Annotated in this window: 46 protein-coding genes and 1 pseudogene (1 of these 47 running past the window's edge); 21 read left to right on the top strand and 26 right to left on the bottom strand. The window is 68.7% G+C overall.

Going from position 1 to position 57,671, the window contains the following annotated elements; genetic code table 11:
* Window positions 1-2,002, top strand: the 3' portion of a protein-coding gene (locus WT97_RS31585) for a xanthine dehydrogenase family protein molybdopterin-binding subunit (RefSeq protein ID WP_060355106.1). The gene continues 224 nt to the left of window position 1, outside the view; the window shows 2,002 of its 2,226 coding nt (coding positions 225-2,226); its start codon lies off the left edge, out of view; its stop codon occupies window positions 2,000-2,002.
* An 18-nt stretch (window positions 2,003-2,020) separates the two neighbouring features.
* Here the strand turns inward: WT97_RS31585 and WT97_RS31580 are convergent, their stop codons facing one another.
* Window positions 2,021-2,941 carry a LysR substrate-binding domain-containing protein gene (locus tag WT97_RS31580; RefSeq protein ID WP_059506426.1) on the bottom strand — a complete coding sequence of 307 codons (921 nt, stop codon included), beginning with the start codon at window positions 2,939-2,941 and terminating at the stop codon, window positions 2,021-2,023.
* A gap of 110 nt (window positions 2,942-3,051) precedes the next feature.
* On the opposite strand from WT97_RS31580, the gene WT97_RS31575 reads away from it, so the two are divergent.
* Window positions 3,052-3,690, top strand: coding sequence for a glutathione S-transferase family protein (locus WT97_RS31575; protein ID WP_060355105.1), 639 nt, complete (start codon window positions 3,052-3,054; stop codon window positions 3,688-3,690).
* A 142-nt stretch (window positions 3,691-3,832) separates the two neighbouring features.
* A complete protein-coding gene (locus WT97_RS31570; RefSeq protein ID WP_060355104.1) occupies window positions 3,833-6,034 on the top strand; it encodes a TonB-dependent siderophore receptor in 2,202 nt (733 codons plus the stop codon).
* Window positions 6,035-6,089: 55 nt separating this feature from the next.
* On the opposite strand, the gene WT97_RS31565 is transcribed toward WT97_RS31570, so the two are convergent.
* Window positions 6,090-7,358: an MFS transporter gene (locus WT97_RS31565; protein WP_060355103.1), complete on the bottom strand. Its 1,269-nt coding sequence runs from the start codon at window positions 7,356-7,358 to the stop codon at window positions 6,090-6,092.
* A 106-nt stretch (window positions 7,359-7,464) separates the two neighbouring features.
* On the opposite strand from WT97_RS31565, the gene WT97_RS31560 reads away from it, so the two are divergent.
* From WT97_RS31560 to WT97_RS31555, 3 genes are all read left to right on the top strand, one after another.
* A complete protein-coding gene (locus WT97_RS31560; RefSeq protein ID WP_060355122.1) occupies window positions 7,465-8,517 on the top strand; it encodes a LysR substrate-binding domain-containing protein in 1,053 nt (350 codons plus the stop codon).
* A gap of 95 nt (window positions 8,518-8,612) precedes the next feature.
* Window positions 8,613-8,840 carry a hypothetical protein gene (locus tag WT97_RS33900; RefSeq protein ID WP_082751515.1) on the top strand — a complete coding sequence of 76 codons (228 nt, stop codon included), beginning with the start codon at window positions 8,613-8,615 and terminating at the stop codon, window positions 8,838-8,840.
* On the top strand, window positions 8,840-9,220 hold the full coding sequence (locus WT97_RS31555) for a type II toxin-antitoxin system VapC family toxin (protein ID WP_060355102.1): 381 nt from the start codon (window positions 8,840-8,842) through the stop codon (window positions 9,218-9,220). Before WT97_RS33900 ends, WT97_RS31555 begins: the two co-directional genes overlap by 1 nt.
* Before the next feature lie 57 nt (window positions 9,221-9,277).
* On the opposite strand, the gene dapA is transcribed toward WT97_RS31555, so the two are convergent.
* Window positions 9,278-10,171: a 4-hydroxy-tetrahydrodipicolinate synthase gene (gene dapA, locus WT97_RS31550; RefSeq protein ID WP_060355101.1), complete on the bottom strand. Its 894-nt coding sequence runs from the start codon at window positions 10,169-10,171 to the stop codon at window positions 9,278-9,280.
* 450 nt (window positions 10,172-10,621) lie between these two features.
* Between dapA and WT97_RS31545 the strand changes: the two genes are divergently transcribed.
* On the top strand, window positions 10,622-11,641 hold the full coding sequence (locus WT97_RS31545) for a sulfate ABC transporter substrate-binding protein (RefSeq protein WP_060355100.1): 1,020 nt from the start codon (window positions 10,622-10,624) through the stop codon (window positions 11,639-11,641).
* Between the two features lie 165 nt (window positions 11,642-11,806).
* A complete protein-coding gene (locus tag WT97_RS31540; RefSeq protein WP_060355099.1) occupies window positions 11,807-12,775 on the top strand; it encodes an ion channel in 969 nt (322 codons plus the stop codon).
* 33 nt (window positions 12,776-12,808) lie between these two features.
* Here WT97_RS31540 and WT97_RS31535 read toward each other — a convergent pair whose 3' ends face one another.
* A complete protein-coding gene (locus WT97_RS31535; RefSeq protein ID WP_060355098.1) occupies window positions 12,809-13,423 on the bottom strand; it encodes a glutathione S-transferase family protein in 615 nt (204 codons plus the stop codon).
* Between the two features lie 333 nt (window positions 13,424-13,756).
* On the opposite strand from WT97_RS31535, the gene WT97_RS31530 reads away from it, so the two are divergent.
* Complete coding sequence (locus WT97_RS31530; RefSeq protein ID WP_059506405.1) at window positions 13,757-14,314, top strand: DapH/DapD/GlmU-related protein; 558 nt, start codon at window positions 13,757-13,759, stop codon at window positions 14,312-14,314.
* 2,253 nt (window positions 14,315-16,567) lie between these two features.
* Window positions 16,568-20,140, top strand: coding sequence for an indolepyruvate ferredoxin oxidoreductase family protein (locus WT97_RS31525; RefSeq protein ID WP_060355097.1), 3,573 nt, complete (start codon window positions 16,568-16,570; stop codon window positions 20,138-20,140).
* A 92-nt stretch (window positions 20,141-20,232) separates the two neighbouring features.
* Here the strand turns inward: WT97_RS31525 and WT97_RS31520 are convergent, their stop codons facing one another.
* A complete protein-coding gene (locus WT97_RS31520) occupies window positions 20,233-21,900 on the bottom strand; it encodes a Na+/H+ antiporter (RefSeq protein WP_059506402.1) in 1,668 nt (555 codons plus the stop codon).
* A gap of 308 nt (window positions 21,901-22,208) precedes the next feature.
* Here WT97_RS31520 and WT97_RS31515 point away from each other — a divergent pair, with 308 nt between their 5' ends.
* The 4 genes from WT97_RS31515 (at window position 22,209) to WT97_RS31500 (ending at window position 25,240) form a co-directional block, all read left to right on the top strand.
* A complete protein-coding gene (locus tag WT97_RS31515) occupies window positions 22,209-23,495 on the top strand; it encodes an EAL domain-containing protein (RefSeq protein ID WP_059506401.1) in 1,287 nt (428 codons plus the stop codon).
* Between the two features lie 145 nt (window positions 23,496-23,640).
* A complete protein-coding gene (locus WT97_RS31510) occupies window positions 23,641-24,027 on the top strand; it encodes a hypothetical protein (RefSeq protein WP_060035832.1) in 387 nt (128 codons plus the stop codon).
* Window positions 24,024-24,428: a hypothetical protein gene (locus WT97_RS31505; RefSeq protein ID WP_059506396.1), complete on the top strand. Its 405-nt coding sequence runs from the start codon at window positions 24,024-24,026 to the stop codon at window positions 24,426-24,428. The genes WT97_RS31510 and WT97_RS31505 overlap by 4 nt, the downstream gene beginning before the upstream one ends.
* Window positions 24,429-24,511: 83 nt before the next feature.
* Complete coding sequence (locus WT97_RS31500; RefSeq protein WP_060355096.1) at window positions 24,512-25,240, top strand: copper homeostasis protein CutC; 729 nt, start codon at window positions 24,512-24,514, stop codon at window positions 25,238-25,240.
* A gap of 19 nt (window positions 25,241-25,259) precedes the next feature.
* Here the strand turns inward: WT97_RS31500 and WT97_RS31495 are convergent, their stop codons facing one another.
* The 10 genes from WT97_RS31495 to aceK all read right to left on the bottom strand — a co-directional run bounded on the left by WT97_RS31495 (window position 25,260) and on the right by aceK (window position 35,947).
* Window positions 25,260-25,661 (bottom strand): hypothetical protein, encoded by a 402-nt coding sequence (locus WT97_RS31495; RefSeq protein ID WP_059506392.1) that lies wholly within the window; start codon window positions 25,659-25,661, stop codon window positions 25,260-25,262.
* A 185-nt stretch (window positions 25,662-25,846) separates the two neighbouring features.
* Window positions 25,847-26,866: a biotin synthase BioB gene (bioB, locus tag WT97_RS31490; RefSeq protein WP_060355095.1), complete on the bottom strand. Its 1,020-nt coding sequence runs from the start codon at window positions 26,864-26,866 to the stop codon at window positions 25,847-25,849.
* 38 nt (window positions 26,867-26,904) lie between these two features.
* Window positions 26,905-27,624, bottom strand: coding sequence for a dethiobiotin synthase (gene bioD, locus WT97_RS31485; protein ID WP_060355094.1), 720 nt, complete (start codon window positions 27,622-27,624; stop codon window positions 26,905-26,907).
* The gene (gene bioF / locus WT97_RS31480) at window positions 27,621-28,814 is read right to left on the bottom strand and encodes an 8-amino-7-oxononanoate synthase (RefSeq protein ID WP_060355093.1); all 1,194 of its coding nucleotides are present in this window, start codon (window positions 28,812-28,814) and stop codon (window positions 27,621-27,623) included. Before bioF ends, bioD begins: the two co-directional genes overlap by 4 nt.
* Complete coding sequence (gene bioA, locus WT97_RS31475) at window positions 28,811-30,157, bottom strand: adenosylmethionine--8-amino-7-oxononanoate transaminase (protein WP_179949823.1); 1,347 nt, start codon at window positions 30,155-30,157, stop codon at window positions 28,811-28,813. The genes bioF and bioA overlap by 4 nt, the downstream gene beginning before the upstream one ends.
* 489 nt (window positions 30,158-30,646) lie before the next feature.
* Entirely contained in the window at window positions 30,647-31,918 is a 1,272-nt protein-coding gene (locus WT97_RS31470; RefSeq protein ID WP_060355091.1) for a dienelactone hydrolase family protein, read from the bottom strand.
* Between the two features lie 106 nt (window positions 31,919-32,024).
* On the bottom strand, window positions 32,025-32,462 hold the full coding sequence (locus WT97_RS31465) for a YchJ family protein (RefSeq protein WP_060355090.1): 438 nt from the start codon (window positions 32,460-32,462) through the stop codon (window positions 32,025-32,027).
* A 53-nt stretch (window positions 32,463-32,515) separates the two neighbouring features.
* A complete protein-coding gene (locus WT97_RS31460) occupies window positions 32,516-33,193 on the bottom strand; it encodes an SDR family oxidoreductase (RefSeq protein ID WP_059506377.1) in 678 nt (225 codons plus the stop codon).
* 112 nt (window positions 33,194-33,305) lie between these two features.
* On the bottom strand, window positions 33,306-34,073 hold the full coding sequence (can, locus tag WT97_RS31455; protein ID WP_059506375.1) for a carbonate dehydratase: 768 nt from the start codon (window positions 34,071-34,073) through the stop codon (window positions 33,306-33,308).
* Between the two features lie 56 nt (window positions 34,074-34,129).
* Entirely contained in the window at window positions 34,130-35,947 is a 1,818-nt protein-coding gene (gene aceK / locus WT97_RS31450; RefSeq protein ID WP_059506373.1) for a bifunctional isocitrate dehydrogenase kinase/phosphatase, read from the bottom strand.
* A gap of 304 nt (window positions 35,948-36,251) precedes the next feature.
* Here aceK and WT97_RS31445 point away from each other — a divergent pair, with 304 nt between their 5' ends.
* On the top strand, window positions 36,252-37,331 hold the full coding sequence (locus WT97_RS31445; protein WP_060035826.1) for an MBL fold metallo-hydrolase: 1,080 nt from the start codon (window positions 36,252-36,254) through the stop codon (window positions 37,329-37,331).
* A 16-nt stretch (window positions 37,332-37,347) separates the two neighbouring features.
* Here the strand turns inward: WT97_RS31445 and WT97_RS31440 are convergent, their stop codons facing one another.
* From WT97_RS31440 to argS, 6 genes are all read right to left on the bottom strand, one after another.
* Window positions 37,348-38,994 (bottom strand): ABC-F family ATP-binding cassette domain-containing protein, encoded by a 1,647-nt coding sequence (locus WT97_RS31440; protein ID WP_060355089.1) that lies wholly within the window; start codon window positions 38,992-38,994, stop codon window positions 37,348-37,350.
* Window positions 38,995-39,186: 192 nt separating this feature from the next.
* Complete coding sequence (locus WT97_RS31435) at window positions 39,187-40,782, bottom strand: ABC transporter substrate-binding protein (protein WP_060355088.1); 1,596 nt, start codon at window positions 40,780-40,782, stop codon at window positions 39,187-39,189.
* 386 nt (window positions 40,783-41,168) lie between these two features.
* A complete protein-coding gene (locus WT97_RS31430) occupies window positions 41,169-41,942 on the bottom strand; it encodes an SDR family oxidoreductase (RefSeq protein WP_059506366.1) in 774 nt (257 codons plus the stop codon).
* 19 nt (window positions 41,943-41,961) lie between these two features.
* Window positions 41,962-42,600 carry a thiol:disulfide interchange protein DsbA/DsbL gene (locus tag WT97_RS31425; protein ID WP_034208512.1) on the bottom strand — a complete coding sequence of 213 codons (639 nt, stop codon included), beginning with the start codon at window positions 42,598-42,600 and terminating at the stop codon, window positions 41,962-41,964.
* 69 nt (window positions 42,601-42,669) lie between these two features.
* On the bottom strand, window positions 42,670-43,557 hold the full coding sequence (locus WT97_RS31420; RefSeq protein ID WP_059837331.1) for an SPOR domain-containing protein: 888 nt from the start codon (window positions 43,555-43,557) through the stop codon (window positions 42,670-42,672).
* A gap of 120 nt (window positions 43,558-43,677) precedes the next feature.
* Complete coding sequence (gene argS, locus WT97_RS31415) at window positions 43,678-45,459, bottom strand: arginine--tRNA ligase (RefSeq protein WP_059506362.1); 1,782 nt, start codon at window positions 45,457-45,459, stop codon at window positions 43,678-43,680.
* Window positions 45,460-45,659: 200 nt separating this feature from the next.
* On the opposite strand from argS, the gene WT97_RS31410 reads away from it, so the two are divergent.
* Window positions 45,660-45,983 (top strand): DUF1840 domain-containing protein, encoded by a 324-nt coding sequence (locus tag WT97_RS31410; RefSeq protein WP_059506360.1) that lies wholly within the window; start codon window positions 45,660-45,662, stop codon window positions 45,981-45,983.
* Window positions 45,984-46,094: 111 nt separating this feature from the next.
* Here WT97_RS31410 and metH read toward each other — a convergent pair whose 3' ends face one another.
* The 5 genes from metH to WT97_RS31385 form a co-directional block, all read right to left on the bottom strand.
* A complete protein-coding gene (gene metH, locus WT97_RS31405) occupies window positions 46,095-48,812 on the bottom strand; it encodes a methionine synthase (RefSeq protein ID WP_059506358.1) in 2,718 nt (905 codons plus the stop codon).
* Window positions 48,813-48,854: 42 nt separating this feature from the next.
* Entirely contained in the window at window positions 48,855-49,922 is a 1,068-nt protein-coding gene (locus WT97_RS31400) for a homocysteine S-methyltransferase family protein (protein ID WP_059793563.1), read from the bottom strand.
* A 202-nt stretch (window positions 49,923-50,124) separates the two neighbouring features.
* On the bottom strand, window positions 50,125-50,382 hold the full coding sequence (locus tag WT97_RS31395) for a DUF3567 domain-containing protein (protein WP_006477667.1): 258 nt from the start codon (window positions 50,380-50,382) through the stop codon (window positions 50,125-50,127).
* A 244-nt stretch (window positions 50,383-50,626) separates the two neighbouring features.
* The gene (locus WT97_RS31390) at window positions 50,627-51,877 is read right to left on the bottom strand and encodes a DUF3108 domain-containing protein (RefSeq protein ID WP_060355121.1); all 1,251 of its coding nucleotides are present in this window, start codon (window positions 51,875-51,877) and stop codon (window positions 50,627-50,629) included.
* A gap of 113 nt (window positions 51,878-51,990) precedes the next feature.
* Window positions 51,991-52,857: an IclR family transcriptional regulator gene (locus WT97_RS31385; protein WP_059506354.1), complete on the bottom strand. Its 867-nt coding sequence runs from the start codon at window positions 52,855-52,857 to the stop codon at window positions 51,991-51,993.
* A gap of 127 nt (window positions 52,858-52,984) precedes the next feature.
* Here WT97_RS31385 and WT97_RS31380 point away from each other — a divergent pair, with 127 nt between their 5' ends.
* The 5 genes and pseudogenes from WT97_RS31380 to WT97_RS33870 all read left to right on the top strand — a co-directional run.
* Window positions 52,985-53,977 (top strand): fumarylacetoacetate hydrolase family protein, encoded by a 993-nt coding sequence (locus tag WT97_RS31380; RefSeq protein ID WP_059506352.1) that lies wholly within the window; start codon window positions 52,985-52,987, stop codon window positions 53,975-53,977.
* A 133-nt stretch (window positions 53,978-54,110) separates the two neighbouring features.
* Window positions 54,111-54,938 carry an enoyl-CoA hydratase/isomerase family protein gene (locus WT97_RS31375; protein ID WP_006495425.1) on the top strand — a complete coding sequence of 276 codons (828 nt, stop codon included), beginning with the start codon at window positions 54,111-54,113 and terminating at the stop codon, window positions 54,936-54,938.
* 81 nt (window positions 54,939-55,019) lie between these two features.
* Window positions 55,020-55,796 carry a PhaM family polyhydroxyalkanoate granule multifunctional regulatory protein gene (locus WT97_RS31370; RefSeq protein ID WP_059793568.1) on the top strand — a complete coding sequence of 259 codons (777 nt, stop codon included), beginning with the start codon at window positions 55,020-55,022 and terminating at the stop codon, window positions 55,794-55,796.
* A 24-nt stretch (window positions 55,797-55,820) separates the two neighbouring features.
* On the top strand, window positions 55,821-57,047 hold the full coding sequence (locus tag WT97_RS31365; protein ID WP_059793570.1) for a patatin-like phospholipase family protein: 1,227 nt from the start codon (window positions 55,821-55,823) through the stop codon (window positions 57,045-57,047).
* Window positions 57,048-57,511: 464 nt separating this feature from the next.
* A pseudogene (locus WT97_RS33870) lies at window positions 57,512-57,671 on the top strand (ferritin-like domain-containing protein); the annotation flags it as partial.

Genomic DNA, 57,671 nt, shown 5'->3' with positions numbered 1-57,671 from the left:
CAACGGCGGCCGGCCGCCGCTGTCGCCGCCCGCCGGGCGCCGGCTCACGTTGCTGCAGGACGACACGGTGCGCTACAGCAACGAACCCGTGGCGGTCGTCGTCGCCGAAACGCTCGAGCAGGCGACCGACGCCGCGAATGCCGTGCGGGTGCGCTATCGCGCGACCGATGCCGCGCTCGATTTCGCGCATGCGAAGCGCGGCGCACGCGTGCCGCCGAAGCAGCAGGGGCGCCCGATGGACACGCAGCGCGGCGACGTCGATGCCGGCCTGCGCGAAGGCGCGGTGCGCATCGACGCAACCTATACGACGCCGATGCAGCACCACAACCCGATCGAGCCGCACGCGACGATGGCGCACTGGGACGGCCCGACGCTCACGCTGCACGATGCGACGCAGGGCGTGTCGGGCACGAGCACGGCGGTGGCCGCCGTGTTCGGCATTGCGCCGGAACAGGTGCGCGTGATTTCGCCGTTCCTCGGCGGGGGCTTCGGCTGCAAGGGTTCGTCGTGGTCGCACGTGTCGTTGTGCGCGATGGCCGCGAAGCAGGTGGGGCGCCCGGTTCGCCTTGCGCTGACGCGGCCGCAGATGTTCGGCCCGGTCGGCGGACGGCCGTTCACCGAGCAGCGCGTCGTGCTGGCCGCACGCCGGGACGGAACGTTGACGGCGATGCGTCACGACTCGATCGTCACGACGTCGACGTTCGAGGACTGGACGGAAATGTGCGGGATGCCTGCGCGGATCATGTACGCGGTGCCGAACCAGGCGACCACGCACCGGATCGTGTCGCTGAACGTCGGCACGCCGACGTTCATGCGCGCGCCCGGCGAGGCGTCCGGCTCGTTCGCGCTGGAATCGGCGATGGACGAGCTCGCGTGGCGGCTCGGCATGGACCCGGTCGCGCTGCGGCTCGCGAATTACGCGCAGGTCGATCCGCAGGACGGCAAGCCGTGGTCGAGCAACAAGCTGCGCGAGTGCTACGAGGTCGGCGCGCGGCGCTTCGGCTGGTCGCGCCGCACCGGCGCGCCGCGCACGATGCGAGACGGCCACACGCTGATCGGCCTCGGGATGGCGGCCGCCACGTATCCGGCCAACCGCAGCGAGGCGTCGGCGAGCGCGCGCATCTTGCCGGATGGCACGGCCGAAGTCGCGTCGGGCACGCAGGACATCGGCACCGGCACCTACACGGTGATGACGCAGGTCGCGGCCGACGCGCTCGGCTTCGCGCCGCAGAGCGTGCGCTTCGTGCTCGGCGATTCCAGCCTGCCGCGCGCGCCGGTGTCGGGCGGCTCGCAGTCGGCGGCGAGCGTGGCGCCGGCCGTGCGCGAGGCCGCGTTGCAGGCGCGCGCCAAGCTGATTGCGCTGGCGATCGCCGATCCCGGGTCGCCGCTGCACGGCGCCGCGGCCGACGACGTGACGGTCGACGACGGCTGGGTCGTGCAGCGCGGCGACCCGTCGCGGCGCGATCCGGCGGCGGCGGTGATCGCGCGCGCCGGCGGCCGGCCGATCGACGCGCAGGCGACGACGAAGCCGGGCGACGAGAAGTCGCGCTATGCGTCTCATTCGTTCGGCGCGGTGTTTGCCGAAGTGCACGTCGATGCCGCGCTCGGCACGATTCGCGTACCGCGCATCGTCGGTGTCTACAGCGTCGGCCGCGTGCTCAACGCGAAGACGGCGCGCAGCCAGTTGATCGGCGGGATGGTGTGGGGGCTCGGCACCGCGCTCGAGGAGGGCTCGCATCTCGACGTGCGGCACGGCCGCTTCACGAACGCGAATCTCGCCGAATATCACGTCCCCGTGAACGCGGACATCGGCGAGCTCGACGTGAGTTTCGTCGACGAAAGCGACACGCATTTCAATCCGCTCGGCATTCGCGGGATCGGCGAGATCGGCATCACCGGCGTGCCGGCCGCGATCGCCAATGCGGTCTATCACGCGACCGGCGTGCGGGTGCGGGATCTGCCGATCACGCTCGACAAGGTCGTGCCGCCGACGCGCGCATGAGCGTGCCGGCAGGCGGCGTCAGCGCCGCGGCGTCCTGCGCCGCACTTCGCTGCGCAGCCAGTCGAGCCAGGTGCGGATCGCCGCTTCGCGAGGATGGCCGGGGCGCCACACGACGTAGTGCGCGTACACGTCGGTGATGCGCACCGTCGACACGCGCACGAGCGTGCCGTCCGCGAGTTCGGGCTCGATCAGCGAGCGCCGCGCGAGCGCGACGCCGCGGCCTTGCCGCGCCGCATCGATCAGCGCGTTCGCATCGGTGAAGCGCGGCGCGCGCGCGGATTCGGTGAGGTCGAGCCGCGCGGCCTGGAACCACGGCTCCCACGGCTGCGCGGGATGGCGCAGCAGCGTCGCGCGCACGAGGTCGGCCGGCGTGCGCGGCACGACGCCGTCGCGATTGCGGTACGCCGGGCTCGCGACCGGAAAGATCGTCTCGTTCATCAGCTTCTCGGCGACGACGCCGGGCCACGTGCCGGGCCCGTAGCGCAGCGCGACGTCGATGCGGTCGCGCTTGCGCAGCGGCGCGAGCGCCACGTCCGGATGCAGCGAGATCGAGATGTGCGGATGCGCGGCCGCGAAGCGCGGCAGGCGCGGCGCGAGCCAGCGCTCGGCGACGCTCGGCAGCACGCTCACGTTCAGCGTCACGTCGCAGGTGCGCGGGCGGCGGCGCACCGCCAGCGTCGGCTCGAACGCGCGTTCGAGCACGCTCAGGCCCTGGCGCACCTGCAGCGCGAGGGCATGCGCGGCGTGCGTCGGCGTCGCGCCGTTGCGCTCACGCGTGAAAAGCGGATAGCCGAGCTGCGCTTCGAGCGTGCGGATGTGCTGGCTGACCGCGCCCTGCGTGAGCGCGAGTTCGTCGGCCGCGCGCGTGAAGCTCTGCAGCCGCACGGCGGCTTCGAACGCGCGCAGCGTCTGTAGCGGAGGGAGGTGGATGCGTCGCATCGCGCATTAGTATCACTAATGCCCGAGCACGACAATTCATCGTTTGCGGCGGCGGCCCGCGCGTTCCTACACTCGTTGCGTCTTCCACAGGCCCGACGGGCAACGCCACCATGAACGCATATCGTCTTTATCTTTCGCCGGGCGCCTGCTCGCTCGCCGCCCACATCGCGCTGGAAGAAACCGGCGCGCCGTTCGACGTCGAGATCGTGTCGGTCCGCGAGCAGCAGAACCTGACCGCGGACTATCTCGCGATCAATCCGAAGGCGCGCGTGCCCGTGCTCGCGATGCCGGGCGAGCCGCGCGTGCTGACCGAAACGCCGGCGATCCTCACGTATCTGGCGCGTGCGCATCCGAACGCACGCCTGCTGCCGCTCGACGATCCGCTGCGCGAAGCGCGGTGCCACGAATGGCTCGCGTGGCTGGTCGGCTGGGTGCACGGCGTCGGGTACGGCGCGTTGTGGCGGCCGGGGCGCTTCATCGGCGATCCGGCGCTGCACGGCGCGGTCAGCGCGCACGGGCGCAGCACGATCGACGCGGCGAACGTATCGATCGAAGCGGCGCTGGCCGACGGGCGCACGTGGGCCGAGCCAAGCGGCCATTCGATCGTCGATCCGTTCCTGCTAGTGCTGTATCGCTGGGGCATCGCGATCGGGCTCGACATGACGCGGCATCCCGCATGGACCGCCCATGCGCAGCGCGAGGCCGAACGGCCGGCCGCGCGGCGTGCGCTGGCGCGCGAGGCGATTTGACTCGGCGGTGCGCGGCCGGCCGGTGGCCCGGCCATTTCGTTCGGCAGTTCGTTCGGACGACGAAGTTCGGACGTGTCCAATTGCCATGTCGCATCCAATTCTATTGAATGAGAATCATTCTCATCAATAAAGTGGAGTGAACATGAGCCGTTGCATCCAGTCGAGCGCGACGCCGCCGCGGCGCGCGACCGCATCCGTCGCGTTCGCGATGATGACCTGTGCGGCCGCGCCGGCATGCGCGGAGGAAGGCGAGCCGCGCCACGCGCCGCAACTGGACCCGATCGTCGTGCACGGCGCGCGCGACGCCGGTTCGCGCGTCGACCGATCGGGTTCCGCCAAGTATGCGACGCCGCTGCTCGACGTGCCGCAGACGATCACCGTGGTGCCGCGCGCGGTGCTCGACGAACAGCAGGCGCTGAGCTTGCGCGAAGCGCTGTCGAACGTCGCGGGCATCACGTTCAACGCGGGCGAGGGCGGCGGCGGGTCGGGCGACATGTTCAATATCCGCGGTTTCGGCGCGAACGCGAACATGCAGCTCGACGGGCTGCGCGACAGCGCGCAGAACAATCGCAGCGACCTGTTCAACGTCGAGGCGGTCGAGGTGATCAAGGGGCCGAATTCGGTGTTCGGCGGCGCCGGCACGACGGGCGGCTCGGTGAACCTGGTCAGCAAGACACCGAAGGCCGGCACGTTCGCCGAGGCCGGCACGATGCTCGGCACGTCGGACTACCGCCGCGTGACGCTCGATGCGAACCGGCCGCTGCCCGGCGCCGACGGTCGCGCGGCGTTCCGCCTGAATGCGATGGCGCACGTCAACGACGTGCCCGGCCGCGACGACATCCGCAAGCGGCGCTGGGGCATCGCGCCGTCGCTCGCGTTCGGTCTCGGCACGCCGACGCGCGTCACGCTCGGCTATTTCCACCAGTACGACAACAACCTGCCCGACTACGGGTTGCCTGCGCACGACGGCCAGGTGCTGGCCGGCGTGTCGCGCGAGCGCTATTTCGGCTGGCGCAATCTCGACCGCGAACGCATCGCGTCGGATACGTTCACCGTGAAGGCCGAACACGACGTGTCGTCCGGCCTGAAGGTGCAGAACCTGAGCCGCTATGCGCACCTGAATCGCGACACGGTGATTTCGGCGTCGCACGTGAACCTGCAGGGCCTGCCGCCGGGGCGCTACAAGCCGGCCGGGCCGCAAGGCTATGGCCGCGATGCGTCGACCGCGATGTGGGCGAACCAGACGAACGTCACCAGCGCGTTCTCGACGTTCGGCATCGGGCATACGCTGGTCACGGGCTTCGAGATCTCGCGCGAGACGTACGGCCGCACGACCTATTCGTACGGGCTCAACCGCTTCTACCCGGCCGATGGCTTCGCGCTCGCCGCGCCGCCCGGCGTGTGGCGTGGCCCGGCGCAGCGCCAGGACAGTGCGCGCAACGACACCGCGCTGGTCGTGAAGGCGCTGTACGCGTTCGACACGATCTCGGTCGGCCGCTATTGGGACATCGACGTCGGGCTGCGGCACGACTGGATCGATGGCTGGTCGGAAGGCACCGCGGCTGGCAAGCCCACCGAGCGCGCGGATACCGCCGATCGGCATCTGAGCACGCGCGCGGGGCTCGTGTTCAAGCCGACCGACAACGGTCGTGCGTATTTCGCGTACGGCACGTCGTTCAACCCGTCCGCCGAATTCCTCGTGACCACCGGCTCCGGCGTGAGCGCGGCGACCGGCGCGCTCGCGCCCGAGAAAAACGAGAGCGTCGAACTCGGCGCGAAATGGGAAGGGCTCGCGGGCATCGCGCTGAACGGCGCGTTGTTCCAGACCGAAAAGAAGAACGCGCGCGAACGAATGGCCGACGGCAGCTATGCGCTCGCGGGCCGGCAGCGCGTGCGCGGCGTCGAGCTCGGCGCCGCCGGCAAGGTGACGCCGCGCTGGGACGTGTTCGCGAACTACACGTACCTGGCGAGCGTGACCCTCAGCTCGCCGTCGTCGCCGCGGCGCGACGGGCAGGCGCTCGGCAACACGCCGCGGCACGCGTTCAACGTATGGACGACCTATCGGCTGCCTGCGGGCTGGACGCTCGGCTACGGCTCGCACTTCGTCGGCCGGCGCAACGTGACGTCGCAGGGCGACGGCAAGCTCGGCGCGTACTGGGTGCACAACCTGATGGCGAGTTACGACGTGAGCCGCCGGCTGCGCCTCCAGCTGAACGTCGACAATCTGTTCGATCGTGCTTACGTCGAACGCGTGCGGCAGGTGTCGGGCAGCGAATCGCGGTCGTCGGCGGTCGAGCTCGGCGACGGCCGTTCGGCGATGCTGTCGGCCGTGTACAAGTTCTGACCGCGCCGTGCGACGGCGGCCCGCGCTCCGCCCGGTCGGGCGCCGCGCGCGCCCGTCATCGCGCAAACAGCGGATAGGTCGCGCCCGCGATCAACGCCGCCGCGAGCCACACCATGCTCCACGAACTCGCGGCGAGCAGCGGCGGAATCGCGAGCGGCGTCGCGAACAGCCCGAGATAGACGATCGTGTTCGCCATCCCGAGCGCGGTGCCCGCGTGGTTCGCGCCCGCGAGCGTCGCCAGCTCCGTGTACGCGACGCCGTGCCATGCCGACACGCAGATGCCGGCGAACACGAGAATCGCGACGATCGCGGCGAGCGGCACATGCGGGCTGCCGGCCGTCGCCGCCGCGAGCAGCGCGAACGACCCGGCCGCGACGAGCACGGAACCGCGCAGGTACGCGCGCCGGTTGCCGTGCCGGTCGGTATGGCGGCCGCTCCAGACGCGCATCGCCATCGCGCCAAGCTGCAGCGCGACCATCGCCGTGCTGATGCCGGCAAGGCCGAGCCGGCCGAAGTCGTGCAGGAACACCGTCGCGAACGTGAGCACCGCAAATTGCGGCGCGCACAGCAGGCCGATGCCGAGCACGATGCGCCACACGGGGCCGCTCGCGAGCGGGTTGCGCGCGTGGCCGGCGACCTGCGGCCGTCGGGCGGCGCGATGCGTGGCGAGGTACGCCGCGGCCGGCTCGGCGGGCGGCTCGTGCAGCCAGCGCCACGTGAGCGCGGCCGATCCCGCGCACAGCAGCATCAGCGCGCCGAACACCGCGGCGAAGCCGGCGTGCGATGCAAGCGACGGCAGCAGCGCCGCGCCGAGGCCGCCGCCGAGCGGCACGGCCGTCTGGCGGATGCTCATCGCGAGCCCACGCTCCCGCTCGCCGAACCAGCGCATCACCGCGCGCCCGCTCGAACCGTTCACGCTGCCGCCGAGCAGGCCGACGCAGCCCATGGCCGCGACGACGCGCATCAGCGGCGGCGCCGCTTGCGCGGTCGGGACGATCGTGCACACCATCAGCGCGAGCATCGCGGCCGTCGCGACGAGCCCGGCCAGCAGCACGCGGCGGTCGCCGAAGCGGTCGGCGGCGATTCCCCACGGCAGCTCGGACAGCGCGACGCCGAAGCCGAGCGCACCGAGCACGAGGCCGAGTGCGCCGTTGTCGAGATGGTAGGCGGCGCGCATCCACACGGCCGTGGTCGGAATGCCGGCCGCGGCGGCCGAAAAGCTCATGTTGGCGGCGACGCCGGCGGCCAGCACGCGCCAGCGATGGGCCGGCCCGCGCACGTCGCGGGCAGGCGAAGAAGGAGAAGCGATGCACGAGGTATCCATGACGGCAGGCCCGGTTCGAGGTTGACGTGCACAGTTTGGCCGCCTACATTCATCCCGAAAATCGGAAAGTTTTTGATGAATCGTTCGATAAAACAGGATGATTGAGATGCCCGGACAAGACATTCCGCGCGACGGCGGCGAGTCGCTCGCGGCGGCCGATGCCGCGCTGGCGCGGCCCAACTTCGACGTCGCGGCGCTGCGCAGCCTCGTCGCGGGCGTGGATCTCGGCAGTTTCGCGAAGGCGGCGGATCGCGTCGCGCGCTCGTCGTCGGCGGTGAGCGCGCAGATCCGCAAGCTCGAGGAGCAGGCAGGCACGCCGCTGTTCGTGAAAGCCGGGCGCGGGCTCGCGCTGACCGATGCCGGCGACGCGATGCTGCGCTACGCGCGGCGGATGATCGAGCTGAACGACGAGGCGGCCGCGGCCGTGCGCGGCGTGAATCTCGACGGCTGGGTACGGGTCGGGCTGCAGGAGGATTTCGGCGAGGCGATCCTGCCGGACGTGCTCGGGCGGTTCGCGCGTGCGCATCCGAAGGTGAAGATCGAGGCGCGCGTGGCGCGCAACGCCGATCTGCTCGACCGGCTCGATGCGAACCAGCTCGATCTGGCGCTCGTGTGGGGCGATCCGGCGTCGGCGGCGCTCGTGTCGCGGGTGGGGATCGACAGCGAAGCGATCGCGCAGGTGCCGATGCAATGGATCGGCGCGGCGGCGGGCGGTGGTTTCGGTGTGCCGAATGGCGATGGGGGCGCGGGTGGGGCGGGCGGCGCCGGCGAGCCCGGCGGCCGCGCCGTGCGGGCGACGGGCGAGCCGTTGCCGCTCGTCGTGTTCGACCGGCCGTGCCGCTTCTTCGGCGCGGCGACCGATGCGCTCGATCGTGCCGGCGTGCCGTGGCGCGTCGCGTTCACGACGCCGAGCCTGGCCGGGCTATGGGCGGCCGCGGCGGCGGGGCTCGGGCTGACGGTGCGCTCGCATTACGGGCTGCCGGCGTCGGTGCGCGTGCTCGATGCCGCGTCGTGCGGGTTGCCGGCGCTGCCGAGCTTGCCGCTGATCCTGCTGCGGCGCACGTCGTCGGCGACCCCGACGGTCGACCGGCTCGCGCGGATCGTGACGCAGGCGGTGCGGGGGGCGACGGAGGAGGGCGGCGTAGCGCTCGCGGCGTGACGAGCCGCCGAGATCCGGCAGGCATCCCCCATCCGGCTGAATGGATCGTCCGGACGGACTTGACTACAGTGGTGGCATCCAAAGCGGAGGTCATCATGCAACGCGCAAATATCCCCGGCACCACGGCCAATCCATCGCAACAAGTCGACGTTCCGATTTCCGGCGAGGAAACCGCGATCTCGAACCCGCCAGCATCCGGGGATCGGTCCGTATCCGTCAAACGGCCCGTTCGGTTCAGCCTCCTGCAAGGTCAGGTTCGGATTGCTGACGACTTCGACGCACCGCTGCCCGACGACTTGCTGGCTGCTTTTGAAGGGCGCTGATGCGATTGCTGCTCGATACGCACATCTTCTTGTGGAGCGTGACCGATGACCCGAAGCTCAGCGCCCGAGCACGCAGGCTGATCGCGGATGCCGACGAGCGGTTCGTCAGCAGCGCGAGTATCTGGGAAGCCGCGATCAAGGCCGGCTTGGGGAAGCTCGATGTCGACGTGGATCGGCTAGTTCGCGTGCTTCGGGCGAGCGGGTTCCGCGAACTGCCGGTCCGGGCCGTACACTGGGCCGTCGTACGCAGCTTGTCGAGCCATCATCGCGACCCGTTCGATCGGCTGCTCGTTGCGCAGGCCCAGCATGAACCCCTGCAGCTCGTCACTGCCGATGGGCATCTCGCCCGGTACGGCATGTCTGTGGTTCTGACAGTCTGAAACAATCTGGCAGGCGGGAAGCCGGCGGTCGCCGGCCCCCGATGCATGACGGGCCGTTCATACAGCCGCAGCGTGCGGTCCGATTTCCTCGAGTTCCGCACGGAGCCTGCCCAGCCTCTCCCGCAATCCGTCGCTCGCCGGCACGAACGGCAGCCGCAACCCGTCCTCGCACCACCCTTGCGCGGCGAGCACGGCCTTCACCGGCGCCGGGTTCGGTTCCGCGAACAACGCCGCGACGAGCGGCTGCAGCGCGACCGAGAGGCGCCGCGCGTCGGCGAGCCGCCCGTCGCGCAGCCACGCATGAATTCGCACATGCCATTCGGGCAGCACGTGCGCGCTGCTCGCGATCGCGCCGTGCGCGCCCGCGCACATCGCCGCGAAGTTCTGGTTGTCGTCGCCGGACAGGATCGCGAGCGGCGTGTCGTGCACGAGCCGGCTCATCCGGTCGAGCGTGCCGCCGCATTCCTTGATGCCCGCGACGCGCGGATCGCGCGCGAGCGCCTGCAGCGTGTCCAGTTCGACGTTCACGCCGGTGCGGTACGGGATGTTGTAGACGAGCACGGGCAGGTCGGCCGCGTCGACGATCGCCTCGACATGGCGGCGGATGCCGTCCTGCGTCGGCCGCACGTAGACGGGCGGCGTGACGAGCAGCCCGTCGGGACGCAGCGCCGCGAGCTCCCGCGCGCGGGCGGTCGCGAAATGCGTCGCGCTCGCGGTCAGCCCGACGACGATCGGCAGCGCGGGCGCCGCGTCGCGCAGCGTCGCGAATACCGCGTCCTGTTCGCGCGCGTCGAGCAGCACGCCTTCGCCGGTCGTCGCGCCCGCGACGAAGCCTGCGATGCCGGCGGCCGCATAACGGCGTGCGAGCCGCGCGAGCGCCGCGTGATCGACCTCGCCGTGGTGGAACGGCGTGACGATCGGCAGCCAGATACCTTCGAAACGTGTGTTCATGCAAAGCCTCATGGTGGAAACGGAGTGGGAAGGAACCGTTCCGCCGGCGGGGGCCGGAGCGAGGCGTGCGTGCAAGGAGAATGAAACGACCTGCGGGCATCCCGTCCGGCATTCGCCTGACGGGACGCGACGTCCCCGTCAGTCGAGGAGTCGTTTTTTCAGTTTCAGCCCGGCCGCGCGCGCGCCTGCCGCGACGGCGGCGAGGATCGAGGGCGAGCGCAGGGTAGCGGACATGGATGAACCGTGAGTGGGCTGAGCGGCGATCTTAACACCGCGGCGGCAGGGTGCGCGAGCCCCGGCCGTCGTTTAGCAGGATTCGAGATTTGCTTTCCACGACTGATTGGAAGGCGCGCTGCGCCCGGCCGCTAGAATGCCCGCTTACGTTTCGATGACGGCGCGTACGCGTGCGGTCACGCACATTCACCACCACTGGAAACGGGGCATATCACGATGGCAAGCATCAAGGGGATCGGCCGCTGGCTGCACACGGGCGCGGCGGCGGCGCTGGTCGTGGCGGCGGCGGCCGCGCATGCGGACACGTCGATCCTGAACGTGTCGTACGACGTGACGCGCGAGCTGTACAAGGACATCAACGCGAGCTTTGCCGCCGCCTACAAGCAGAAGACCGGCGAGACGGTCACGATCAAGCAGTCGCACGGCGCGTCGAGCGCGCAGGCGCTGTCGGTGCTGCAGGGGCTGCAGGCCGACGTCGTGACGATGAACCAGCCGAACGACATCGACCTGCTCGCCGAGCGCGGCCAGTTGCTGCCGAAGGACTGGCGCGCGCGCTTCCCGGACAACAGCTCGCCGTATTCGACGACGATGGTGTTCCTCGTGCGCAAGGGCAACCCGAAGGCGATCAAGGACTGGAGCGATCTCGCGAAGCCGGGCGTCCAGGTGATCATCGCGAACCCGAAGACGTCGGGCAACGGCCGCTATGCGTATCTCGCCGCCTGGGGCTTCCAGAAGCAGAAGGGCGCGACCGACCAGCAGGCGCTCGACTTCGAGAAGGCGATCTTCCGCAACGTGCCGGTGCTCGATTCGGGCGGTCGCGGCGCGACGACGACGTTCACGCAGCGCGGCATCGGCGACGTGCTCGTCACGTTCGAGAACGAGGTCGCGCTGATGGACACGGGCGCGTCGGGCGGGCAGTTCGACGCGGTGTATCCGTCGGCGAGCATCCTCGCGGAGCCGCCCGTCGCCGTCGTCGACAAGGTGGTCGACAAGAAAGGCACGCGGAAGGTCGCGCAGGCGTATCTCGACTACCTGTACACGCCGCAAGCGCAGGAGATCATCGCGCAGCACCATCTGCGCCCGCGCGACGCGGCCGTGCTGAAGAAGCATGCGGCCGAGTTCAAGCCGCTGAAGACATTCAGCGTCGAGCAGGTCTTCGGCAGCTGGGCGAACGCGCAGAAGACCCATTTCGCCGACGGCGGCACGTTCGACCAGGTGATCGTCGACCGGAAGTGATTGCGGCGGGCGCCACGCGCGAGCCCGCATGACGATGCAGCCGGCCGCTCGCGCGGCCGGCTTTTTTTGCGGCTGCGCGGCGGTTTGCCGTTCCGAACCGCCCCGCATTCCCCGCCGCTGCCGCGCGTGCTACGCTCATCGCCTCCCTGCAACCGGCGCCGCGCGATGAACGTCGATTCGTCCTCCCCAGCCTCCCGCGGCCGTGGCCGCAAGATCTGGTCGGGCACCCGCCCGGTGATCGCGTACGGGATGCCGCCGCTCGGCTGGCGCGATTTCTATCACCGCGCGCTGACGGTGAGCTGGCCCGTGTTCTTCCTGTCGCTCGCGGTGCTGTTCCTGCTGCTCAACGGCGGTTTCGCGACGCTCTACCTGCTGGGCCATGCGCCGATCGCGAACCAGTCGCCGGCCGGCTTCGGCGGCGCGTTCTTCTTCAGCGTCGAGACGCTCGCGACCGTCGGCTACGGCGACATGCATCCGCAGACGGTTTATGCGCACCTCGTCGCGACGTTCGAGATCTTCGTCGGGATGTCGGGCATCGCGCTGGCCACGGGACTCGTGTTCGCGCGGTTTTCGCGGCCGCAGGCGAAGATCCTGTTCGCGCGCTACGCGATCGTGCGGCCGCTGAACGGCCGGATGACGCTGATGGTGCGCGCAGCGAATGCCCGCCAGAACGTGATTGCCGAGGCGCAGGCGAAACTGCGGCTGATGCGCGTCGAAGGCACGCACGAGGGCTATTCGCTGCGCAAGATTCACGACCTGCCGCTCGTGCGCAACGAGCATCCGATCTTCCTGCTCGGCTGGAACCTGATGCACGTGATCGACGAGTCGAGCGCGCTGTTCGGCGAGACGCCCGAATCGCTCGCCGCGCACGACGCGCAATTGCTGATCACGATCGAGGGCTCGGACGAGACCACCGCGCAGGTCATGCAGGCGCGTCATGCATGGGCGCATGGCGAGATCCGCTGGCGCCACCGCTATGTCGACCTGATGCACGACGAGGACGGCATCACGCACATCGATTACACGCATTTTCACGACGTCGTGCCGATCGACGTCGATACCGACGAGCGCGGTTCGCCGGGCGTGGTGATCGACGCGGACGCGTCGGCGCCGGGGCCGGCCGCGCAGACGTGATCGAGGGCGACGAGGGGCCGCCCCCGTTGCGCCTCACCCGTGCAGCAGACGCGCCGCTTCGCGCCGTTCGATCTCGACCGCGCGGCGGAACGCGTCGCGGTCCTCGGCGCGCGCGACGTAGTCGCCGAGCACGCCTTCGTGCGGCAGCAGATGCGCGTCGAACGCGATCTTCAGCGTGCTGGCGAGCAGCAGGTCGGCCGCGGTGAAGCGCTCGCCGACGAGCCAGCGACTGTGGGCGAGCGCTTGTGCGAGGGCGCGCTGCACGCGGGTGATGTTGCCCCAGCCGAACGCAACCGGATTGCCCGACGCGCCGGTGAATTTCTCGGCCATCGCCGGTTCGAGGCAGGTCGGCGTGAAGAACATCCACTGGAGGAAACGGCCGCGCAGCGGATCGTCGGGGGCGATGCCGAGCCCGGCGCCCGGGCAGCGATCGGCGAGATAGAGCAGCACGGCGCCCGATTCGGCGAACGGGGCGCTGCCGTCGTCGAGCGCGGGCAGCTTGGCCATCGGGTTGACCCGCACGAACGCATCGCTGCCCTGTTCGTGCGAGCGCAGATCGACCGGCACGAGTTCGTACACCACACCGATTTCCTCGAGCATCCACAGCGCCCGGAATGCCCGGGTCTTCGGCCAGTAGTAGAGCTTCATCGCGCCTCCGCGTTTGGGTGCAGGTGTCGAGCCGGGGGAGCCTCAAGCGTACCCGAGCCCGGGTGGTTGGGACAGGGGCCCGCAGGGCGGCTGCATGCGGTGAAGCCGGCGGAAGACGCGATGAAACCCTTATGGGACAGGGGTTCTGTAAATAACTAGTTATAAAAAAACTAGCTATTTACAGAAGACCCAGAAAACCCCGGCGAAAAAGCGGCATCACTACAATGTGCCGGGCCCGCCCGCAGCCTCCGCGCACGCGGCAACGCAATCGGCCGTTCGTCCGCGATCATCAACGCATCGCGCAACCCCGCACCTGCTGGAGACCCGTCACGCATGGCAAACGACGATCGCACCACCATCATTCCGCGCAGGACACCCGAATCGGCGGCCATGGTGGCCGAGATCAAACGGGCGATGGCGATCACCGCGCGGCTCAACCGTCTGACGTTCGACGATGCGGCGGACGTGCGCGCATTGTTCGGCGAACTGATCGGCACGCAGGTGGACGACGATTTCGTGCTGATCCCGCCGTTCCATGCGACGGGCGGCGCGGGCATGAAGCTCGGGCGCAACGTGTTCGTCAACCAGAACTGCACGTTCTACGACCTGGGCGGACTCGAGATTGGCGACGACGTGATGATCGGCCCGAACGTCAGCCTCATCACGTCCGGTCATCCGGTCGAGCCGTCGCGGCGACGCGACTGCGTGGTCGCGAAGCCGATCGTGATCGGGCGGAACGTGTGGATCGGCGCGGGTGCGACGGTCATCGGCGGCGTGACGATCGGCGAAAACGCGGTCGTCGCAGCCGCGGCCGTCGTCACCCGGGACGTGCCGCCGAATACGCTGGTCGGCGGCAATCCGGCGAAGGTCATCCGGTCGATCGCGGAATAACGTCGCCCGGGCGTGCCGGCGCGACGAAGCATCGTCGGCGGGATGTGGACAACACGCCGCCAAAGCCACTCGAAACGCTGTGCAATTGAACGGTGAGTGTGCCGCGGAGGCCGTCCGGACAAGCCTTTTCGGCTTTTCCGGGATTTCGTGCGCCAAGGCGTCCGTCGATCGGCAGATGAAGATCCGGTCGCGCCCGCGGTTGTGGATATCCGCGCGTCGAAACGACTCGACGCCCTGTGGTTTTCACAGGTGAGGATGACCGGATGCTGCGTGAGACATGAAGCGGGTTGTGGACAACTCGCGTCCGGACGAAGCGAAATGCTGTGAAATTCAATGGTGAGTGCCGCGACCGATCCGGCTGCGCGCCCGCCCCGGCGCGGGTTTCGGGCCATTGTCGCGGTGCAGGGCGACGCGCATTCTAGCCGATGGCGCGCGTGCGCGCCCCCGGCATGCGGGCCGGGCGACGTCGATATCCGGCTCCGGCCCCCAATCGAACGGCTGTGCATTCTAACGGTGAGCGCCGGTGCGTGGTTCGCAACGCGCGGATTTCGACGCGCTTGTCCGCCTTCTTCAACGACTCTGCGCGCTGTGCAATTCAATGGTGAGCGTGAGTTCGCGACCGGCGCGCCGCCCTTCAGGATGCGGCTGTTCGACCGCCGACGCCACGCGAAGCGATGCTCCTGTCAGGCCGAGGAGTCAGATTGCGAGCAACGGCTACGCGCATTTCCGTGTGGATATCCGTCCGCCGGAACGACTCGCGGCACTGTGTATCTCGACGGTGAGCATCGGTGCCTGATCGCGTGATGAGCCGCTTCCAGTATGGACCGCCGCTCGTCGGCGTCCTTCGAGACGCGCGGCGGTTATCGATCGGAGAACGCTCATCCATGTGGATATCCGGCCCACTCCATCACTCGAAGCACTGTGGTTTTCAACGGTGAGGGTGCCCGGATGGCCAGGAGGCAACGCAGATCCACACGTGGACAACCGCCACCGCAGCCAGTTGAGCCCCTGTGTATATCAATGGTGAGAGTGAGTCGGCAATCGTATGGCCTGCGTGTTCAGGCGAGGACATCCGGCCCACTTCACCACTCGAAGCGCTGTGGTTTTCAACGGTGAGGGCGCCCGGATGGCCAGGAGGCAACGCAGATCCGGACGTGGACAACCGCCACCGCAGCCAGTCGAGTCCCTGTGCATATCAACGGTGAGAGTGAGTCGACAATCGCACGGCCTGCGTGTTCAGGCGAGGGCATCCGGCCCGGTCAATCACTCGAAGCGCTGTGGTTTTCAACGGTGAGGGTGTCCGGATGGCCAGGAGGCAACGCAGATCCGGACGTGGACAACCGCCACCGCAGCCAGTCGAGTCCCTGTGCATATCAACGGTGAGAGTGAGTCGACAATCGCACGGCCTGCGTGTTCAGGCGAGGACATCCGGCCCACTCCACCACTCGAAGCGCTGTGGTTTTCAACGGTGAGGGTGCCCGGATGGCCAGGAGGCAACGTAGATCCGGACGTGGACAACTGCCACCGCAGCCAGTCAAACCCCTGTGTATTTCAAAGGTGAGTGCGAGCCGGCAATCGCGCGGCATGCGGGTTCCGGCGAGGATATTCGCCCTCCAAACCCACTCTCGACGCTGTGTATTCGAGCGGTGAGCGCAAGCAGAGGACCGACGAAACCCCGCGATTTCCGATGTGGATATCCATCGCCGCGACCCACTCGCCAAGCTGTGAATTTCAACGGTGAGCGCCGTTGCCCGAGTGTCCCGCATGTCGATTCCGGATGGGGACATCCCGGCCCCGACGCCACTCGAAATGCTGTGCAATCGAACGGTGAGCGCGCGAGCCCGATCGGCCGAAGGGGCGGCGGTGTGGACATCCGTCGCTTCCGGCCACTCGGAACGCTGTGCATTTCAATGGTGAGGATGACGGCCGATGCCGCCGAAACCCTTGCCGGTCGGGGTTCGAGCGCCGATCGCCGGTCGGGCGGCGATCCTTGCGACTTGCGCCGGCTTTTCCGCCCGAGCGTCGACCGCCCCCGACGCATCACCCACCGCGCTCCCGCTGCCCGCGCGAAAACTCTCTCAAATATCGGCAGAAAGCTGCGCAGTTTTTCTCGCCGCACGCCGCTCCGAGCAAGATGAGGAAAAACATTCTCGGCTGCGCGCGAAAAAATAGAGCCATTCGCTGCCGGCGCCCCGCGTCACCCGACGCCCCGCCGCGCACGGCCCAGAACAGCACAATCCGGAGACTCCCCCCATGACCGCCCGCCTGCCCGTCGACGGCACGCCTGCCCTGTCCGACTACCGCCTGACCGACAACCTGACCGCGACGCGCGGCCGGATCTTCCTGACCGGCACGCAGGCGCTGATTCGCCTGCTGCTGATGCAGCGCGCGGCCGACGTCGAGCAGGGCCTGAACACGGCCGGCTTCGTCAGCGGCTATCGCGGCTCGCCGCTCGGCATGGTCGACCAGCAGCTGTGGAAGGCGAAGAAACTGCTCGACGCGAGCGGCGTGCGCTTCCTGCCCGCGATCAACGAGGAACTCGGCGGCACGGCCGTGCTCGGCACGCAGCGGGTCGAGGCCGACCCGGAGCGCACGGTCGAGGGCGTGTATGCGATGTGGTACGGCAAGGGCCCGGGTGTCGATCGCGCGGGCGACGCGCTGAAGCACGGCAACGCGTACGGTTCGTCGCCGCACGGCGGCGTGCTGGTCGTCGCGGGCGACGACCATGGCTGCGTGTCGTCGTCGATGCCGCACCAGAGCGACTTCGCGATGATGGCGTGGCACATGCCGGTCGTGAACCCGTCGAACATCGCCGACATGCTCGAATTCGGCCTGTACGGCTGGGCGCTGTCGCGCTACTCGGGCGCGTGGGTCGGCTTCAAGGCGATCTCGGAAACGGTCGAGTCGGGCTCGACCGTCGACCTCGATGCGTTGCAGACACGCTGGCCGGCACCGGCAGGGTTCACGCCGCCCGCCGGCGGCCTGCACAACCGCTGGCCCGACCTGCCGAGCCTCACGATCGAGGCGCGCCTCGCGGCGAAGCTCGACGCGGTTCGCCATTTCGCGCGTACCAACAGCATCGACAAGTGGATCGCGCCGAGCGCGCACGCGAACGTCGGGATCGTCACCTGCGGCAAGGCGCACCTCGACCTGATGGAAGCGCTGCGCCGCCTCGACCTGACGGTCGCCGATCTCGACGCGGCCGGCGTGCGGATCTACAAGGTCGGCCTGTCGTATCCGCTCGAGATGACGCGCGTCGAGACCTTCGTCGACGGGCTCGCCGAAGTGCTGGTGATCGAGGAGAAGGGGCCGGTCGTCGAGCAGCAGATCAAGGACTACCTGTACAACCGCACCGAAGGCGCGCGCCCGCGCGTGCTCGGCAAGCATGACGCGGCCGGCGCGTGCCTGCTCTCCGAGCTCGGCGAGCTGCGCCCGTCGCGCATCCTGCCGGTGTTCGCCGACTGGCTCGCACGGCACAAGCCGGCGCTCGACCGCCGCGAACGGGTCGTCGATCTCGTCGCGCCGCAGATCCTGTCGAACGAGGCCGATGCGGTGAAGCGCACGCCGTACTTCTGCTCGGGCTGCCCGCACAACACGTCGACGAAGGTGCCGGAAGGCTCGATCGCGCAGGCCGGCATCGGCTGCCACTTCATGGCGTCGTGGATGGAGCGCGACACCACGGGGCTGATCCAGATGGGCGGCGAGGGCGTCGACTGGGCCGCGCACGCGATGTTCACCAACACGAAGCACGTGTTCCAGAACCTCGGCGACGGCACCTACTTTCACTCGGGCATCCTCGCGATCCGCCAGGCGGTCGCCGCGAAAGCGAACATCACGTACAAGATCCTCTACAACGACGCGGTCGCGATGACGGGCGGCCAGCCGGTCGACGGCAGCATCTCGGTGCCGCAGATCGCGCGGCAGGTCGAGGCCGAAGGCGTGTCGCGCTTCGTCGTGGTGTCCGACGAACCGGAGAAGTACGACGGCCATCACGGGCAGTTCCCAGCCGGCACGACGTTCCATCACCGCAGCGAACTCGACGCGGTGCAGCGCGAATTGCGCGAGACGCCGGGCGTCACCGTGCTGATCTACGACCAGACCTGCGCGGCCGAGAAGCGCCGCCGCCGCAAGAAAGGCGAATTCCCCGACCCGGACAAGCGCCTGTTCATCAACGACGCGGTGTGCGAAGGCTGCGGCGATTGCGGCGTGCAGTCGAACTGCCTGTCGGTCGAGCCGCTCGAAACGCCGCTCGGCCGCAAGCGCCGCATCGACCAGTCGTCGTGCAACAAGGACTATTCGTGCGTGAACGGCTTCTGCCCGAGCTTCGTGACGGTCGAAGGCGCGGCGCTGAAGAAGGCGGCCGGCGCCGCATTCGACGAAGCGGCGCTCGCCGCGCGCGTCGACGCGCTGCCGGTGCCGGCGACGCATCTCGACGCGGCGCCGTTCGACATGCTCGTGACGGGCGTCGGCGGCACGGGCGTCGTGACGGTCGGCGCGCTGATCAGCATGGCCGCGCACCTCGAAGGCAAGAGCGCCTCGGTGCTCGACTTCATGGGCTTCGCGCAGAAGGGCGGCTCGGTGCTGTCGTTCGTGCGGATCGCATCGAGCGACCGGTGGCTGAACCAGGTGCGCATCGACACGCAGCAGGCCGACGTACTGCTCGCATGCGACATGGTCGTCGGCGCGAGCGCCGAAGCGCTGCAGACGGTGCGTCACGCGCGTTCGCGGATCGTCGTCAACACGCACCGGATCCCGAATGCGTCGTTCGTGCAGAACCCCGACGCGAACCTGCACGCGGATGCGCTGCTCGAGAAGATGCGCCACGCTGCCGGCGACGGCTACCTGTCGAGCTGCGACGCGCAGGCGCTCGCCGCGAAGTTCCTCGGCGACTCGATCGGCGCGAACATCCTGATGCTCGGCTTCGCATGGCAGCTCGGCCTCGTACCGGTGTCGCTCGCCGCGATGATGCGCGCGATCGAGCTGAACAACGTCGCGGTGCCGATGAACAAGCTCGCGTTCTCGATCGGCCGGATGGCGGCCGGCGACGCGGCGGGCCTCGACGCGTTGTGGAACGCGCGGCATGCGGTGGCCGCCCACGCCGCGCCGGAGACGCTCGCCGAGCTGATCGCCGATCGCGAAGCGCGCCTCGACGCATACGGCGGCGCGCGCTACGTCGAGCGTTACCGTGCGCTGGTGAACGCGGCGCGCGCGAAGGGCGACGACGCGCTCACGCGCGCGGTCGCGACGACGTTCTACCGGCTGCTCGCGGTGAAGGACGAATACGAAGTCGCGCGGCTGTACACGGACGACGCGTTCCGCACGGCGCTCGAAGCGCAGTTCGAAGGCGTGCCGGGCCACGCGTACCGCGTGAAGTTCAACCTGGCGCCGCCGACGGTCGCGAAGGCCGGCAGCGACGGCGCCGCGCCGAGGAAGCGCGTGTTCGGCCAGTGGATGTGGCCGGTGCTCGGCATGCTGGCGCGCGTGCGCAGCCTGCGCGGCACGTGGCTCGATCCGTTCGGCCGCACGGTCGAGCGCAGGATGGAGCGCGCGCTGGCCGACGACTACGAAACCACGCTCGCGCGTGCGTTCGCCGCGATGACGGCCGGCAATGCGGCGCAGGTCGTGCAACTGGCCGACCTGCACGCCCGCGTGCGCGGCTTCGGCCACGTGAAGGTGCGCAACCTCGCCGGCGTGAAGCGCGCGGAACGCGAGCTCGCATTGCAGCTCGGCATCGACGCGGCGACGAGCGCGGCCGTGCAGCACGCGCTCGACGAGATGAAGGGAGCGGGGATGCTGAAGGGGATCCCGGTCGTCGTCGCGAAGTAACGCGATCGCGAGCGGAGGTGAGGACGGCGACGCCGATGCGTCGCCGTTTTTTCATGCCCGAGGGCGGCGGCGCGCAGGCCGCGGCCGGTCGCTCAAAGAATGCCTTTCTTGCGCGTCGACAGCGCGGTTTCGGACAGGTCGATCTCGCGAAGCAGCTTCGTCAGCGTCTCGTCGGAAATCTTGCTGTCGCTGCGCAGCCGATACAGCGCCGAGCGTTCCGCACGCACGGCCGCGATCCGCATCTGCAGCTCCATCGTTTCGGCCTGCTGCGCTTGCGCGCGCGGCGTGGGGCCGTCCTCGGCCAGCGCGGCCAGCCGGCGGCGGTACTGGTCCATCACGCGTGCGGAGATGTCCGCGCAGCGTGCCGCGCCCGATTCGTCGAGATCGGCCGAGATCGCGTCGTGCGACGAATCGACCGCGCGGATCGCGGCCTGCGCGGCGGCCGAGCGTGCGATGCGCTCCTCGTCGCCGAGCGGGTTGCGCGTCGAGCGCACGCCGCGCAGCAGCAGTGGCAGGCCGATCACCGCGACGATCAGCGAGCCCAGGATCACGGCCGACGCGATGAAGACCGCGGTGTCGCGGCCCGGCAGCGGCACGCCGTCGGACAGCGCGACCGGGATCGACAGCACACCGGCGAGCGTGACCGCGCCGCGCACGCCGCCGACCGTCATCACCGCGATCGTGCGCACGCCGGCCATCGTGCCGGCGAGGCCATGGCGCGCGGCGCGGCGGCTCGCGAACCAGCGCAGCAGCCACACCCACAGGAAGCGGATCGCGTACAGCGCGAGCATCATCGCACACACGTTGAAGATCATGCGGCCGACCAGCGCGTCGCTCGTATGGTGCGCATCGACGAGTGCGCGGCCGATGATGTGCGGCAACTGCAGCCCGAGCATGATGAACACCATGCCGTTGAACACGAACTCGATCATTGCCCACGTGCTTTCGGCGCGCACGCGCGACGCGACGGTGCTTTTGCGCGAAAAGCTCGTGTAGTTCATCATCATCCCGGCCGACACGGCCGCGAGCACGCCCGACAGGTCGAGGTGCTCGGCGAACAGGTAGGCCGCGAACGGCACCAGCAGCGTCATCACGATGCCGGGGGCCGGGTCGCCTTCCTGCTCGGCATTCAGGAAGCGCGTCGACAGCGCGCTGAACACCCACGACACGATCGCACCCGTCGCGAGCCCGCCGGCCGCGACGATCACGAACGTGACCGATGCGGCGCGCAGCGAGAACACGCCGGTCAGCGCGGCCGCGATCGCGAACTTCAGCGCGACGAGGCCCGACGCGTCGTTCATCAACGCCTCGCCTTCGAGGATGTGCATCAGTTGCGGCGGAATGCGCCCCTTGCCTGCGATGCCGGACAGCGCGACCGCATCGGTCGGCGACAGCACCGCCGCGAGCGCGAACGCGATCGGCAGCGGCAACTCGGGAATCAGCCAATGCGCGAAGTAGCCGACTGCGAGTACCGTCATGAACACGAGGCCGAACGCGAGCATCAGGATCGCGCGGCGCTGCAGGTAAAGCTCGCGTTTGGGAATTCGCCAGCCGTCCGCGAACAGCAGCGGCGGAATGAACAGCAGCATGAAGATTTCGGGGTCGAACGTGACGTGCAGGTTCAGCTTCGGCCACGCGAGCATCGCGCCGAACGCGATCTGCATCAGCGGCAGCGGCAGTTGCAACGGCAGGAGGCGCGTGACGGCGCCGGACAGCGCGACGGTCAGCAGCAGGATGAGGACTGTGAAGACGATTTCCATCGATACGGCGGATAGGCAGAATGAAACGGTCGTACGGAGTGTAGCGTGCCGACGTGACGGATGCGCTCGAGCGGCCGGTGCGCGCGCACGGAAATGGTGCGCCGGCGGTGCGCCACGATGGTGCGGCGACCCGGCGCGGCCGTGCGGCGCATGGGGTCCGCGCACCTTGCACGGAGCTTGCTTGAAGGTAGGCAGCCGCCCGGCCCGAGCCGGGCAACCGAGGGTCCAACCATGACATTGCGCGCGCCGTCCCGTTCGTCGTCCGTTTCGCCGGACGCCGCGTTCGACTGCATCACCAGGAGAAGGGCATGACGATCGTGCAACAGGAGCGTCCGGCCACCGCGTCGCCGTACCGGTTCGAGCGGGAGATGAGCTCCGGCTTCGAACGGCTCGCGACGCAGCACCGCGACCTGACGCTCACGACCGTATTCCAGCCGATATTCAGCCTGTCGCACCAGCGTGCGGTCGGCTACGAGGCGTTGCTGCGCGCGCACGATGCGCTCGACCGCGCCGTGTCGCCGCTCGACGTGTTCGGCGAGGCCGCGCGCCGCGGCGAACTGCTGCAGCTCGACCGGCTCGCGCAGGCGCTGCATCTGGAGAACTTCGCGTTGCTCGGCGCGGAGCGCGAGTGGCTGTTTCTCAACGTCCATCCGGGCGTGCTCACGGATCCGTTCCAGGCGGCCGCGCTGCTCGCGAACCTGAAGCGGCTCGGCATGCCGCCGCGACGCGTCGTGCTCGAAGTGCTCGAACAGCGCGCGGACGACATCGAGCGGCTCGCGGAGGCCGTGCGCGAATTCCGCACGCACGGCTTCCTGATCGCGCTCGACGATTTCGGCGCGGGCCACTCGAACCTCGAGCGGATCTGGCAACTGAACCCGGACATCGTGAAGCTCGACCGGATCATGCTGTCGCACGCGGCGCACCGGACGGGGCTTACCGCGATCCTGCACGGGCTCGTGACGCTGTTGCACGAGGCCGGCAAGCTGGTGCTCGTCGAAGGGATCGAGACCGAGCACGAAGCGCAGATCGCGCTGTCGTGCGAGGCCGATTTCGTGCAGGGCTACTACTTCGGCCGGCCCGCGCCGGGGCTGCCCGACAGCGCGGCCGCGACCGGCTGCATCGGCGAGCTGACCGAGCGCTTTCGTCAGCAGACCGAAGCGCGCGAGCGGCGCGACACGCAGCGGCTCGCCCCGTACCTGCGTGCGTTCGAACGGGCGGCCGAACGCCTCGAGGCCGGCGAGCCGCTCGACGAGGTGTGCTGGAACTTCCTCGCGCTCGACGCGGCCGCGCGCTGTTTCCTGCTCGACGCGCAGGGCCGGCAGTCGGGCCGCAACGTCGTGCTGCGCGCCGATCGCGCGCTGGCCGAGGCGCGCTTTTCGCCGCTGGCGGACGCGCAGGGCGCGAACTGGCTGCGCCGGCCGTATTTCCGCTCGGCGATCGCCGAACCGGGGCGCGTGCAGGTCACGCGGCCGTACCTGTCGATCAACGAGGCGCAGCCGTGCGTGACGCTGTCGGTGGCCGTGCGCGTCGGCGATGCGCAGCGCGTGCTGTGCGGCGATATCGACTGGAGCGACGAGGAAGCGCCGGCCGGTTAGCGCCGAGCGCCGCGCATGCGGCGATTGTCACGATCCGGACGCGCCGGCGCCGCACCATCGTTGCGCTCGACGCGTGCTTCCTCGACAATGGCGCGATCGCGCCGTCCCGGGGGCACCATGACGGCGGATAACAACAGGAAAACAAATGAAAAGACCGATTTCGCTGACGATCCTCGCGTGGATCCTGATCGTGACCAATGCGATCGCGTGCATCTATACGCCGTTCTCGATCCGCGCGCCGGCTGCGCAGGCGCTGATGTCGCACTATCTGCTGCCCGTCTGGGCGACGCTCGGCGTCAGCGTGATCGTCGAAGCGACGAACGTCGCGATCGGCGTCGCGATCCTCAAGGGCCGCGAGTGGTCGCGCAACGCGTACTTGGCGACGTCCGGGTTCGGCTTCGCGTTCTCGCTCGTCAACATGCCGTCGACGATGTTCGTCGCGATGATTCCCGGCGTGCTGCTGTTCGCGCTGTTCGTCTACCTGCTGTTCCGGCGCCCGGCGACCGCGTATTTCCGGCAGGCGCTCGCATGAAGGTTCTGCGTAACGCACTGGCGATCGCACTGTTCGCGATCGCTGGCATGTGCGTGCTCTGCGCGCAGACGATGGCGTTCATCAGGATCGGCCATCCGGGCTTCATGATCGTATTCGGCGCCGTGCTGTTCGCGGTGTCGGCCGTGCTCCTTGCCGTGGGCGCGTTCGCCGGCGCATTTCGGCCGCGTGCGCGCGGCGTGGGCATCGCGTTGCTCGTCGCGACCGCGACCACCGCGCTCGGGATGATCGGTTGGGTGGCGATGCTGATGTCGCCTGAGTTCGTCGACGTGATGCGGCAGCAGGGGCTGCACGTCAGCGTGCGGATGTTCCGGTTCATGCCCGGTTTCGCGGTGACGGCGTTGTCCGGCCTGGCTGGCGCCTGGCTCGTGCGGCGCGGCTGACGCGGGCGGCGGCCTGCCCGCTGGCGCGGGTCGCGCCGCTCCGCTACGATGCGCGCATTGTCCTGACGATACGCGAGCCGCCGATGATCCGAACCGCTGCTTCTTCCGTGCTCCTCGAAGTGATCGCCACGACCGTCGGCGATGCGAAGACCGCCGCCCGCGCGGGCGCCGACCGGCTCGAACTCGTGACCGCGATCGGCGAAGGCGGGCTGACGCCGAGCGTCGGCCTGATCGAAGCCGTCGTGGCCGCCGTGCCGATTCCGGTGAACGTGATCGTGCGGCCGCACAGCCGTTCGTTCGTCTACGACGCCGACGATCTGCGCGTGATCGAGCGCGACGCACGCGCAGCTGTCGCGGCCGGCGCGAACGGCATCGTGTTCGGCGCGCTCGATGCGCGCGGCGACATCGATCTCGACGCGCTCGCGCGCATCGCGGCCGCCGCGGACGGCCGCGACCTGACGTTCCACCGTGCATTCGACGTCGCGCGCGACCTGAACGCCGCATTCGACGCGCTGCTGCGCGTGCCGGCCGTCACGTCGGTGCTGACGTCGGGCGGTCATCCGTCGGTGCTCGATGCGGCCGCGACGATCGCGCGGATGGTGCGGCACGCGGAAGGCTCGACGTGCACGGTGCTGGCCGGCTCGGGGCTGACCGTCGATGCGGTCGGCGATTTCGTCCGTACGACGGGCGTGCGCGCGGTGCACTTCGGCTCGGGCGTGCGGCCGCGCGGCGAGGTGCTGGCACCGGTCGACGAGCGGCTCGTCGCGAGGGCGCGCGCAGCGCTCGACGACGTGGCGCGCGTGCCGCGTTGACAACACGCGTGCGTGCTCGTCAGTCGTAGCGGATCGTCAGATCCTTCAGAATGTCGACGCTTCCCCATTTGAACGAACAGCGACGGCCGACCTCGAGCGCCGTGCCGTCGCGCGTCTCGCTGACCGGCGCGCAGCCGCCCGAGATCTTCACCGTCGGCGTGCCTTGCCGCGACAGCGGGAACTCGATCGCCGCGTCTTGCGGAATCGTGTGCGTCAGCGCGACGTCTTCGACGTAATCGTCCGGCAACGTGAAGATCAGTGCGCGATCGACCTTCAGCGTGTAGTAGTCGTGCTGGAACGGTACGCTCGTCACGCACAGCTCGCTGGTGTGTCCGTTCAGCGTCTGCGTTGAACATTTCGGTTCTGCGGCGTGCGCGGTAGCCGCGACGAAGCCGAGCACGGCGACGGCGATTTTGTTCATTCCTGTTTCCCCCGAGTGTGATTGGATGTCGGCCCGACGGGCCGTGTGTCGCCGCGCGCGATCGCTACGGCGAACGGGGGGAAATATTAGTGCGGACGCGATGCCGATGCACACAGCCCGTGACGTTCGTTGACAAAAAAAGCCGGGACACGTCCCGGCTTTCGTCGCGGCAATGAAACTGCCGCTTACGCGTTTTCCGCCAGCGCATCGGCCTGGCTCGCGCGAATCCCGAGGCGCTCGAACAGCGCGCGATCGCGCTGCGTCTGCGGGTTGCTCGTCGTCAGCAGCTGGTCGCCGTAGAACATCGAGTTCGCGCCTGCGAGGAAGCACATCGCCTGCATCGCGTCGTCGAGCTGCTCGCGGCCGGCCGACAGCCGCACGACGGCCTTCGGCATCGTGATGCGCGCAACGGCGATCGTGCGCACGAATTCGAACGGATCGAGCGGCGCGGTGCCTTCGAGCGGCGTGCCTTCGATCGCGACGAGATTGTTGATCGGCACCGATTCCGGATACGGATTCAGGTTCGCGAGCTGCGAGATCAGGCCCGCGCGCTCGCGGCGCGATTCGCCCATCCCGATGATGCCGCCGCAGCACACGTTGATGCCCGCGTCGCGCACGCGGTCGAGCGTGTCCAGCCGATCCTGGTACGTGCGCGTCGAAATCACCTGGCCGTAGAACTCCGGCGACGTATCGAGGTTGTGGTTGTAGTAGTCGAGGCCCGCGTCGGCGAGCTGCTGCGCCTGCTCGTCCTCGAGCATGCCGAGCGTCATGCAGGTCTCGAGGCCGAGTTCCTTCACGCCGCGCACCATCTCCGTCAGCGCCGGCATGTGGCGCTCCTTCGGGTTGCGCCACGCGGCGCCCATGCAGAAGCGGCTCGCGCCGTTCGCCTTCGCCGCGCGCGCGGCTTCGAGCACCGCGTCGACGTCCATCAGCTTCTCGGCCTTCAGGCCCGTGTCGTGATGCGCGGACTGCGAACAGTAGCCGCAATCTTCCTCGCAGCCGCCCGTCTTGATCGACAGCAGCGTCGACAGCTGCACCGCGTTCGCGTCGAAGTGCTCGCGATGCACCTGCTGCGCGCGGAAGATCAGGTCGTTGAACGGCAGCTCGAACAGCGCGACGACGTCGGCCACGCGCCAGCGCTGCGGCGCAGGCGCGGCCACGGCGATCGCGTCGGGTTGCACGGCGGCGGTCTGGGCTTGAGTCATGGTGATTTTCCTTCTTTCTTGAATGCGGAATGAGGGCGTCAACGCTGCGCGGCGCGCAGCGTGTCGACGAGCGCGGCGATGTCGAGCATCGCCGCGGCGGATTCGGGGTGGGCCGGATTCATGTGCGCAATCCGGCCGATGAGCGGCGCGCGATGCTCGCGCGCGAGCCAGTCGCGGATCGTCGCGACGTTCTCGTCGGCGAACGACATCGCCGGATCGACGTGGTTCGCGACCCAGCCGGCGAGCGTGAGGCCGCGTGCGCGAATCGCATCGGCGGTCAGCAGCGCGTGGCTGATGCAGCCGAGCCGCACGCCGACGACGAGCACGACCGGCAGGCCGAGCGCGACCGCGAGATCGGCGGTGTCCTGCGTGTCGTTCAGCGGCACGCGAAAGCCGCCGACGCCTTCGACGACGACGACGTCCGCGCGCGTCAGCGCTTCGCGATGGCACGCGACGATCGTGTCGAGGTCGAGCGTCACGCCTTCGTGCGCCGCGACGATGTGCGGCGCGGCGGGCGCCTTCAGCAGGAACGGCGTGCGCAGCTCCGGCGGCAGCGCGACGTTCGCGGCCGCGTCGAGCTGGTCCGCATCCTCGTTGCGCCACACGCCGTCGCGCTCGTACGCGCCGGCCGCGACGGGCTTCAGCGCCGCGGCGCGCAGGCCGTATCGCGCGAAGCCGTGCAGCATCGCGGCCGACACGAAGGTCTTGCCGATTTCGGTATCGGTACCGGTGACGAACAGCGAAAGCGGTGCGTTCATGCTGCAACCTCGCTCGCTTCGCTGGCTTCGATCAACGCGGCTTCGAGCCGCGCGAGATCGTCGAACGAATGCGCGGCCGACAGCGACACGCGCAGCCGCGACGTGCCGGCCGGCACCGTCGGCGGCCGGATCGCGGGCACCCACAGGCCGTGCGCGTCGAGCGCGCGCATCGCGGCGAGCGTCGCGTCGTTGCTGCCGATCACGAGCGGCTGCACGGCCGTGTGCGAATCGACCGGCTGCCAGCGCGTGTTGCGCAGCAGTGCGCGCGCGCGTTCGATCAGCGCGGCGAGGTGCGCGCGGCGCGCGTCGCCTTCGTCGCCCGCGATCAGCTTCAGGCTCGCCGAGACCGCATGCGCGACGGCCGGCGGCGCGGCGGTCGTGAAGATGTAGCTGCGTGCGCGCTGGATCAGCCATTCGATCACGGTTTCATGCGCGATCACGAACGCGCCGGCGACGCCGGCCGCCTTGCCGAGCGTGCCGACGTACACGAGATGCGGCGAACGCAGCGCGGCGGCCGCGAGCGCGCCGCGACCCTGCGGGCCGAGCACGCCGAAGCCGTGCGCGTCGTCGACGACGAGCCACGCGCGGTGGCGTTCGGCCAGCGCGACGAGTTCGGCGAGCGGCGCGACGTCGCCGTCCATGCTGAACACGGTATCGCTGACGATCAGCTTCGTTTCGGCGTCCGACGCATCGAGCAGCGCGGCGAGCGCGGCCGTATCGGCGTGCGGATAGACCTGCACGTTCGCGCGCGACAGCCGCATGCCGTCGATCAACGATGCGTGGTTCAGTGCGTCGGAAAAGATCGTCGCACCCTTGCCGGCGAGCGCCGTCATCGCGGCGAGATTCGCCATGTAGCCGGTGCTGAAGTACAGCGCGCGCGGCGCATCGGAGAAGCCGCCCGCGAAACCCGCGAGTTCGTCCTCGAGCCGGGCATGCGCGCGCGAATGCCCGCCGAGCAGGTGCGAGCCGCCGCTGCCGGAGCCGTAGCGCTGCGCGCCTTGCGCGAACGCGGCGACGAGCGCCGGATGCGCGGCGAGGCCGAGGTAGTCGTTGCTCGCGAAGCCGACGATCTCGCGGCCGTTCACGGTCATGCGCGCGTCGCACGCGGTATCGGCGATGCGGCGCACGCGGCGCAGCCCTTGGGCGTCGAGATCGGCGAGGCCGCGTTGCAGGGTGTCGAGCAGGCTCATCGGCCGAGGTCCTCCAGCGTGGCGTCGAGCGTGTCGCGCGTGTGTTGCGCGAGCCACGCGATGTCGTCGTCGCTCATCACGTACGGCGGCATCAGGTACACGGTCGTGCCGATCGGGCGCAGCAGCAGTTCGCGCGCGAGCGCCTGTTCGAAGAAGCGTCGCGAGAAGCTGCGTGCCGCATCGCCGTCGAGCGCGACGTCGAACGCGAACAGCGTGCCGCGCTCGCGCAGGTGGCGCACGTGCGGATGCGCGTCGAGCGGCGCGAGCGCCGCGCGCAGCGTCGCCGATTTGCGGGCGTTGCTCGCGAGCACGTCGTCGCGCGCGAACAGATCGAGCGTTGCGACGGCCGCGCGGCACGCGAGCGGGTTGCCCGTGTACGAATGCGAGTGCAGGAAGCCGCGCGTCGTGTCGTCGTCGTAGAACGCCGCGAACACGTCGTCGCGCGTGAGCACGAGCGACAGCGGCAGGTAGCCGCCGCTGATGCCTTTCGACAGGCACATGAAATCGGGCCAGACGCCGGCCTGCTCGCACGCGAAGAAGGTGCCCGTGCGGCCGCAGCCGACCGCGATCTCGTCGGCGATCAGGTGCACGCCGAATTCGTCGCACAGCGCGCGCAGCCCGCGCACGTACGACGGATCGTGCATCGCCATGCCGGCCGCGCACTGCACGAGCGGCTCGACGATCAGCGCGGCGATCCGGTCGCCGCGTTCGACGAACAGCCGCCGCACGTCCGCGAGCGCGCGGCCCGCGACGTCGGCGGCCGTCTCGCCCGGCAGCGCGCCGCGCGCATCGGGCGACGCGACGACGTGCGCGTGGCGGATCAGCGGATCGTACGCATCCTTGAACAGCGCGACGTCGGTCACGCCGAGCGCGCCGATCGTCTCGCCGTGATAGCTGTTCGCGACGCAGACGAATTCCTGCTTGTTCGCGCGGCCGCGGTTGCGCCACGCGTGGAAGCTCATCTTCAGCGCGATCTCGACGGCCGACGCGCCGTCCGACGCGAAGAACGCATGGCCGAGCGTGCGCGCGGTGAGCGCATGCAGCCGTTCGGCGAGTTCGATCGCCGGTTCGTGCGTGCAGCCGGCGAGCATCGCGTGCTCGAGCGTGTCGAGCTGGTCCTTCAGCGCCGCGTTGATGTCCGGGTTCGCATGGCCGAACAGGTTGACCCACCACGAGCTGATCGCGTCGAAGTAGCGGCGGCCGTCGCGGTCGTACAGCCACACGCCCGCGCCGCGCGCGACGGGGACGAGCGGCAGGCGCTCGTGATGCTTCATCTGGGTGCAGGGATGCCAGACCGCGCGCAGGCTGCGCGCGACCCAGTCGTCGGTGGCTGGCGTACTCAAGGCGACTCCGGGGGTAAAACGGCCGCGCGGCATCGACGGGATGCCGCGCGGCGGAACACGAAACGCGCAGAGATTAGCGTGTTCCGCCGGACGTTGCACTAGCGGTTACAAACGCCGCAAAGCCTTGCGGGGCGGGAGTTCGGCGCAGTTCGGCGGGGCTCGGGACGGAACGCGGCGGATCGGGCGAAATGCGCGCAGATGACGACGTTCGAGTGACACCCCCCGACGGAAAAAAATCGCAGGGCGAGGGGCGGCGTAGCGGTGAAATAAGGGGAACGATGATGGTGCGGCGTGGGACGCGTGGGAGGCGTCAAGGGGCGATCTCGTTTCGCGGATTTGCCTGATCGACGGGGCGGCGCAAGGGCGAATTCACGTCGATCGCTCGTAAAAACGAGCGTGACGCAGTGTGTGCTCGATTTGACGAGCCGGTAGTGGCGCGCCGCGACGACCTTGATGGGCGGAGCGCGAAGGGAGGACGGCAGCCGCGCGTCAGCGCGAAGCCAGTGCGCGCGTATCGACGTCGCGGGTGTGATCGTCGCCGTTGTCGGCCGTCTGCGTCGCGTTGTCGCTCCACACGACGCGGTCGTTGACCGCATACAGCCGGCACGCGCCTGCCCCTTGCTTCGCGCAGTTGTCGAGCGCCAGCGCCATCGGATCGTCGCCGCCTTCGGCCCACGACCACGCGCCTTCCGACGACACCGCGAACGCGCGGCTCGGATGCTGGTTCAGGAAGCGGCGATAGCCTTCGCGGCCCGCTTCGTCGACGTAGGGCACCGCGTTGACCGCATCGATCGACGCATAGCCGGTGGCCTTCGGTTCGTGCGGATCCGCGACGGCATAGCGCACCGCGGTCGGCAGGTTCAGTTCGGCGAGGAACGCGTGCACGGCCGGCCACCACACGGGCACGCCGTCGCGATCGACGATCAGCCGGTGCGCGTCGTCCTTGTAGCGGCCGAAATCGATGAACTGGGCCTGCGTGCCGTGCGACACGTATGCGTCGTGCATTTGCGCGACGAGCGCGGGCGTCCACACCGAATCGTTGTCGCCGTACAGCCACAGCGACCGCACGGCGGTATGCGCGCCGTACTGGTCGAACGCGTCGACGAGGTTGCGCTGCCAGCCATCGCACAGGTCCTGGCGCAGCCCGCCGGAGAAGTTGATGATGCCGCGCACGCCCGCCGCGGCTTCGGTGCCGTATGCGATCGACACGAGGCCGCCGTGCGACGTGCCGGCGACGACGATGTGCGACGCATCGACGTACGGCTGGCGCGACATGTAGCGCACCGTCGCATCGACGTCGGCGGCCTGCGCGAGGCCATTCTTGCCGACGTTGCAGCCTTCCTGCCGGTACGTGCCGTCCGAACCGGCGAAGCCCTGGCGATTCGGCGCGATCACCGCATAGCCGCGGCGCACGAATTCGCGCGCGAACGCGAGCGGCCGGCTGCGCGGCTGCATATGGAGATCGCCGGTATTTTTACCGTGGTTGAAGACGACGAGCGGGAACGGGCCGGGGCCGTTCGGCTTGAAAAGCGTCGCCTCGAGCGTGACGGCGCCCGACGCGTCGGCCGGAATGCGGAGGATCTGTTCGTTGAGGTCGGCAGCGACCTGCGGCAGGTTCGAGTCGGCGTAGTCGAAGTGCTCCGCGTGGGCGAGCGACCCGCTGGCGCCTGTACCCGTATTGGCGCTCGGCAGCGTACCGGCCTGAGCGGCCGACAGCGCACAGGCCGCCATCCATCCCACCAATACCTTGCTGAACGCCATCCGTAAGCCCTGCCATGCAACATGACCAATTCGAGGCCATCGTAGCCCGACAAAATCGGGTTGTGCAATGCGGGAATTACCCGGCGTCTGACAGGGCAACTATTTGTCAGCGTTCACTTACTTCGCCGTCGACATAGCACCAGAATCCCTGCTCGTCGCGCTCGAAGCGGCTCGTCTCGTGGAGCCGGTACGCGCGTCCGCCGACCTTGTAGCGGGCCACGAATTCGACCTCCGCATGCCGGTCGTCGAGCGGCACGTGGCGTTTGACCGCGAGGCCCAGCCAGCGCGGCGCGTCCGGTGCGTCCGGGTCGGTGTCGAGATCGGACGGGCAGGTGCGCGCGGCCCATGTCGCGCGCAGATAAGCGGTCGCCCCCAGCACGTACGCGCTGTACCGCGAACGCATCAATTCGAGAGCGGTCGGGGCGGCTTCGCCGCCATCGATGAAGCGGCCGCAGCAGGCCGCATAGCGGGGCGCCGGCGCTTTGCCGGCGTGTGCGGGCGACGCGCCGCCGCACGGGCAAGCATCAGGTCGGTTCAAAATCATGCGGAATGTGAATTAACAACGCTCGGTTGACAACGCCCGGTTGCCGGCGCCGCTCACCAACTGAGCTCGATGCCGTCGTACTGGAAGAACCGGCCGTTCGCCTGAGACAGGTCCGAAGCGGATTCGGCGATGACGCGACGCATGCCGGTCACGCTCGTTTCCGGGTCGATCGCGGCTTGCGCACCGCCCATGTCGGTGCGCACCCAGCCGGGATGCAGCGAAATGCACGCGGCATGGCGCGTCTGCAGCGACGCGATGCGCAGCGCGTCGTTCAGCGCGGCCTTGCTCGCGCGGTACAGCCAGCCCGTCGTGCCGGTCGCCTCCGCGATGCTGCCCATCCGGCTCGACACGACGGCCAGCACGCCGCGCGCGTCCTCGACGAGCGGCAGCAGGATCGGCAGCAACTGCATCGGCCCGCGCACGTTCGTATGCATCACCGCGTCGAAATCCTCGGCGGTGATCGTCTCGACGCCTTCGGTGCGCGGCCCGTACACGCCCGACACGAGCACGGCCGCATCGAGCCGCTCGCCGTCGAGCTTCCAGCCGAGCGCCGCGATCTGCTCGGGCTGCGCGATGTCGAGCGCATGCGGCTGCGCGCCGAGCGCGCGCAACGCGTCGAGCGACGCCGCGTCGCGCGCGGTGGCGATCACGTTCCAGCCGTCGCGCCGGTATTGCCGGACGAATTCGCGGCCGAGGCCGCGCGATGCACCGACGATCAATACGGTTTTCATGCCCGTCGCTCCTTGGGTTGGCGCCGCCGTGGCAGCGCCGGTGTCAGATCCGTTCGACGCGTGCCGCGCCCGCGCGGTAGCCGCCGCCAGACGGCCGGCCCGTCGTTGCGCGTTACTGTGCGTCGTCGCACGGCTTGAGCGTGGCGGCGACTGCCTGCGCGACGCCGTCGAGCTGCGCGGCGTCCGCCGCGACCATGTCGTTGTCGGGCGCATGCTGGCCGCGTGCGGTCAGCGCCGCCACGCAGCGCCGGTAGGTTTCGTCGAGCGCGTCGAAGTTCGACACGGACATCCCGAGGTTGCGCATCCGGCCGTCGTGCACGCCGTACACGAGCCCGTGCACGGTCAGCGACTGGCCCCGCGCCCATGCGTCGTTGACGATCGTCGTGCGGCACACGTTGACGACCTGTTCGATCGAATTCAGCTCGATCAGGCGGCGGTAGCGCGCTTCGCCGACCGGCCATTCGTCGAGCAGCGCCGCATGGCGCTCGCGCACGTCCTGCACGTGGTGCAGCCAGTTGTCCGCGAGGCCGACACGGCGGTTGTGCAGCGCCGCGTTCACGCCCGAGCAGCCGTAGTGGCCGACGACCATGATGTGCTTCACGCGCAGGATGTCGACCGCGAACTGGATCACCGACAGGCAGTTCAGGTCGCTGTGCACGACGACGTTCGCGATGTTGCGGTGGACGAACACCTCGCCCGGCGGCAGGCCGATGATCTGGTTGGCCGGCACGCGCGAATCCGAGCAGCCGATCCACAGATATTCCGGCGCCTGCTGGTCGGCGAGCCGTGCGAAGAAATCGGGATCGTCGGCGAGCTGGCGCTTGACCCAGGCATCGTTGTTGTCGAACAGATGTGAAAGCGGATTGTCTTGGGTAGTCATCGGTGTGGATTCCGTTGGCGGAAATCGGGTCGATAATGATTGCGGTGTTGTCGGCGTCAGGCGGCGCGCTGCGCGTCGCCTTCGCCGTCGTTCCGGTCCGTCGCGCCGAAGCGCGCGGGGTAGCGCACGCAAAAGCGCAGCGCCGCGTCGTACGGATAAAAATCGGGCAACTCGCCCTGCATCAGCTTGTCCTTGCTCGCCTGCCACAGCGCGGGATCGAAAAAGTCCGCGTGATGCTTCATGAAGACGCCGCGCACGCGCGGGTCGCCGAGCAGGAACGGCCCGTAGGTCTCCGGAAAGATGTCGTGCGGGCCGACGGTATACCACGGTTCGCCGGACAGCTCGTCTTCCTCGTTGCGCGGCGGCGGCACGCGCCGCACGTTGCAGTCGGTCAGGTACTCGATCTCGTCGTAGTCGTAGAACACGACGCGGCCGTGGCGCGTGACGCCGAAGTTCTTGTACAGCATGTCGCCCGGAAAGATGTTGGCCTTCATCAGCTCCTTCACCGCGTTGCCGTATTCCTTCACGCCATGCTCGACGTCCGCGTCGGTGCCGTTCTGCAGGTACAGGTTGAGCGGCGTCATCCGGCGCTCGATGTACAGGTGCTTGATCACGAGCTTGTCGTCCTCGTATTCGAGCAGCGACGGCACTTCCTTCTCGAGTTCGCGCACGAGCGCGTGATCGAGCCGCGCGAGCGGCAGCGCGACGCTCGAATACTCGAGCGTGTCGGCCATCCGCCCGAGGCGATCGTGGCGCTTCACGAGCTGGTACTTCTCCATGATCTGCGCGCGCGTCGTGTCCTTCGGCGGCGGGAAGTGATCCTTGATGATCTTGAACACGTACGGGAACGACGGCAGCGTGAACACGAGCATCACGAGGCCCTTGATCCCGGGCGCGACGATGAAGCGGTCGCTCGAATGCGACAGGTGGTGCAGCAGGTCGCGGTAGAACAGGTTCTTGCCCTGCTTCTGCAGCCCGACCGACGTGTAGATCTCGGCCTTCGGCTTGCCCGGCATGATCGTGCAGAGGAAATCCACGTACGCGGACGGCACGCCCATGTCGACGAGGAAGTACGAATGCGAGAAGCTGAAGATGATCTGCAGCAGGTCGCGGCGCAGCAGCACGGTGTCGAGCGCGAGCAGGCCCGGGCGCACGTGGCGGATCGGCACGGCGAACGGCAGCACGCGGTCGGCGTTGATGATGCGGCCGACGATGTACGCGCTCTTGTTGCGGAAGAACAGCGACGACAGCACGTGGATCTGGAAATTCGGCGCTTCGTCGAAGTGGCCGAATTCGTCGTCGATCGCCTGCATCACGCAGCCGATGTCGCGCGTGAGATCCTCGAACGCCGGCTCGAGCTGGAAGTTCGTGACGATGCGCTCGAGCGTGACCGCGAGCCCGTCGGTGCCCGGGTAGTACGCGCGGTAGGTCGGCTTCGCGGCCGGCTCGTCGTTCTCCAGGTACTCGGTCGAAATCGCCGGGCGCACGAAGATGAAATCGTTGTTGAAATACGAGCGGTGCAGGATCTTGCAGCACACCGAATTGAAGAAGGTTTCCGCGCACTCGGGCTGGCGGTGCGACGTAAGCAGCCCGATGTAGTGCAGCTTGATCTGCTGCCACACTTCGTCGTCGATGTTCTCCGCGTCGTACTCGTCTTCCAGCACCTCGACGCATTCCTTCACGCGATCGTCGTACGACGTGATGCGCTCGCGCGCGAGCCGCTGCAGCCCGTGCCAGTCGCCGCGCTCGAACAGCGTCTTCGCATCGACCGCCGCTTCGCGGAAGATCCGGTAATGGCGATCGAAGTATTCGAGCATCGTCTGCGCGACGTCGAAACCGATCTGCGACGACAGCAGTTTGGGGAAGTGATTCATCGCGTGCAGGCTCGTTCAAGGGGCTGTAAGCACTCGCCATTTTAGCGCCCAAGTCGGCGTTTCAATGACTTTCGCGGTGACGCGCGAATGGCCGTCAATCGGCGTGTTGATCGCCGTTGGGCGCCGTTCGATGCATCTTCGCGTAAAGATGCGGGTACGGAACCGATTCTGACACGAACTTTTTTCCGGCGGGCCGGCGCTCGTCGGGCACCTGTTTCGCGCGACGGCGATAGAATCGACGCACCGCCCGCCGCGCCCTGCCGCCGGCACGCATTCGTACCGATAACGACGAGACGCCCCACCGATGAACGCCCTGGAACACCAACTCGACTACCCCTTCGCCGATACGCTGCCCGCCCCGGGCGACACGTTCGAGGTCGCGCCGGGCGTGCGCTGGCTGCGCATGCCGCTGCCGTTCTCGCTCGATCACATCAATCTGTGGCTGCTGCGCGACGAGATCGACGGGCAGGCCGGCTGGACGATCGTCGATTGCGGGATCGCATCGGACGCGATCCGCACGCACTGGGAGCAGATCTTCGACACGCATCTCGACGGCCTGCCGGTGCTGCGCGTACTCGTCACGCACTGCCACCCCGATCACTTCGGCCTCGCGAACTGGCTGTGCGAAGGCGGCGACAAGGGCCGCTGGAACGTGCGGCTGTGGATGACGCTCGGCGAATACCTGTTCGGCTGCCTGATGGCGGCCGGTAACGGCTCGAACGCGGGCGGCGCGGCCGCCGCCGATCACTTCGCGCGCCACGGGCTGACCGATCCGGCCGCGCTCGACAAGTTGCGCAACCGCCGCAGCTATTACGCGGATCTCGTGCCGGCCGTGCCGCCGCGCTACCGGCGCCTGCGCGAAGGCGACGCGGTCGCGATCGGCGCGCGTACGTGGCGCGTCGTCACCGGCTTCGGCCATTCGCCTGAACATTGCGCGCTCCACTGCGAAGCGGACGGCGTGCTGATTTCCGGCGACATGGTGCTGCCGCGCATCTCGACGAACGTGTCGGTGTTCGATCTCGAGCCGGAAGCGAACCCGCTCGCGTTGTATCTCGAGTCGCTCGGCCGCTACGAGACGATGGCGCCCGACACGCTCGTGCTGCCGTCGCACGGCAAGCCGTTTCGCGGCGTGCGTACGCGCATCGCGCAACTGCGCGAACACCACGATGCGCGCCTGGCCGAAGTGCGCGTCGCATGCGCGGAGCAGCCGCGCAGCGCGGCCGACATCGTGCCGATCATGTTCCGCCGCCGCGAGCTCGACATCCACCAGATGACGTTCGCGCTCGGCGAGGCGCTCGCACACCTGAACCTGCTGTGGCTCGCGGGCGAACTCGTGCGCGAACAGGGCGACGACGGGGTGCTGCGGTTCCGCACCGCCGGCTGAGACTGCTTCGTTCTCCTTACGCGACGGGTTCGTAGCGCCACCCGTCACGCTGCCACTGCATCGTGTGCGTCGGTTCGAGCGCCGCGAGAAACGCGGCGTCGTGCGACGCGACCACGATCGCACCCGGGAAGCCGGCCAGCGCCGCTTCGATCGCGCGCACCGATTCGAGATCGAGGTGATTGGTCGGCTCGTCGAGCAGCAGTAGTTGCGCGGGCGCGCCGCGCCACAACGCGCATGCGAGCGCGGCCTTCAGCCGTTCGCCGCCGCTCAGTTGCCGCGCCGGTTGCGTCGCCCGCGTCGCGTCGAGTTGCAGCAGCGCGAGGCGGCTGCGCAGGTCGCCTTCGGCAAGCGGCGTATCGAGCAGGCTCAACTGTTCGACGATCGAGCGCTCCAGGTCCAGCAGCGCGAGCCGCTGGTCGAGATACGCGGCGCTCACGTGCGTCGTGCAGGTGCCGGCGCGCGGCGCGAGCTCGCCCGCGAGCATCCTCAGCAACGTCGACTTGCCGCAGCCGTTCGGGCCCGTCAGCGCGATGCGCACCGCGCCGCTCGCCGACCATGTGATCTCGCCGGCGTCGCCCGCGACGCGCCACGGCAGTTGCGCGCGTTCGAGCGTGAACAGCTGGCGGCGTGCGCTGACCTCGGTGCCCGGCAGCGACACCAGCACGGGCGCGGCGGCGTCGACCCGCGCGGCCGCCTGCTGCACGCGTTCGTCGAGCGTTGCCTTGAAATCGTCCTGTTGGCGCAAGACCTGTCCCATGATGCTGCGCGCCGCACCCTTGCGGCGCTGTTTCGCCATCGACGACAGGTTGGCCGTCTTCGCGTCGCGCAGCGCGCCGGCCGCGTGACGCTGGATCGTGTCGTGTTCCTGTTCGAGCCTGCGCCGCACGCGATCGCGCTCGGTGCACGCATGGTCGAGCGCCGCTTGCGCGGCTTCCTGTTCCGCATCGCGCTGCGCGCGGTAGAGCACGTAGTTGCCGCCGTACGAGCGCGCGCCGTGCGGCGTCAGCTCGACGATGCGTTGCACGCTGGCGAGCAGCGCGCGGTCGTGGCTCACGACGACGACCCCGCCGCGCCAGCCGTCGAGCGCCGCGCGCAGCCACGCGCGGCCCGGTGCGTCGAGATGGTTGGTCGGTTCGTCGAGCACGAGCAGGCCCGCGTCCGACAGCAGCGCGCCGATCAGCGCGACGCGCGCGAGCTGGCCGCCGCTCAGCGTATGCGCGGGCGTGTCGGCGTGGACGCCGTGCAGGCCGGCAGCGTCGAGCGCGGTGCGCAGCCGCGCCGCGAGATCCCAGCGATCGCCGATCAGGTCGAAGTCGTGCGGCGCCGCGTGGCCGTTGGCGAGACGCGCGAGCGCACCGAGCGGCGCATCGAGCGCGGCGATCTGCGCGACGGTACGCGGGGCGGCCGCCGTGTCGTCGTGGTCGTGCTGCTGCGCGACGTAGGCAACCTGCGTATGCCGCTCGACGGCACCCGCGCTCGGCGCGCGGCGGCCCGCGATCAGTTGCGCGAGCAGGCTCTTGCCGACGCCGTTGCGGCCGACGATGCCGGTCGGCGTGCGGTCGATGGAAAGGTCGGGCGAATCGAACAGCGTGACGCCGTCGTCGAAGCGGAAGGAAACGTGATGAAGCGCGACGAGCGCGCCGGTGGGCGTGGCTGCAGCCATCAGCACCTCCAAAAATGCGTGAAGACCTTCGCGCGCGGCGTGCGTGGCACGGGCGGCGAAAACATTTCGGGAAGGCTTAATTGTTCACTTTGGCTGGCGTCCGGCAGGAGGAACAGGCGCGCAGTGTAGCAAGCGCGGCGCGCGGGCCGCAAGCGAGCGGCGCACGCGCCGTCGCCTGCGCGCCACGCGCGGTTACTGCACGGCGACCGTCGTGAAGTTCTGCCGCCCGAACGGACTCACGCGATAGCCGCTCACGTTCGTGCGCGTGAGCGCGGCCGCGGTCGGGTAGCCGAGAGGGATCCACAGCGCCTGGTCGTGGATGATCTTCTGCGCGCTTTCGTACAGCTTCGCGCGCTTGGCCTGGTCGGCGGTCGACTTGCCGTCGGCGATCAGCTTGTCGAGCTGCGCATCGCAGAAGCGCGCGAAGTTGATGCCCGACTTCACCGCGTTGCAACTGAACAGCGGCGACAGATAGTTGTCCGGATCGCCGTTGTCGCCGGCCCAGCCCATGAACAGCATGTCATGCTGGCCGAGCTTCGCCTGCTTGATCAGCTCGCCCCATTCGATCACCTTGACCTCGGCCTTCACGCCGATCTTCGCGAGGTCGGCCTGCAGCAGTTCCGCGCCGACCTTCGGGTTCGGGTTCAGCACGCTGCCGGTCGGGCGCGTCCAGATGGTCGTCGAGAAACCGTTCGGGAAGCCGGCCTGCGCGAGCAACTGTTTCGCCTTCGCGGGATCGTACGCATACGGCGCGACGTCCTTCGCGTAGCTCCACGTGTTCGGCGGATACGGGTTGTTCGCGGCCGTCGCGGTATTGTCGAACACGACCTTCAGGTAGGTCGCGCGGTCGAACGCGATATTCAGCGCCTCGCGCACCTTGTCGTTGTCGAGCGGTTTCTTCTGCGTGTTCAGCGCGACGAACGCGGTCATGAACGCGGGCGTCTGCACGACCTTCAGCGCGCTTTCGCCCTTCGCGGCGAGCACGTCCTGCGGCTTCGGCGACAGCGCGATCTGGCATTCGCCGGCCTTCACCTTCTGCAGGCGCACCGACGGGTCGGGCGTGATCGCGTAGATCAGCCGGTCGACCTTCGGCTTCGTGCCCCAGTACGTCGGATTCGCGTCGTAGCGGATCAGCGCGTCCTTCGTGTAGCTCTTCAGCACGAACGGGCCGGTGCCGACCGGCTTCGCGTTCAGGTCGGCCTGCTTGCCGGCCTTCAGCAACTGGTCGGCGTATTCGGCCGAGTAGATCGACGCGAAGCCCATCGTCAGGATCGGCACGAACGTCGCGTTCGGTTCGTTCAGCACGAACTTCACCGTGCTGTCGTCGACCTTCGCGACCGACTTCACGAGCTTCACGAGGCCCATCGACTGCGCGTGCGGGAAGCCGCTCGCGCCGGCTACCTTGTGCCACGGGTTCGCATCGTCGAGCATCCGGCTGAATGTGAACACGACGTCGTCCGCGTTCAGTGGGCGGCCCGGCTTGAAATAGTCGGTGGTCTGGAACGCGACGTTCGGGCGCAGGTGGAACGTGTACGTGAGGCCGTCGGCGCTGGCTTCCCATTTGTCGGCGAGCGCGGGCACCACCTTCTTCGCGGCTTCGTCGTAGGACACGAGCGTGTTGAAGATCACGTCGGCCGATGCGTTGGTCGTGACGAGCGAGTTGTACTGCACGACGTCGAAGCCGTCCGGGCTCGATTCCGTGCAGACGGTGAGCGGCTTGGCGGCGGCGAGGCCGGGGGCGGCAAGGGCGGCGGCGACGGCGGCCGCGGCGAACAGCTTGACGTGCATAGGATCTCCCACGTGGCTCGTGTTTTTCGCTGGATGACGGAGGCGGGCGCGGCCCGAAAGCAGGCAGGGCCGGCGCGGCTGGCGAATAGCATACCGTCAAAGCGCGCGACGCGTGAAAAAAGGCGCCGGAACGCGGCGAATTGACCGAAAAACGGCTGCGTTCGCGACGGAACGGGTGTCGATGCAGCGAAAGGTGCGGCGGAAGCGGCGGGCGGGGCGAGGCGGCGGGCGGGGCGGGAGAGCGGGGCGGCGCAGAGGCGGGCCGGCGCGCCGAAGCATGCGGCGAACGCGGTGAAGATGCCGTGGAAGGTGTCGCAAACCGGCGCGTCGACGCGTCGGCGCGGCGAGACGGCCCGGCGTACATCGCACGCCGCTTCGGCGGATCGTCAGTGCGCGCCGGCCTTCGGCTTGCGCGGCGCCTTTTCGAACAGGCGATCGTACAGCCAGCGCGGCAGCACGTGCAGCACCTTCGCGACGACACCCATTTGCCACGGAATCACGCGGAATGCGTGCTGTCGGGCGATCGCGCGTGCGGCGCGCGCGGCGAAGCGGTCGGCGTCCATCAGGAACGGCATCCGGTACGGGTTGTGCGCGGTCATCGGCGTGCGAATGTAGCCGGGCGCGATCGTCACGACGCCGACGCCGGCCGGGCGCAGCTCGACGCGCAGCGCCTCGAGATACTTGATCGCGGCCGATTTCGACGCGCTGTACGCGCCGGAGCCGGGCAGTCCGCGCACGCCGGCGACGCTCGCGACGCCGACCAGCGTGCCGTGGCGCGCGGCCGTCATCGGGCCGACGAACGGCTCGAACGTCGCGACCATCCCGTAGTAGTTGATGTCCATCACGTCGCGGAACGCCGCGAGATCGCCCTGGCCGGTGACGGCGCCCTGGCTGATGCCCGCATTCGCGATCACGACGTCGGGGCAGCCGTGCGCGGCGATGAACGACGCGGCGGCCGTTGCGAGCGCATCGGCGTCGCGCACGTCGGCGGAATAGACGGAGACGGACAGCTTCGGGAAACGCCGCGCGAACGCATCGAGTGCATCGGTGCGTCGCGCGACGAGCGCGAGCGTGGCGCCCTGGCGGGCGTATTCCTCGGCCATCGCGAGGCCGAGGCCGCTCGACGCGCCGGTGATGAAGACCTTCAGCGGAGTAGTCATGCCGGCGCGCGGGCGGGGATCAGAGCTTCTTGTCCTGGACCTGCTTCACGAGGAAGTCGAGCACCTGCGCGGTACCCGGGATGCTGTTCGTGTAAGCGGGGCCCGTCTTGTACTTGCCCTGCACGACGACCGTCGGCACGCCGTCGATCGCGTAGTCCTTCAGCAGCTTGGCCGACTGGTTCACCTCGCCCTGCACGCTGAACGAGTTGTACGCGTCCATGAACTTCTTCTTGTCGACGCCCTGCGTGGCCAGGAAGTCGGCCTGCGCCTGCGGCGTCAGCAGGTAGTTCTTCTGCTTGTGGATCGCGTTGAAGATCGCCGGCGTGACCTTCTCGGAGATGCCGAGTGCAGACACCGCATAGAACAGCTTCGAGTGCGGGAGGAAATCGTCACGGAACGCGACCGGCACGCGCTTGAAGTCGATGTTGTTGCCCTGTTTCTTCACCCAGGCCTCGATCGTCGGCTCGAATTCGTAGCAGTGCGGGCAGCCGTACCAGAAGAACTCGATCACCTCGACCTTGCCGGCCGGCGCGGACACCGGCTGCGGCGACTTCATCACCTCGAAGTCCTTGCCGGACACCGGGGCGGCGGGCGTCGCCTGGGCCAGGCCGGCAGCCAGGCCGAGGGACAGAAGGAGCGTGCTAAGCAGTTTTTTCATGTTGTGGACGTCGAATCGGTTGCTCGGGTTACGAAACGTAACGGGTTCTGCGTGGGTGCGGCCGGCTGCTTACTGCTTCGTGAAGCGGATCACCGCCGTATCGACACCTGCATCGGACAGGCGCTGACGGGCCGAGTTCATATCCTCGAACTTCGAGAACGGGCCGACGCGCACGCGGAAATAGGTCACGCCGCTGACGTCGCGCTTCGACACCTTCGATTCGAAACCCTGGAAGCCGAGGCGCGCACGCTGCTGCTCGGCATCGCCTTCCGTCTTGTACGCACCGACCTGCAGGAAGTAGCCGGTGTTCGCGTCGTTCGCGGTCGGCGGCTTCGCTGCCGCCGCGGCCGTGGCCGACGACGTCGGCTTCGGCGTGTTCGCGGCCTGCTGCTGTTGCTGCTGCTTTTGCGCGGCGGCTTGCTGCGCCTGCTTCTGCGCGGCGAAGCGTGCGAGGTCGTCCTCGCCGCCTTGCTGCTGTTGCTGCGCCTGCTGCGTCTTCTTCGGCGGCGGCGTGGTGTCGGCCGGCTTCGGTGCGACGGCGACGCCGTTGCCCGACGACGGCGTGTTCGACGCGGTGTTGCTCGAGCCGGTGGCGCCGTTCGTGTTACCCGACGGCGGCACTTCGACGATCTGCGGCTCGGGCAGCAGGCCGCCCTGGGTCTGGTTCGCGGCCTGGCCGGGCGCGGTGTTCGGCGGTGCGGGCTGTGCGGCCTGCGGCACCGGCTGGCCGGGCGTCTTGCCCTGCAGCGCGCGGTTCGGGTCGAACTGCTGCGGCTGGCTCGCGCCGTTGTCGGCCGGCGGCGGCGCGACCTTCGACACGAACGGCGACGGCGAACGCGTGATGTAGAGTGCCACCACCACGGCGATCGCGAGGCCGACGATCAGGCCCAGCACGATTCCAAGAAATGTTCCTCCGGCTTGTTTCGATTGTTTCGAAGTGCGGCGTGGTTGTGCCATTGCTTGAGTCACCTGCAAAAAGAATCGTGAAAAGGCTGCGACGGGCATCCGGCGACGGGCATCCGGCGGCGGGCGCTGCCGCGGCCATTCGCGGCCCGGTTCGGGGCCGCGCTGACATCCTTACATCTTGACGGGCGCGGATACGCCGAGCACCGCCAGGCCGTTCTCGAGCACCTGCCGGGTCGCAGCAAGCAGCGCGGCGCGCGCGTTGCGCGGCGCTTCGTCGTCGACCAGCACGCGCTCCGCATTGTAGAACGAGTGGAATTCGCCAGCGAGATCGCGCAGGTAGAACGCGACCGCGTGCGGCGCGAGTTCGTTCGCCGCATGCGTGAGCATGTCCGGGTACTCGGCCAGCTTCTGCATCAGCGATGCCGCTTGCGCGCTGGTCAGCTGCGACAGGTCGGCGCCCGGCAGTTGCGCGACGTCGACGTTGTAGCGCGACTTCAGTTCGTTGAGCACCGAGCAGATCCGCGCGTGCGCGTACTGGACGTAATAGACCGGGTTCTCGTCGTTCTGTTTCAGCGCGAGGTCGATGTCGAATACGAACTCGGTATCGGCCTTGCGCGAGATCAGGAAGAAACGCACCGCGTCGCGGCCGCGCGTGATGGTCGCCTCGTCGATCAGGTCGGGCGCCGCTTCCTGGCCCGCCGCCGCGCCGCCCGACCATTCGATCAGGTCGCGCACCGTCACGTAGCTGCCCGCGCGCTTCGAGATCTTCACTTCCTGGCCGTCGCGCATCACGGTGACCATCTTGTGCAGCACGTAGTCGGGATAGCCCTTCGGGATCCCGATGTGCAGCCCCTGCAGGCCGGCGCGCACGCGCGCGATCGTGCCGTGGTGGTCCGAACCCTGGATGTTGATCACCTTCGTGAAGCCGCGCTCCCACTTCGTCACGTGATACGCGACGTCCGGCACGAAGTACGTGTACGTGCCGTCCGACTTGCGCATCACGCGATCCTTGTCGTCGCCTTCGTCGGTCGTGCGCAGCCACAGCGCGCCGTCCTGCTCGTAGGTCATGCCGGCCTTGATCAACGCGTCGACCGTCTTCTCGACGCGGCCTTCGCTGTACAGCGACGATTCGAGGTAGTACTGGTCGAACTTCACGCCGAACGCCTGCAGGTCCATGTCCTGCTCGCGACGCAGGTACGTGACCGCGAACTTGCGGATCGCGTCGAGATCCTCGACGTCGCCCGCGCCCTTGACCGGCTCGCCGTCCGATGCGGCGACCGTTTCGCCGTTCAGGTAGTCGCGCGCGATGTCGGCGATGTATTCGCCGTTGTACGCGGCTTCCGGCCAGCCCGCATCGCCCGGCTTCAGGCCGCGGGCACGCGCCTGCGTCGAGATCGCCAGGTTGCCGATCTGCACGCCCGCGTCGTTGTAGTAGAACTCGCGGTGCACCGCGTAGCCCTGGCTCGCGATCACGTTCGCGAGCACGTCGCCGAGCGCGGCCTGGCGGCCGTGGCCGACGTGCAGCGGGCCGGTCGGGTTGGCCGACACGAATTCGAGCAGCACCTGCTTGCCTTTCTCGCGATCCGACGTGCCGAACGCGCGGCCCTGGTCGAACACGGCGGCGATCACCGCCTGCTTCGCGGCGGCCGACAGGCGCAGGTTGATGAAGCCGGGGCCGGCAATCTCGGCGGCTTCGACGAGGCCTTGCGCGGCCGGCTGCGCGGTGAGGGCGGCGACGATCTGTTCGGCGAGCTGGCGCGGGTTCGTGCCGAGCGGCTTCGCGAGCTGCATCGCGACGTTGCACGCGACGTCGCCGTGCGCGGCGACCTTCGGGCGCTCCAGCGTGATGGCCGGGGCGACGAATGCCGCGTCGGCGCCTTTCAGCGCGTGTGCGACCTGCTTGACGCTATCCGCGAGCAGGGCTTCGAGGGTCTGTTTGTGTGCTGGCAGCATGCTGGTAGAAGGCTTCGTTGGTGGCGGCCGGAAACGCCGGGCCGCCGGCGCGCTTTTTAAGCGCGCGTTTCAGGGATCGCAGAATTTTAACAGGTGCTAATATGCCGCTCAGGCGGCCCGCGTCCGCGAGGCCGGACGCCGGTCTGGCGGCGTTCCCCAACCGCGCCGCGCAGGCACAACAAGATGAAAAGGGAATTGTCATGATTACGTTCAAGAGCAAGGCGGCACAGGATCTCGACGTGCTGAAGGATTTCGCCGTGTATGTGCTGGGTCTCGTCGGCAAGCAGCTGGGCGAGCGCGGTGTGATCACGCACGACGAACTGGACCACGCGATCGCCAAGCTGGAAGGCGCGGTCGCGCAGGCGAAGCAGGAGCGTGCCGAGCACGCCGGCCATTTCCACGAGGACGAAGCCGACCACGCGCACCACGAAGTGCCGCCGAGCCTGGCCCAGCGCGTCGCGCCGTTCCTGGCGATGCTGCGCGAGGCGAAGGCCGGCGAGGCCGACGTGCACTGGGGCTTCTGAGCTTCCTTGCTTGGCGGGTCGACAGGTTCGCCAGACACGAAAAAGCCCGCTTTCGAGCGGGCTTTTTCTTTTGTCTGATCAAAGGGAGGCCGAGCCTCCCGTTTGCATCGATCAGAGCTGCGGCGCGAGCGCGCGGCGCGCGTCGTCGAGCGACAGCGCCATGCGCTGCGCGTAGTCCTCGAGCTGATCCTGCCCGATTTTGCCGACCGAGAAATAGCGGCTGTCCGGATGCGCGAGGTAGAAGCCCGACACGCTCGCCGCCGGCAGCATCGCCAGCGAATCCGTCACGCTCATGCCGATCTCGTCCGCGTGCAGCACGTCGAACATGTCGCGCTTCACGAGGTGATCGGGGCAGGCCGGGTAGCCGGGCGCCGGGCGGATGCCCGCGTACTTCTCGGCGATCAGCGCGTCGTTGTCGAGCGTCTCGCCGCTTGCGTAACCCCACAGCTCGCGCCGCACGCGTGCGTGCATCGCTTCCGCGAACGCTTCTGCGAAACGGTCGGCGAGCGCCTTCAGCATGATCGCGCTGTAATCGTCGTGGTCGGCTTCGAACTGCTTTTCCTTCGCGTCGACGCCGAGGCCGGCCGTCACCGCGAACATCCCGATGTAGTCGGCGACGCCCGATTCCTTCGGCGCGATGAAATCGGCGAGCGAGCGGTTCGGCCGCATCACGCCGTCGACCACCGGGCGCACGCTCTGCTGGCGCAGGTTGCGCCACGTGAGCAGCACTTCCGAGCGCGACTCGTCGCTGTAGATCTCGATGTCGTCGTCGTTCACCGTGTTCGCCGGCAACAGCGCGATCACGCCGTTCGCGGTCAGCCAGCGGCCCTGGATCAGGCGCGCGAGCATCGACTTCGCGTCCGAAAACACGCGCCGGGCCGATTCGCCGACGATTTCGTCGTTCAGGATCGCCGGGTACGGCCCCGCGAGGTCCCAGGTCTGGAAGAACGGGCCCCAGTCGATGTAGTTCGCGAGCTCGTTCAGGTCGTAATTCCTGAACACGCGGCGGCCGATGAACTTCGGCTTCACCGGCTGGTAGCCGGCCCAGTCGACCTTGGTCTTGTTCGCGCGCGCCTGCTCGAGCGTGACCATCGGCTGCGCTTTGCGATTCGCGTGCTGGTCGCGGATGCGTTCGTAGTCGGACTTCAGCTCGTCGAGGTACTTCGCGGCGCCTTCGTCGGACAGCAGGTTCGACGCGACCGACACCGAGCGCGACGCATCCGGCACGTAGACGACCGGGCCTTCGTAGTGCGGCGCGATCTTCACGGCCGTGTGCACGCGCGACGTCGTGGCGCCGCCGATCAGGAGCGGGATCTTCTTCACGCGGAAGTAGTCGTCGCGCTGCATTTCGGACGCGACGTACGCCATTTCCTCGAGGCTCGGCGTGATGAGGCCCGACAGCCCGATGATGTCCGCGCCTTCGACCTTCGCCTTCGCGAGGATCTCGTTGCACGGGACCATCACGCCCATGTTGACCACTTCGAAGTTGTTGCACTGGAGCACGACCGACACGATGTTCTTGCCGATGTCGTGCACGTCGCCCTTCACGGTCGCGATGACGATCTTGCCCTTCGCGCGCACGTCGCCGCCGGCTTCCGCGAGCAGGCGCTTTTCTTCCTCGATGAACGGGATCAGGTGGGCGACCGCCTGCTTCATCACGCGCGCCGACTTCACGACCTGCGGCAGGAACATCTTGCCCTGGCCGAACAGGTCGCCGACGACGTTCATCCCGTCCATCAGCGGCCCTTCGATCACGTTGATCGGGCGACCGCCGGCGGCGGCGATCTTCGCGCGCGCTTCTTCGGTGTCCTCGACGATGAAGTTCGTGATCCCGTGCACGAGCGCATGCGCGAGCCGTTTCTCGACCGGCTGGTTGCGCCATTCGAGGTTTTCTTCCTTCTTCGCGGCGCCGGTCTTGAACTTGTCGGCGATCTCGAGCAGGCGGTCGGTCGAATCCGGCCGGCGGTTCAGGATCACGTCCTCGACGCGCTCGCGCAGTTCGGGATCGAGATCCGCGTACACGCCGAGCTGGCCGGCGTTCACGATCCCCATGTCCATCCCCGCCTGGATCGCGTGATACAGGAACACGGTGTGGATCGCCTCGCGCACCGGGTCGTTGCCGCGGAACGAGAACGACACGTTCGACACGCCGCCGCTCACCTTCGCGTACGGCAGGTTCTGCTTGATCCAGCGGGTCGCCTCGATGAAGTCGACCGCGTAGTTGTTGTGCTCGTCGATGCCGGTCGCGACCGCGAAGATGTTCGGGTCGAAGATGATGTCTTCCGGCGGGAAGCCGACTTCGTTCACGAGGAAGTCGTACGAGCGCTTGCAGATCTCGGTCTTGCGTTCGTAGGTGTCGGCCTGGCCGGTTTCGTCGAATGCCATCACGACCGCGGCCGCGCCGTAGCGGCGGATCAGGTTCGCGTGGTGGCGGAACGCATCCTCGCCTTCCTTCAGCGAGATCGAGTTCACGATCGCCTTGCCCTGCACGCACTTGAGGCCGGCTTCGATCACGTCCCACTTCGACGAGTCGATCATGATCGGCACGCGTGCGATGTCGGGCTCCGACGCGATCAGGTTCAGGAAGCGCACCATCGCCGCCTTCGAATCGAGCATCGCCTCGTCCATGTTGACGTCGATCACCTGCGCGCCGTTCTCGACCTGCTGGCGCGCGACGGCGAGCGCCTCGTCGAACTGGCCGTTGAGGATCATCCGTGCGAACGCCTTCGAGCCGGTGACGTTGGTGCGTTCGCCGACGTTGATGAAGAGCGTCCCGGGCGTGACGTTGAACGGCTCGAGGCCGGCAAGGCGCATCATGTGATCGGTCATGGCGGTGCGGATTCTGGTGATGAAGGACGTGGGGCGGTCGGGTCAGGCGTTGTCGCTGTACTGGTTCGGCCAGCGGCGCGGCTTCACGCCGGCGAGCGCCTTCGCGATCTCGGCGATGTGCTCGGGCGTCGTGCCGCAGCAGCCGCCCGCGAGGTTCACGAGCCCGGCCTGCGCGAATTCCTTCAGCAGGCCCGACGTGACGTCGGGGGTTTCGTCGAAACCGGTGTCGCTCATCGGGTTCGGCAGGCCCGCGTTCGGGTAGCACGACACGTAGGTGTCGCACAGCTTCGCGAGCTCGGCGATGTACGGGCGCATCAGCGCCGCGCCGAGCGCGCAGTTCAGGCCGAACGTGAGCGGCTTCGCGTGACGCAGCGAATTCCAGAATGCTTCTACCGTCTGGCCCGACAGGATTCGGCCGGACGCATCGGTGACGGTGCCCGAGATCATGATCGGCAGGCGCTCGCCGGTGTCTTCGAACAGCTCGTCGAGCGCGAACAGCGCGGCCTTGGCGTTCAGCGTGTCGAAGATCGTCTCGACGAGGAACAGGTCGACGCCGCCGTCGAGCAGCGCCTTCGCCTGCTGGTAGTACGACGTGCGCAGTTCGTCGAACGTGACGTTGCGCGCGCCCGGATCGTTGACGTCCGGCGAGATGCTGGCCGTCTTCGGCGTCGGCCCGATCGCGCCGGCGACGAAGCGCGGCTTGTCCGGCGTCGCGTATTTCGCGGCCGATTCGCGTGCGAGCTTCGCGGATTCGACGTTCATCTCGACGACGAGCTCTTCCATCCCGTAGTCGGCCTGCGCGACGGTCGTCGCGCCGAACGTGTTGGTTTCGACGATGTCGGCGCCGGCCGCGAAGTACTGGTCGTGGATCTCGCGAATGATCTGCGGCTGCGTGAGCGACAGCAGCTCGTTGTTGCCCTTGATGTCGCGGGGGAAATCCTTGAAGCGCTCGCCGCGATACGCGGCCTCGTCGAGCTTGTAGCGCTGGATCATCGTGCCCATCGCGCCGTCGAGGATCAGGATGCGCGATTTCAGCAGCGCGGGCAGGGCGGCGCCGCGCGTATAGGGCGCGTCGAGCGGGACGGAAGCGGCGAGAGGAGTCGCAGACATGGGCGGAAGACCGGCGAAGACGGAAAACCGTCATTGTAGCCGGTGCGTCAAGGGGGTGCCGACCCTTGCCGCGCCGGCCGGACGGCCCGTCAAATGAAAGCCCCCGCCGGCGAACCGGACGGGGGCAGGATCGGAGTGCACGCGGCGCCGCGTCGGTGCGCGGCGAATGGCCCGGCCGCGCGACGCGCCGGGCCGCGAGTCGTCAGTGCAGCACGACGGGCATCATCATCAGGCTGTCGAATTGTCCGAGGAATTCGTCGACTTCGTCGAGCGACGGTTCATCCTCGATCAGCTGCTTCACGTGCGCGCGGAATCGCTCGGCAAGTTCGCCGTCGATGAAGATTTCGCGCTGCGCGTTCTTGTCGACGATTTCGTATCCGCCGGCATTCATCAGGTGATGGCCGGCCTGCGGCGCAAATTCGACGACGCAGTAGTTGGGGCTGTTGTAGATCATTTGCATGGCGGCACTCCTCTTCGCAGTGGCATCTGGCCTTGTTGTCCCCTAGGTGGGGCGAGCCTTGCCGGTTTCAAGGGGCTTGCGCTGCACACCCCGTTCTCCCGTTTGCGTGGGGTGTATCGGTTAGAAGCCGATGTCTATCAAACGTTTCTCATTGTGAGCCGGTGGACTGAAATAGTTGTTAAAGAGTGTCATCGGCCATTTTTCGGAAATCTGTAGTCGGTCGAAATTGCCGATTCGTGCGCGTTCACTGTGTGACAGCCGATGAGGCAGGCGGTTGCATCGTCGCGGGCGGTGCAGTTTGCGCGGGCGGCGCGGCCGATGCATCGGCGGCCGGTGCGGCGGCGGGCGCGTTCGTTGCGCCGCTTGGCGGTGCGGTATCGGCAGGCACGTTCGGTGCGGCGAGGCGGCCGTGCCACAGCAGCTCGATCTGCGCACCGTTCGGCTCGCTCTGCACGAGCCGCGCGGGCAGCCAGCCGAGCGACGGCGCGAGCCACATGTCGATGCGGCGCGTGTCGCCGGCGCGGCGCGGCAAGCGCATGAAGTGCCGCGCGGCGATGATGCCGGCCTGTGTCTGCACCTGTTCGTCGCCGATCACGGTGATCGGCCAGGTCTCGCCGCTGTTGTTGTCGATCACGAAGAATTGCTGCGTGACGCCCGGTTTGTAGGCGGCGGGATTGCCGCGCACGAGCCCCGACAACTGCATCAGCATGCTGAAGCGGTCCTGCACGCCGTCGGGCAGCGGCGCGTTGTTCGGCGTGCGCGTGAACACGACCTGCCGGATCTCGCGGTTGAAGATCGCGATGTCTTCCGGCCGCTTGCCGCGCTTCTCGACGTAACGGTCGGGCGCGACGCCGAATGCGTCGATGCGGCCTTCGCTGCGATAGGCGAACGGGCCGACGAACGGCACGGGCATCGATACCGACAGGTCGTAGGTGTGCCCGTCGGTGCGCCAGTGGATCGTGCCGATCATGTTCTGCATGCCGTTGTAGAACGTGTCGTACTGCAGGTCGCCGGACGGCGGTACGGCGAACTTCACGCCGCTCGTCGCGGGGCCCGGTGTCGCGGCGCCGGCGCTGGCGCTGGCGGACGAGGCGGCGTGTGCGCCCGCGGCGCCCGGCGTACCGCTTGCCGCGGATGCGGCGGCAGCCGGCGGTTCGCCGTGCTCGGCCGTCTGCGTCGACGTGAGGACCGGCTCCTGCGACGGCGCGGGTTTCGGCGGGGCCGCCTGCGGCGCGGCGGCCTTGGGCGCGGCCGGGCGTTCGACCGGCTTCGGCTCCGGCGGCTCCGGCCGGCGCTCGATCGGCTGCGGTTTCAGCAATTCGATCTGCACGGGGATGTCGGCGGGCGGCGGCGGCGTGAACGATTCGCGGTTGCGCATCAGCCAGAACCCGGCGAGCGCATGCAGCGCCAGCACGGCGACGAGCGCGACGGCCACGCGCGGCCAGCGGCGGGGCAGGGCGTGACTCGGGCGAAGGTCGGCAGGCTGCATGGGCATCGGAACGGGATCGGGGCGCTTGCTTGACGTCGGGCGCGCGGCGCGCGCCACAGGAATCGGACCGTCGGATGCGCCGCGCGTTCGCGATGCGTGACGTGGCGTGAACCGATGCGTCAGGCGTCGCGTGCGTCGGGACTATAGCCGAGTTCGTAAGACAGTTTCCGTGCGCAGGCGCGCAGCGCGGTGTCGATCTCGCCGCCCCACGCGATGTCGAACGAGCCTTCCTGGCCGAGCGCGACGATTGCGAGCGCGAGTTCGCCGACCGCGTCGAACACCGGCATGCAGAACGCATGGATCGTCGGCAGCAGCATCCCTTCGACGCGCGCGGCCTGGTGCGCGCGCACGTCGGCGAGCACCGCATCGACTTCGTCGAGCGTGCGCGGGCCGCCGTGGTGCGGCGAGCGGCGCGTATCGGCGAGTTCGCGCTCGAGCATCGCGGCGGTCTTGCTGCGCGGCAGGTACGCGGCGAACAGCAGCCCCGTCGCGGAGCCGAGCAGCGGCATCACGTCGCCGAGCTTCAGCGACGCCTTCGCCGGATGGCTCGATTCCATCCAGTGCACGATCGTCGGCCCCTGGTTGCCCCATACCGCGATGCCGACCGTCTGGTCGAGACGGTCGCGGAATTCGGTCAGCGCGATCCGCGCGAGCTTCACGCCGTCGACGCGCGCGAGCCGCGCGAGGCCCATCTGCAACGCGAAGCCGCCCAGCTCGTAGCGGCCCGAGACGGGATCCTGCGACACGACGCCGAGCCGCGAGAAGCTGACCAGATAGCGGTGCGCCTTCGCCGGGCTCATGCCCGCGCGCTGCGCGAGATCGCGCAGCATCATCGCGCGCGGCTCGCTCGTCAGCACGTCGAGCAGGCGGAAGCCGACCTCGATCGACTGGATGCCGGAACGGACCTTCTCGCCGTGCTCGCCGGAGGCGGCGTCGTCGGTATCGGAGTCGGCGAGATCGTCGTCGGGAAGCGGGCTGGCGGGCATGGGCAACGGGTGCGCGAAAATGCGACAGGAAACGGGGCGAAAACGGCGTGCGCCATCATGGCGCGCCGCATGGATTCACCATCGTAAAATAGATTCCCTCCATCGTCACTAAAACGGCCAATCCCCTATGAAACTTGCTTCGCTGAAGGACGGCACGCGCGACGGCCAGCTGATCGTCGTGTCGCGCGACCTGCACACCGCGGCGATTGCCGATGCGATCGCGCCGACGCTGCAGCGCGTCCTCGACGACTGGGCGTTCTATGCGCCGCAACTGCGCGACCTGTACGACGCGCTGAACCACGGCCGCGCGCGCAACGCGTTCGCGTTCGATCCGGCCAACTGCATGGCGCCGCTGCCGCGCGCGTTCCAGTGGGCCGACGGCTCCGCGTACGTGAACCACGTCGAGCTGGTACGCCGCGCGCGCGGTGCCGAGATGCCGCCCGAGTTCTGGACCGATCCGCTGATGTACCAGGGCGGCAGCGACGATTTCCTGGGGCCGCGCGACGACGTCGTGTGCCCGTCCGAGGAATGGGGCATCGATTTCGAGGCGGAAGTCGCGGTGATCACCGGCGACGTGCCGATGAGCGCGTCGCCCGACGACGCGCTGAAGGCCGTGCGGCTCGTCACGCTCGCGAACGACGTGTCGCTGCGCAACCTGATTCCGGCCGAACTCGCGAAGGGCTTCGGCTTCTTCCAGAGCAAGCCGGCCACCGCGTTCGCGCCGGTCGCCGTCACGCCCGACGAGCTCGGCGACGAGTGGCGCGCCGGCCGCGTGCACCGCCCGATGATTGTCCACTGGAACGGCAAGAAGGTCGGCCAGCCCGACGCCGGCACCGACATGGTGTTCCACTTCGGCCAGCTGATCGCGCACGCGGCGAAAACGCGCAACCTGCGTGCCGGCTCGATCGTCGGCTCCGGGACGGTATCGAACAAGGACGCGAAGCGCGGCTACTGCTGCATCGCCGAGAAGCGCTGCCTCGAGACGATCGAGCACGGCGCGCCGCAGACCGAATTCATGCGCTACGGCGATACCGTGCGCATCGAGATGTTCGACGCGGCCGGCAAGTCGATCTTCGGCGCGATCGAGCAGTCGGTCGCCCCGCCCGACGGCGCGGCATAAGCCGCGCGGCGCACGCCACGCAGCGGCGAAACCCGGCTTCGGCCCGCGCGCCGGGTTTCGCCCGAATGTTTGACCGCGCGGGCTTGGCTACACTCGATTCAAGCGTTCGAGCACGTCGAACAAGGAGCAGCAGATGGCCGATCTTGCCGCGTACGGCGGTTACGAAGCACTGAAGGTGACGCGCCGCGACCATGGCGTGCTCGACATCGTGATGAGCGGCGAGGGCGCGAACCGCAGCGGCCTCGCGACCGCGAACGCACGCATGCATCGCGAGCTCGCCGACATCTGGCGCGACGTCGATCGCGATCCCGACACGCGCGTCGCGGTGATCCGCGGCGAAGGCAAGGGCTTTTCGGCGGGCGGCGATCTCGCGCTCGTCGAGGACATGGCGAACGATTTCGACGTGCGCGCCCGCGTATGGCGGGAGGCGCGCGACCTCGTCTACAACGTGATCAACTGCAGCAAGCCGATCGTGTCGGCGATGCATGGCCCGGCCGTCGGCGCGGGGCTCGTCGCCGGGCTGCTGGCCGACATCTCGATCGCCGCGAAGGACGCGCGCATCATCGACGGCCACACGCGGCTCGGCGTCGCGGCCGGCGACCACGCGGCGATCGTGTGGCCGCTGCTGTGCGGGATGGCGAAGGCGAAGTACTACCTGATGCTGTGCGAGCCCGTGAGCGGCGAGGAGGCCGAGCGGATCGGGCTGGTCTCGCTCGCGGTCGAGCCGGCCGACCTGCTGCCGAAGGCGTACGAAGTGGCCGAGCGGCTCGCGCACGGGTCGCAGTCGGCGATCCGCTGGACCAAGTACGCGCTGAACAACTGGCTGCGCACCGCCGGGCCGACCTTCGATACGTCGCTCGCGCTCGAATTCATGGGTTTTTCGGGGCCCGACGTGCAGGAAGGCATCCGTTCGCTGCGCGAGCGGCGCCCGCCCGCGTTTCCCGGCGACGCGCCGTTCTGACGTGCGCGCTATGATCGAACCACGCGCGGCTGCGCGACGCACGGCGGCCGCCTCGCTCCCCCAGTCAACCAGGATGCCCGTATGACGACCGATGCCTCCGGCGCCAACCCTTTCGCCGGTTTTGCCGGGTTCCAGCCCGCCGACATGATGGACCGGATGTGGGACATGATCCGGATGTCGCCGTTCGGCGGGATGGCGCCGTTTCCGGGCGCCGCGCACGGGCTGCCGCCGTCGCTGTCGAGCATGTCCGACATGATGTCGCCGCTCACGAACGTCGAGGAGCTCGACAAGCGGATCACCGACCTGCGTGCGGTCGAGCAGTGGCTCAAGCTCAATCTCGGGATGCTGCAGTCGGCGATCCAGGCGCTCGAGGTGCAGCGCGCGACGCTCGCGACGCTGCGCGCGTTCGGTGCGTTCGCGCAAAGCTCGATGTCGGCGGCCGAGGAAGCGGCTGTGGCCGCCGCGCAGGCCGCGAAAACCGCGTCCGCGGGCGAGGCCGCGCCCGCGCCCGACCCTGCGGCATCGGCCGCCGCAGCATCGGCCGCCGCAGCGTCCGCCCCGGATGCGCCGGCGGGCGACCCCGCGCAGCAGCCGTTCGACCCGGCCGGCTGGTGGAATCTGCTGCAAACGCAATTCAACCAGCTCGCGAGCCTCGCGATGGCGCAGCCGGGCATGCAGCCTGCCGCGCCGGGCGCCGCGCCGCCGCAGGCCGCTGCCGCGCCGGAACCGGCCGCGAAGCCGGCCGCGGCTGCGCCGCGCAAGCCCGCCGCGAAGCGTGCGAAGCCGTCCGGTTCGGCCGCGGCCCGCGCGGCGGCCGCTTCGTCGCCCGAAACGCGTCCGCCGAAGCGCTCGACGTGATGCGGCGCAGGTAGCAGGGCGATCATGCGACTCGCGCTCGTTCTGATGGGAGGCGGCGCGCGCGCCGCATACCAGGTCGGCGTGCTCAAGGCGCTGGCCGAGATCGCGCGCGAGGCCGATCCGCGGCGGCACACGCTGCCGTTCGCGGTCGTGTGCGGCTCGTCGGCCGGCGCGATCAACGCGACGTCGATCGCGAGCCACGCGGACGACTTTTCCCATGGCGTGCGGCGCCTGCTCGAATTCTGGGAGCCGCTGCGCGCCGAATACGTGTACCGCACCGACTGGCTCGGCATCGCGGCCGCCGGCGCGCGCTGGCTCGCGACGATGACGTTCGGCTGGGCGGCTCGCCGCTCGCCGCGCGGGCTGCTCGACAACACGCCGCTCGCGCACCTGCTGCAGCGCGAGCTGAGCTTTCACCGGATCGAGCAGATGCTCGAGGCGCGCCTGCTGCACGCGCTCGCGATCACCGCGCTCAGCTATTCGAGCGGCCGGCATCTCACGTTCTACCAGGCCGCCGAGCCGATCCAGGCGTGGCGGCGCGCGCAACGCACCGCGCGGCTCGTCGACCTGTCGGCGTCGCACCTGCTCGCGTCGTCGGCCATTCCGTTCGTGTTTCCGGCCGTGCCGCTCGTGCTCGACGGGCAGATCGAGTACTTCGGCGACGGCTCGATCCGGCAGATCGCGCCGCTGTCGCCGGCGATCCACTTCGGCGCGCACCGGATCGTCGTCATCGGCGCGGCCGATCCGCGGCCCGAGATTCCGGCCGCGAACGGCGCGGGCCGGGCACGCGGCTACCCGACGCTCGCGCAGATCGGCCAGCAGGTGCTCGCGAGCGTGTTCCTCGACTCGATTGGCTCGGACATCGAACGGATCGAGCACATCAACCGGATGATCGAGCACCTGCCGCACCAGGTCGAAGTCGACAGCGGCTGGCGGCACGTCGACGTGCTCGCGATCGCGCCGTCCGAGCGCATCGAGCTGATTGCCGCGAAGCACCTGAAGCAGATGCCGGCGACGATGCGCGGGCTGCTCGGCGCGATCGGCGGCAGCCAGCCGGCCGGCGCGTCGTTCGCCAGCTACCTGCTGTTCGAGGAGGCGTTCACGCGCGAGCTGATCGAGCTCGGCTACCGCGATGGCCGGGCGCAGCGGGAGACGCTCGCCGACTGGATCGCGCACGCGGACGGCAGCAGCGCGCCGGCGGCCGGCACGCCGCCGGAAGACGGCCTCGCGACCGGCGAAATGCGGGTCTGACACGCGCAGGCGCACTGTAAGGTTGTGTTTTCGCGACGGTGGGCCGCGACCGATCGCCGCAGCTTGGATCGCGGCACGCGACCGGGCCGGCGTCTCGGAACCGTCATGCACGCGTGCTATCATGGCCGCCGCCGTATATACCATATCGAGCAGCCCGCCGATTCGGCATCCGCACGGGACCTTTCGGGGAACCCGCGTGGGGCAGGGGACGGGTGCGCCATCGAGCCGGCCAGCGCCGGCCCCCACTCAGGCATGCGCGTCCGGCCCCGTCCGAATTGAGCGGGGTGGCGGCATGCTCCATGGCGGCAACGCGGCCGCCTGGCCGCCGGACAAGGAATCGGCGTCCGGCGGGCCGGTTTCCCGCGTAAAATTACAGTCTTGGCTGCAAAAAGCGCGTGGCGCGCTTGCGCGGCAACAGTCACGTTTAGAGAAGTCGCATTGCGCAGAACAGGGGTGGGACCATCATGAACACCATGCTTTATCCGGAACTTTACAGGTCGCTCGAAGCCGTCCGTTGGGACATGGAGAAGGACATTCCGTGGGACAAGTTCGACGCTTCGCTGCTCACCGACGAGCAGGCGAAGACGATCAAGATGAACGCGATCACCGAATGGTCGGCGCTGC

This window comes from Burkholderia sp. MSMB1459WGS (assembly GCF_001534535.1).
In the GTDB taxonomy this organism is placed as follows: domain Bacteria; phylum Pseudomonadota; class Gammaproteobacteria; order Burkholderiales; family Burkholderiaceae; genus Burkholderia.
This window is presented reverse-complemented; position numbering and strand designations above follow the sequence as displayed.

Bases quoted from the DNA above. Each gene is read 5' to 3' on its own strand.
- WT97_RS31580 (WP_059506426.1), bottom strand. From the start codon at position 2,941: ATGCGACGCATCCACCTCCCTCCGCTACAGACGCTGCGCGCGTTCGAA.
- WT97_RS31575 (WP_060355105.1), top strand. From the start codon at position 3,052: ATGAACGCATATCGTCTTTATCTTTCGCCGGGCGCCTGCTCGCTCGCC.
- WT97_RS31570 (WP_060355104.1), top strand. From the start codon at position 3,833: ATGAGCCGTTGCATCCAGTCGAGCGCGACGCCGCCGCGGCGCGCGACC.
- WT97_RS31565 (WP_060355103.1), bottom strand. From the start codon at position 7,358: ATGGATACCTCGTGCATCGCTTCTCCTTCTTCGCCTGCCCGCGACGTG.
- WT97_RS31560 (WP_060355122.1), top strand. From the start codon at position 7,465: ATGCCCGGACAAGACATTCCGCGCGACGGCGGCGAGTCGCTCGCGGCG.
- WT97_RS33900 (WP_082751515.1), top strand. From the start codon at position 8,613: ATGCAACGCGCAAATATCCCCGGCACCACGGCCAATCCATCGCAACAA.
- WT97_RS31555 (WP_060355102.1), top strand. From the start codon at position 8,840: ATGCGATTGCTGCTCGATACGCACATCTTCTTGTGGAGCGTGACCGAT.
- dapA (WP_060355101.1), bottom strand. From the start codon at position 10,171: ATGAACACACGTTTCGAAGGTATCTGGCTGCCGATCGTCACGCCGTTC.
- WT97_RS31545 (WP_060355100.1), top strand. From the start codon at position 10,622: ATGGCAAGCATCAAGGGGATCGGCCGCTGGCTGCACACGGGCGCGGCG.
- WT97_RS31540 (WP_060355099.1), top strand. From the start codon at position 11,807: ATGAACGTCGATTCGTCCTCCCCAGCCTCCCGCGGCCGTGGCCGCAAG.
- WT97_RS31535 (WP_060355098.1), bottom strand. From the start codon at position 13,423: ATGAAGCTCTACTACTGGCCGAAGACCCGGGCATTCCGGGCGCTGTGG.
- WT97_RS31530 (WP_059506405.1), top strand. From the start codon at position 13,757: ATGGCAAACGACGATCGCACCACCATCATTCCGCGCAGGACACCCGAA.
- WT97_RS31525 (WP_060355097.1), top strand. From the start codon at position 16,568: ATGACCGCCCGCCTGCCCGTCGACGGCACGCCTGCCCTGTCCGACTAC.
- WT97_RS31520 (WP_059506402.1), bottom strand. From the start codon at position 21,900: ATGGAAATCGTCTTCACAGTCCTCATCCTGCTGCTGACCGTCGCGCTG.
- WT97_RS31515 (WP_059506401.1), top strand. From the start codon at position 22,209: ATGACGATCGTGCAACAGGAGCGTCCGGCCACCGCGTCGCCGTACCGG.
- WT97_RS31510 (WP_060035832.1), top strand. From the start codon at position 23,641: ATGAAAAGACCGATTTCGCTGACGATCCTCGCGTGGATCCTGATCGTG.
- WT97_RS31505 (WP_059506396.1), top strand. From the start codon at position 24,024: ATGAAGGTTCTGCGTAACGCACTGGCGATCGCACTGTTCGCGATCGCT.
- WT97_RS31500 (WP_060355096.1), top strand. From the start codon at position 24,512: ATGATCCGAACCGCTGCTTCTTCCGTGCTCCTCGAAGTGATCGCCACG.
- WT97_RS31495 (WP_059506392.1), bottom strand. From the start codon at position 25,661: ATGAACAAAATCGCCGTCGCCGTGCTCGGCTTCGTCGCGGCTACCGCG.
- bioB (WP_060355095.1), bottom strand. From the start codon at position 26,866: ATGACTCAAGCCCAGACCGCCGCCGTGCAACCCGACGCGATCGCCGTG.
- bioD (WP_060355094.1), bottom strand. From the start codon at position 27,624: ATGAACGCACCGCTTTCGCTGTTCGTCACCGGTACCGATACCGAAATC.
- bioF (WP_060355093.1), bottom strand. From the start codon at position 28,814: ATGAGCCTGCTCGACACCCTGCAACGCGGCCTCGCCGATCTCGACGCC.
- WT97_RS31470 (WP_060355091.1), bottom strand. From the start codon at position 31,918: ATGGCGTTCAGCAAGGTATTGGTGGGATGGATGGCGGCCTGTGCGCTG.
- WT97_RS31465 (WP_060355090.1), bottom strand. From the start codon at position 32,462: ATGATTTTGAACCGACCTGATGCTTGCCCGTGCGGCGGCGCGTCGCCC.
- WT97_RS31460 (WP_059506377.1), bottom strand. From the start codon at position 33,193: ATGAAAACCGTATTGATCGTCGGTGCATCGCGCGGCCTCGGCCGCGAA.
- can (WP_059506375.1), bottom strand. From the start codon at position 34,073: ATGACTACCCAAGACAATCCGCTTTCACATCTGTTCGACAACAACGAT.
- aceK (WP_059506373.1), bottom strand. From the start codon at position 35,947: ATGAATCACTTCCCCAAACTGCTGTCGTCGCAGATCGGTTTCGACGTC.
- WT97_RS31445 (WP_060035826.1), top strand. From the start codon at position 36,252: ATGAACGCCCTGGAACACCAACTCGACTACCCCTTCGCCGATACGCTG.
- WT97_RS31440 (WP_060355089.1), bottom strand. From the start codon at position 38,994: ATGGCTGCAGCCACGCCCACCGGCGCGCTCGTCGCGCTTCATCACGTT.
- WT97_RS31435 (WP_060355088.1), bottom strand. From the start codon at position 40,782: ATGCACGTCAAGCTGTTCGCCGCGGCCGCCGTCGCCGCCGCCCTTGCC.
- WT97_RS31430 (WP_059506366.1), bottom strand. From the start codon at position 41,942: ATGACTACTCCGCTGAAGGTCTTCATCACCGGCGCGTCGAGCGGCCTC.
- WT97_RS31425 (WP_034208512.1), bottom strand. From the start codon at position 42,600: ATGAAAAAACTGCTTAGCACGCTCCTTCTGTCCCTCGGCCTGGCTGCC.
- WT97_RS31420 (WP_059837331.1), bottom strand. From the start codon at position 43,557: ATGGCACAACCACGCCGCACTTCGAAACAATCGAAACAAGCCGGAGGA.
- argS (WP_059506362.1), bottom strand. From the start codon at position 45,459: ATGCTGCCAGCACACAAACAGACCCTCGAAGCCCTGCTCGCGGATAGC.
- WT97_RS31410 (WP_059506360.1), top strand. From the start codon at position 45,660: ATGATTACGTTCAAGAGCAAGGCGGCACAGGATCTCGACGTGCTGAAG.
- metH (WP_059506358.1), bottom strand. From the start codon at position 48,812: ATGACCGATCACATGATGCGCCTTGCCGGCCTCGAGCCGTTCAACGTC.
- WT97_RS31400 (WP_059793563.1), bottom strand. From the start codon at position 49,922: ATGTCTGCGACTCCTCTCGCCGCTTCCGTCCCGCTCGACGCGCCCTAT.
- WT97_RS31395 (WP_006477667.1), bottom strand. From the start codon at position 50,382: ATGCAAATGATCTACAACAGCCCCAACTACTGCGTCGTCGAATTTGCG.
- WT97_RS31390 (WP_060355121.1), bottom strand. From the start codon at position 51,877: ATGCCCATGCAGCCTGCCGACCTTCGCCCGAGTCACGCCCTGCCCCGC.
- WT97_RS31385 (WP_059506354.1), bottom strand. From the start codon at position 52,857: ATGCCCGCCAGCCCGCTTCCCGACGACGATCTCGCCGACTCCGATACC.
- WT97_RS31380 (WP_059506352.1), top strand. From the start codon at position 52,985: ATGAAACTTGCTTCGCTGAAGGACGGCACGCGCGACGGCCAGCTGATC.
- WT97_RS31375 (WP_006495425.1), top strand. From the start codon at position 54,111: ATGGCCGATCTTGCCGCGTACGGCGGTTACGAAGCACTGAAGGTGACG.
- WT97_RS31370 (WP_059793568.1), top strand. From the start codon at position 55,020: ATGACGACCGATGCCTCCGGCGCCAACCCTTTCGCCGGTTTTGCCGGG.
- WT97_RS31365 (WP_059793570.1), top strand. From the start codon at position 55,821: ATGCGACTCGCGCTCGTTCTGATGGGAGGCGGCGCGCGCGCCGCATAC.